Annotated in this window: 69 protein-coding genes and 1 tRNA gene (2 of these 70 cut by a window edge); 54 read left to right on the forward strand and 16 right to left on the reverse strand. The window is 42.6% G+C overall.

What is annotated here, in order from left to right; translation table 11 throughout:
* The 4 genes from H9629_RS02640 to H9629_RS02655 all read right to left on the reverse strand — a co-directional run.
* On the reverse strand, window positions 1-437 hold the 5' portion of the coding sequence (locus H9629_RS02640) for a gamma carbonic anhydrase family protein (RefSeq protein WP_064095477.1). The gene continues 97 nt to the left of window position 1, outside the view; only the first 437 of its 534 coding nucleotides appear in the window; it begins with the start codon at window positions 435-437; its stop codon lies beyond the left edge, outside the window.
* 105 nt (window positions 438-542) lie between these two features.
* A complete protein-coding gene (gene dacC / locus H9629_RS02645; protein WP_191730484.1) occupies window positions 543-1691 on the reverse strand; it encodes a D-alanyl-D-alanine carboxypeptidase PBP5/6 in 1149 nt (382 codons plus the stop codon).
* A gap of 134 nt (window positions 1692-1825) precedes the next feature.
* A complete protein-coding gene (locus tag H9629_RS02650; protein ID WP_064095475.1) occupies window positions 1826-2200 on the reverse strand; it encodes an MCR_0457 family protein in 375 nt (124 codons plus the stop codon).
* A 162-nt stretch (window positions 2201-2362) separates the two neighbouring features.
* Window positions 2363-2734 (reverse strand): MCR_0457 family protein, encoded by a 372-nt coding sequence (locus tag H9629_RS02655; RefSeq protein WP_064095474.1) that lies wholly within the window; start codon window positions 2732-2734, stop codon window positions 2363-2365.
* A gap of 112 nt (window positions 2735-2846) precedes the next feature.
* Between H9629_RS02655 and surE the strand changes: the two genes are divergently transcribed.
* The 3 genes from surE (at window position 2847) to H9629_RS02670 (ending at window position 5581) form a co-directional block, all read left to right on the forward strand.
* A complete protein-coding gene (gene surE, locus H9629_RS02660; RefSeq protein WP_064095473.1) occupies window positions 2847-3635 on the forward strand; it encodes a 5'/3'-nucleotidase SurE in 789 nt (262 codons plus the stop codon).
* Window positions 3636-3729: 94 nt separating this feature from the next.
* Window positions 3730-4560, forward strand: coding sequence for a peptidoglycan DD-metalloendopeptidase family protein (locus H9629_RS02665; RefSeq protein WP_064101386.1), 831 nt, complete (start codon window positions 3730-3732; stop codon window positions 4558-4560).
* 91 nt (window positions 4561-4651) lie between these two features.
* Entirely contained in the window at window positions 4652-5581 is a 930-nt protein-coding gene (locus H9629_RS02670) for a LysR family transcriptional regulator (protein WP_064095471.1), read from the forward strand.
* 58 nt (window positions 5582-5639) lie between these two features.
* Here the strand turns inward: H9629_RS02670 and H9629_RS02675 are convergent, their stop codons facing one another.
* A complete protein-coding gene (locus H9629_RS02675; protein ID WP_064095470.1) occupies window positions 5640-6851 on the reverse strand; it encodes an aspartate aminotransferase family protein in 1212 nt (403 codons plus the stop codon).
* A 160-nt stretch (window positions 6852-7011) separates the two neighbouring features.
* On the opposite strand from H9629_RS02675, the gene grxD reads away from it, so the two are divergent.
* Entirely contained in the window at window positions 7012-7353 is a 342-nt protein-coding gene (grxD, locus tag H9629_RS02680; protein ID WP_064095469.1) for a Grx4 family monothiol glutaredoxin, read from the forward strand.
* 89 nt (window positions 7354-7442) lie between these two features.
* Here the strand turns inward: grxD and H9629_RS02685 are convergent, their stop codons facing one another.
* Complete coding sequence (locus H9629_RS02685; protein ID WP_064095468.1) at window positions 7443-10097, reverse strand: Lon protease family protein; 2655 nt, start codon at window positions 10095-10097, stop codon at window positions 7443-7445.
* Between the two features lie 197 nt (window positions 10098-10294).
* On the opposite strand from H9629_RS02685, the gene H9629_RS02690 reads away from it, so the two are divergent.
* From H9629_RS02690 to rpmE, 4 genes are all read left to right on the forward strand, one after another.
* Complete coding sequence (locus H9629_RS02690; protein ID WP_191730485.1) at window positions 10295-12463, forward strand: AmpG family muropeptide MFS transporter; 2169 nt, start codon at window positions 10295-10297, stop codon at window positions 12461-12463.
* Window position 12464: 1 nt separating this feature from the next.
* Window positions 12465-12866 (forward strand): lactoylglutathione lyase, encoded by a 402-nt coding sequence (gene gloA / locus H9629_RS02695; RefSeq protein WP_064095466.1) that lies wholly within the window; start codon window positions 12465-12467, stop codon window positions 12864-12866.
* Between the two features lie 151 nt (window positions 12867-13017).
* Complete coding sequence (locus H9629_RS02700) at window positions 13018-14010, forward strand: bile acid:sodium symporter family protein (RefSeq protein WP_064095465.1); 993 nt, start codon at window positions 13018-13020, stop codon at window positions 14008-14010.
* A gap of 195 nt (window positions 14011-14205) precedes the next feature.
* Entirely contained in the window at window positions 14206-14430 is a 225-nt protein-coding gene (gene rpmE, locus H9629_RS02705; protein WP_081406336.1) for a 50S ribosomal protein L31, read from the forward strand.
* A 99-nt stretch (window positions 14431-14529) separates the two neighbouring features.
* On the opposite strand, the gene H9629_RS02710 is transcribed toward rpmE, so the two are convergent.
* The 3 genes from H9629_RS02710 to epmB are packed head-to-tail and all read right to left on the reverse strand — an operon-like array spanning window position 14530 to window position 19454.
* Window positions 14530-16695, reverse strand: a complete 2166-nt coding sequence (locus H9629_RS02710; RefSeq protein ID WP_191730486.1) for an EAL domain-containing protein — start codon at window positions 16693-16695, stop codon at window positions 14530-14532.
* On the reverse strand, window positions 16677-18422 hold the full coding sequence (locus tag H9629_RS02715; protein WP_064101383.1) for a hypothetical protein: 1746 nt from the start codon (window positions 18420-18422) through the stop codon (window positions 16677-16679). The genes H9629_RS02710 and H9629_RS02715 overlap by 19 nt, the downstream gene beginning before the upstream one ends.
* 9 nt (window positions 18423-18431) lie before the next feature.
* A complete protein-coding gene (epmB, locus tag H9629_RS02720; RefSeq protein ID WP_064101382.1) occupies window positions 18432-19454 on the reverse strand; it encodes an EF-P beta-lysylation protein EpmB in 1023 nt (340 codons plus the stop codon).
* A 381-nt stretch (window positions 19455-19835) separates the two neighbouring features.
* Here epmB and efp point away from each other — a divergent pair, with 381 nt between their 5' ends.
* From efp to H9629_RS02775, 11 genes are all read left to right on the forward strand, one after another.
* Window positions 19836-20405 (forward strand): elongation factor P, encoded by a 570-nt coding sequence (gene efp, locus H9629_RS02725; protein ID WP_064095461.1) that lies wholly within the window; start codon window positions 19836-19838, stop codon window positions 20403-20405.
* A gap of 171 nt (window positions 20406-20576) precedes the next feature.
* On the forward strand, window positions 20577-22676 hold the full coding sequence (locus H9629_RS02730) for a carbon starvation CstA family protein (protein WP_064095460.1): 2100 nt from the start codon (window positions 20577-20579) through the stop codon (window positions 22674-22676).
* Window positions 22677-22683: 7 nt separating this feature from the next.
* Entirely contained in the window at window positions 22684-22986 is a 303-nt protein-coding gene (locus tag H9629_RS02735; protein WP_171255254.1) for a YbdD/YjiX family protein, read from the forward strand.
* Between the two features lie 398 nt (window positions 22987-23384).
* The gene (locus H9629_RS02740) at window positions 23385-24347 is read left to right on the forward strand and encodes an AAA family ATPase (RefSeq protein ID WP_171255250.1); all 963 of its coding nucleotides are present in this window, start codon (window positions 23385-23387) and stop codon (window positions 24345-24347) included.
* 12 nt (window positions 24348-24359) lie between these two features.
* Window positions 24360-25265 carry a DUF58 domain-containing protein gene (locus H9629_RS02745; RefSeq protein ID WP_191730487.1) on the forward strand — a complete coding sequence of 302 codons (906 nt, stop codon included), beginning with the start codon at window positions 24360-24362 and terminating at the stop codon, window positions 25263-25265.
* Between the two features lie 16 nt (window positions 25266-25281).
* Window positions 25282-27273, forward strand: coding sequence for a transglutaminase family protein (locus tag H9629_RS02750; protein ID WP_191730488.1), 1992 nt, complete (start codon window positions 25282-25284; stop codon window positions 27271-27273).
* A gap of 47 nt (window positions 27274-27320) precedes the next feature.
* Window positions 27321-27397, forward strand: a tRNA-Val gene (locus tag H9629_RS02755).
* 175 nt (window positions 27398-27572) lie between these two features.
* Window positions 27573-28583, forward strand: coding sequence for a tyrosine-type recombinase/integrase (locus H9629_RS02760; protein WP_191730489.1), 1011 nt, complete (start codon window positions 27573-27575; stop codon window positions 28581-28583).
* A 99-nt stretch (window positions 28584-28682) separates the two neighbouring features.
* Entirely contained in the window at window positions 28683-29222 is a 540-nt protein-coding gene (locus H9629_RS02765; protein WP_191730490.1) for a hypothetical protein, read from the forward strand.
* Window positions 29223-29244: 22 nt separating this feature from the next.
* Window positions 29245-29418 carry a hypothetical protein gene (locus H9629_RS02770; RefSeq protein WP_191730491.1) on the forward strand — a complete coding sequence of 58 codons (174 nt, stop codon included), beginning with the start codon at window positions 29245-29247 and terminating at the stop codon, window positions 29416-29418.
* Between the two features lie 123 nt (window positions 29419-29541).
* On the forward strand, window positions 29542-29823 hold the full coding sequence (locus tag H9629_RS02775; protein WP_191730492.1) for a hypothetical protein: 282 nt from the start codon (window positions 29542-29544) through the stop codon (window positions 29821-29823).
* 30 nt (window positions 29824-29853) lie between these two features.
* Here the strand turns inward: H9629_RS02775 and H9629_RS02780 are convergent, their stop codons facing one another.
* The 7 genes from H9629_RS02780 to H9629_RS02810 form a co-directional block, all read right to left on the reverse strand.
* The gene (locus H9629_RS02780) at window positions 29854-30135 is read right to left on the reverse strand and encodes a hypothetical protein (protein ID WP_191730493.1); all 282 of its coding nucleotides are present in this window, start codon (window positions 30133-30135) and stop codon (window positions 29854-29856) included.
* A 167-nt stretch (window positions 30136-30302) separates the two neighbouring features.
* The gene (locus H9629_RS02785; RefSeq protein ID WP_225215696.1) at window positions 30303-30713 is read right to left on the reverse strand and encodes a hypothetical protein; all 411 of its coding nucleotides are present in this window, start codon (window positions 30711-30713) and stop codon (window positions 30303-30305) included.
* Window positions 30710-31006 (reverse strand): hypothetical protein, encoded by a 297-nt coding sequence (locus tag H9629_RS02790; protein WP_100535043.1) that lies wholly within the window; start codon window positions 31004-31006, stop codon window positions 30710-30712. Before H9629_RS02790 ends, H9629_RS02785 begins: the two co-directional genes overlap by 4 nt.
* Window positions 31007-31058: 52 nt before the next feature.
* Window positions 31059-31958, reverse strand: coding sequence for a DUF2303 family protein (locus H9629_RS02795; RefSeq protein WP_191730494.1), 900 nt, complete (start codon window positions 31956-31958; stop codon window positions 31059-31061).
* Window positions 31959-31976: 18 nt separating this feature from the next.
* Window positions 31977-32351, reverse strand: coding sequence for a hypothetical protein (locus H9629_RS02800; protein WP_005103684.1), 375 nt, complete (start codon window positions 32349-32351; stop codon window positions 31977-31979).
* Window positions 32352-32390: 39 nt separating this feature from the next.
* Window positions 32391-32633 carry a hypothetical protein gene (locus H9629_RS02805; protein ID WP_005103683.1) on the reverse strand — a complete coding sequence of 81 codons (243 nt, stop codon included), beginning with the start codon at window positions 32631-32633 and terminating at the stop codon, window positions 32391-32393.
* A 228-nt stretch (window positions 32634-32861) separates the two neighbouring features.
* A complete protein-coding gene (locus H9629_RS02810; RefSeq protein ID WP_191730495.1) occupies window positions 32862-33554 on the reverse strand; it encodes a helix-turn-helix domain-containing protein in 693 nt (230 codons plus the stop codon).
* A gap of 131 nt (window positions 33555-33685) precedes the next feature.
* Here H9629_RS02810 and H9629_RS02815 point away from each other — a divergent pair, with 131 nt between their 5' ends.
* The 35 genes from H9629_RS02815 to H9629_RS02985 form a co-directional block, all read left to right on the forward strand.
* Window positions 33686-33922, forward strand: a complete 237-nt coding sequence (locus H9629_RS02815) for a hypothetical protein (protein ID WP_191730496.1) — start codon at window positions 33686-33688, stop codon at window positions 33920-33922.
* A 56-nt stretch (window positions 33923-33978) separates the two neighbouring features.
* Entirely contained in the window at window positions 33979-34470 is a 492-nt protein-coding gene (locus H9629_RS02820; protein ID WP_191730497.1) for a phage regulatory CII family protein, read from the forward strand.
* Between the two features lie 54 nt (window positions 34471-34524).
* Window positions 34525-35199: a phage antirepressor KilAC domain-containing protein gene (locus tag H9629_RS02825; RefSeq protein WP_191730498.1), complete on the forward strand. Its 675-nt coding sequence runs from the start codon at window positions 34525-34527 to the stop codon at window positions 35197-35199.
* On the forward strand, window positions 35196-36008 hold the full coding sequence (locus H9629_RS02830) for a replication protein (RefSeq protein WP_191730499.1): 813 nt from the start codon (window positions 35196-35198) through the stop codon (window positions 36006-36008). Before H9629_RS02825 ends, H9629_RS02830 begins: the two co-directional genes overlap by 4 nt.
* The gene (locus tag H9629_RS02835) at window positions 36008-36613 is read left to right on the forward strand and encodes a restriction endonuclease (RefSeq protein WP_191730500.1); all 606 of its coding nucleotides are present in this window, start codon (window positions 36008-36010) and stop codon (window positions 36611-36613) included. The genes H9629_RS02830 and H9629_RS02835 overlap by 1 nt, the downstream gene beginning before the upstream one ends.
* Window positions 36610-36918, forward strand: a complete 309-nt coding sequence (locus H9629_RS02840) for a hypothetical protein (RefSeq protein WP_191730501.1) — start codon at window positions 36610-36612, stop codon at window positions 36916-36918. Before H9629_RS02835 ends, H9629_RS02840 begins: the two co-directional genes overlap by 4 nt.
* Window positions 36919-37135: 217 nt before the next feature.
* Window positions 37136-37513: a hypothetical protein gene (locus H9629_RS02845; RefSeq protein ID WP_191730534.1), complete on the forward strand. Its 378-nt coding sequence runs from the start codon at window positions 37136-37138 to the stop codon at window positions 37511-37513.
* Window positions 37514-37526: 13 nt separating this feature from the next.
* The gene (locus H9629_RS02850) at window positions 37527-37925 is read left to right on the forward strand and encodes an antiterminator Q family protein (protein WP_191730502.1); all 399 of its coding nucleotides are present in this window, start codon (window positions 37527-37529) and stop codon (window positions 37923-37925) included.
* Between the two features lie 36 nt (window positions 37926-37961).
* Entirely contained in the window at window positions 37962-38663 is a 702-nt protein-coding gene (locus H9629_RS02855; protein WP_191730503.1) for a hypothetical protein, read from the forward strand.
* 138 nt (window positions 38664-38801) lie between these two features.
* Entirely contained in the window at window positions 38802-39473 is a 672-nt protein-coding gene (locus H9629_RS02860) for a hypothetical protein (protein ID WP_191730504.1), read from the forward strand.
* A 538-nt stretch (window positions 39474-40011) separates the two neighbouring features.
* Entirely contained in the window at window positions 40012-40401 is a 390-nt protein-coding gene (locus H9629_RS02865) for a beta-sandwich lipoprotein (protein ID WP_062034556.1), read from the forward strand.
* 82 nt (window positions 40402-40483) lie between these two features.
* Complete coding sequence (locus H9629_RS02870) at window positions 40484-40705, forward strand: hypothetical protein (RefSeq protein WP_191730505.1); 222 nt, start codon at window positions 40484-40486, stop codon at window positions 40703-40705.
* Window positions 40647-40922 carry a DUF968 domain-containing protein gene (locus tag H9629_RS02875; protein ID WP_191730506.1) on the forward strand — a complete coding sequence of 92 codons (276 nt, stop codon included), beginning with the start codon at window positions 40647-40649 and terminating at the stop codon, window positions 40920-40922. Before H9629_RS02870 ends, H9629_RS02875 begins: the two co-directional genes overlap by 59 nt.
* Before the next feature lie 67 nt (window positions 40923-40989).
* Window positions 40990-41223 carry a hypothetical protein gene (locus tag H9629_RS02880; RefSeq protein ID WP_191730507.1) on the forward strand — a complete coding sequence of 78 codons (234 nt, stop codon included), beginning with the start codon at window positions 40990-40992 and terminating at the stop codon, window positions 41221-41223.
* Window positions 41224-41268: 45 nt separating this feature from the next.
* Window positions 41269-41763 (forward strand): hypothetical protein, encoded by a 495-nt coding sequence (locus H9629_RS02885; RefSeq protein WP_191730508.1) that lies wholly within the window; start codon window positions 41269-41271, stop codon window positions 41761-41763.
* 45 nt (window positions 41764-41808) lie between these two features.
* Window positions 41809-42006, forward strand: coding sequence for a hypothetical protein (locus tag H9629_RS02890; RefSeq protein ID WP_191730509.1), 198 nt, complete (start codon window positions 41809-41811; stop codon window positions 42004-42006).
* Window positions 42007-42011: 5 nt separating this feature from the next.
* Window positions 42012-42362 (forward strand): HNH endonuclease, encoded by a 351-nt coding sequence (locus tag H9629_RS02895; protein WP_191730510.1) that lies wholly within the window; start codon window positions 42012-42014, stop codon window positions 42360-42362.
* A 1-nt stretch (window position 42363) separates the two neighbouring features.
* Window positions 42364-42612, forward strand: coding sequence for a hypothetical protein (locus tag H9629_RS02900; RefSeq protein WP_191730511.1), 249 nt, complete (start codon window positions 42364-42366; stop codon window positions 42610-42612).
* A 112-nt stretch (window positions 42613-42724) separates the two neighbouring features.
* Window positions 42725-43216 (forward strand): phage terminase small subunit P27 family, encoded by a 492-nt coding sequence (locus H9629_RS02905; protein ID WP_121979694.1) that lies wholly within the window; start codon window positions 42725-42727, stop codon window positions 43214-43216.
* Window positions 43217-43448: 232 nt separating this feature from the next.
* A complete protein-coding gene (locus H9629_RS02910) occupies window positions 43449-44942 on the forward strand; it encodes a terminase large subunit (RefSeq protein ID WP_257232866.1) in 1494 nt (497 codons plus the stop codon).
* Window positions 44942-46207, forward strand: coding sequence for a phage portal protein (locus tag H9629_RS02915; protein WP_191730512.1), 1266 nt, complete (start codon window positions 44942-44944; stop codon window positions 46205-46207). Before H9629_RS02910 ends, H9629_RS02915 begins: the two co-directional genes overlap by 1 nt.
* Window positions 46176-47021: a head maturation protease, ClpP-related gene (locus tag H9629_RS02920; RefSeq protein ID WP_191730513.1), complete on the forward strand. Its 846-nt coding sequence runs from the start codon at window positions 46176-46178 to the stop codon at window positions 47019-47021. Before H9629_RS02915 ends, H9629_RS02920 begins: the two co-directional genes overlap by 32 nt.
* Before the next feature lie 63 nt (window positions 47022-47084).
* Window positions 47085-48302 carry a phage major capsid protein gene (locus H9629_RS02925; RefSeq protein ID WP_191730514.1) on the forward strand — a complete coding sequence of 406 codons (1218 nt, stop codon included), beginning with the start codon at window positions 47085-47087 and terminating at the stop codon, window positions 48300-48302.
* A gap of 49 nt (window positions 48303-48351) precedes the next feature.
* A complete protein-coding gene (locus tag H9629_RS02930) occupies window positions 48352-48684 on the forward strand; it encodes a hypothetical protein (RefSeq protein ID WP_191730515.1) in 333 nt (110 codons plus the stop codon).
* Window positions 48685-48693: 9 nt separating this feature from the next.
* Entirely contained in the window at window positions 48694-49167 is a 474-nt protein-coding gene (locus H9629_RS02935) for a head-tail connector protein (protein WP_191730516.1), read from the forward strand.
* Entirely contained in the window at window positions 49168-49515 is a 348-nt protein-coding gene (locus H9629_RS02940) for a phage head closure protein (RefSeq protein WP_191730517.1), read from the forward strand.
* Window positions 49506-49976, forward strand: coding sequence for an HK97-gp10 family putative phage morphogenesis protein (locus H9629_RS02945; RefSeq protein WP_191730518.1), 471 nt, complete (start codon window positions 49506-49508; stop codon window positions 49974-49976). Before H9629_RS02940 ends, H9629_RS02945 begins: the two co-directional genes overlap by 10 nt.
* Window positions 49973-50347 carry a DUF3168 domain-containing protein gene (locus tag H9629_RS02950; RefSeq protein WP_191730519.1) on the forward strand — a complete coding sequence of 125 codons (375 nt, stop codon included), beginning with the start codon at window positions 49973-49975 and terminating at the stop codon, window positions 50345-50347. Before H9629_RS02945 ends, H9629_RS02950 begins: the two co-directional genes overlap by 4 nt.
* 28 nt (window positions 50348-50375) lie before the next feature.
* Window positions 50376-50684 carry a hypothetical protein gene (locus H9629_RS02955; RefSeq protein ID WP_191730520.1) on the forward strand — a complete coding sequence of 103 codons (309 nt, stop codon included), beginning with the start codon at window positions 50376-50378 and terminating at the stop codon, window positions 50682-50684.
* A 116-nt stretch (window positions 50685-50800) separates the two neighbouring features.
* Window positions 50801-51283, forward strand: a complete 483-nt coding sequence (locus H9629_RS02960; protein WP_191730521.1) for a phage tail tube protein — start codon at window positions 50801-50803, stop codon at window positions 51281-51283.
* Window positions 51283-51720, forward strand: coding sequence for a hypothetical protein (locus tag H9629_RS02965; protein WP_191730522.1), 438 nt, complete (start codon window positions 51283-51285; stop codon window positions 51718-51720). Before H9629_RS02960 ends, H9629_RS02965 begins: the two co-directional genes overlap by 1 nt.
* A gap of 11 nt (window positions 51721-51731) precedes the next feature.
* Entirely contained in the window at window positions 51732-51950 is a 219-nt protein-coding gene (locus H9629_RS02970) for a hypothetical protein (protein WP_191730535.1), read from the forward strand.
* 79 nt (window positions 51951-52029) lie between these two features.
* The gene (locus H9629_RS02975; RefSeq protein WP_191730523.1) at window positions 52030-52695 is read left to right on the forward strand and encodes a hypothetical protein; all 666 of its coding nucleotides are present in this window, start codon (window positions 52030-52032) and stop codon (window positions 52693-52695) included.
* A 64-nt stretch (window positions 52696-52759) separates the two neighbouring features.
* Window positions 52760-55282, forward strand: a complete 2523-nt coding sequence (locus H9629_RS02980) for a phage tail tape measure protein (RefSeq protein ID WP_191730524.1) — start codon at window positions 52760-52762, stop codon at window positions 55280-55282.
* Between the two features lie 25 nt (window positions 55283-55307).
* A protein-coding gene (locus tag H9629_RS02985; RefSeq protein ID WP_191730525.1) for a hypothetical protein crosses the window boundary here: on the forward strand, window positions 55308-55631 show its start. It continues 888 nt past the right edge of the window; only the first 324 of its 1212 coding nucleotides appear in the window; it begins with the start codon at window positions 55308-55310; its stop codon lies beyond the right edge, outside the window.

Below are 55631 nucleotides of genomic sequence, written 5' to 3' on the forward strand. Positions count from 1 at the left end.
GGACTCCCCACATAGAGCCAGCCGCTTTCCAAAACTTTATTCGGTGGTACTAAAGTTCCTGCACCAATCATGACATCATCCGGAATTACCACATTATCCAGAATAATACTATTAATCCCGATCAGAACACGGTTGCCAATGGTACAGCCATGCAGCGTTACGTGATGACCAATTGTCACATTTTCCCCAATAACCAGGGGTGAACCTTCCGGTTGGTCGGCTTTCTTATGGCTAACATGCAGCATGGCATGATCCTGTATATTAGAATTTCTGCCAATATGGATATGGTTAACATCTCCACGAATCACGGCAAAAGGCCAGACTGAGACGTTTTCAGCCAAAATTACATCACCCACGACTACGGCCATGGGATCAATATAACAGGAATCTGCCACTTGCGGAGTGGTATTCAGATAAGAACGAATATTTTGGCTCATGTCAGTACTACCCTGAAAATTTATGATCATTATAAAATAAAAAAGCATACATTCCAGGAATGTATGCTTTGGCTTTAGTCTGAAACAGTATTTATAAATTAATACTTAGAACAGGTTGCTAAAGAATTGCTTGATATGATCCAGCATACGTGCAAAGAAGCCTGCTTCTTCAACTGCCTGTAGTGCAACCAGTGGTTTTTCAGCAATTACTTTGCCATCTAGAGTGGCTACATATTTACCTACTATCTGACCTGGCTGTAAAGGTGCAGTCAGTTTAGGCTGTACCACCAGTTGGGTTTTTATTGCGTTGGCCTGACCTTTTGGCATGGTCACATTAAAGTTCTCAGCCAGGCCAATCTGGACTTCATCTTCTTTGCCGAACCAGACTTTGGCTTTGGCGAGTACCTGTTTGGCAGGCTGAACATTTTTGGTTTCGAAGTTGGCATAACCCCAGGCAAGCAGCTCACGTGTCTGAGTCGCACGTTCCTGCATAGTTGGTGCACCAAAAATTACTGAAATTAATCGGGTAGGGCCACGTTTTGAAGAAGTTGTCAAACAATAACCAGCTTCATTGGTATGACCGGTTTTTAAACCATCTACACTTGGGTCAGTATATAGCAGTGCATTACGATTACCTTGCTTAATCCCATTAAAAGTAAATTCTTTTTCCGCATAAATCGGATAATACTTTGAACTGTCTTTGATGATGTGCTGTGCCAATGTAGCCATATCTTTGGCAGTCGAATAATGTCCTTCAGCAGGCATACCGGTTGAATTGATAAAGCTGGTATTGGTCATGCCAATACGTTTGGCTTCCTGATTCATCATATGTGCAAAGGTACCCTCGTTCCCTGCAATATGTTCGGCCATTGCTTTAGAGGCATCATTACCAGACTGGATAATAATTCCGCGCAGCATTTCCAACGCAGTTGCCGTACCGTTTAAAGGTACATACATACATGATTCCGCACTGCTACCGCGGCACCATGCAGATTCATTCATACGGACCTGTTCGTCTTCAGTCAGCTCACCGCTTAATAGTTTCTGCTCGATGATGTAACTGGTCATCATCTTGGTCATGGAAGCAGGGGCTAATTTTTCATTTTCATTTTTAGATGCGAGAATTTGCCCTGTTTCGAAGTCCATCAGCACATAAGATTTATTATTCAATTCTGGTGGTGCAGATAAGACAGTTGCTGCAAAGCTGAAACTAGGAATTAATAATAATGCAGCAAGGGCAGTTTTTTGGGTCATTTCTAGTGGGTTCCAATATCTTGATGTAAGCACGAAGAGCCTAGCATTTTAGGACAAAGCTAGGCTGACTTCTATGGGAAACCCAGTCTAATTTCAAAAGTATTGTAAGTAATCGGCACAAATATCGCTTAATTTTAATATGTGGTTAATTCGTCACAAATCACCTGATTTTTTTGCTTCCCAGCTTTTTTGGCATCTGCTTGTGCTTCAGCCAGAATATTGCGGAAATCTTTCTGTTTTGCCATCTGATTTAAGCGTTCCACCGGATTGCTTTGACCCGGCATATATTCTGTCACCAGCTTATTATAGCCTTGATTGAATTGTGACTTGTCTTTAACCACGCTTGGGCAGATTTCTGAAAGAACATAAATTGCAGCCAGTTCCTCTTTGGTCACTTTCTGGGTTGGAGTAACATTAATATTTTCATCGGCTGCGAAGGCGGAAGTTCCGAAAAAAGTTGCTGCGGAAACTGTACAGAAGGCCAAAGCCTGAAATAATGGACTTTTCATTAAAAAACTCAAAAAAAAGATTTAGAACAATAATTTGCCTAGCTTAAACTTATTTTTGCAATTGAAAAGTGGGGAAATGTAGCGAAGCTGTAGAAATGTGAAGAAATCTGTAAGCGAAATAAGATGATGTGCACATCATCTTATTTCTCAAAAGTAAATTACTTAGCCTTGGTAGTCTAGGACCTCTTCACATACTGTTTTTTGCTCGTCCTTTGCAGTTTGTTTGGCACCCTGACGCGCTTCTTCAAGCAAGGATTTATATTCGCTGTCAGCCTGCAACTTGGTATAGCTCATGCCTTTATCTGAATATTCTGCAAGATAAGACTGGATCAATTGTTGAATTGTACTGTCCAATTTTGCATTTTGACCAATCACGGCCGGGCAAACTTCGGTCATGACCTGTGCTGCGGCAATATCTTCTTTGACGATGGTATCGTTTTCTTCAACAGTCAGATCGGTCGCTAGGACGGAAGGGGAAATGAATACTGTCAGGCTTAAAGTTAAAGCACCAAATAAAGGGAATTTTTTAATCATCTTGAGCCACATATTATAAAGATGGATGTCGAGCCATAAATATATATAATTCCTGTACTAATACAATGAAATGTCCTAACTAGTCATTTTTTAAAGTAACGAGATTTTTTCAGTGAATATTTTAGTTTCAAATGATGACGGTGTATTGGCACCCGGTATTCAGGCTTTGGCAAAAGCTTTAAAACCTCTGGGGCGGGTAGTGATTGTGGCACCCGAAAGTGAACGCAGCGGATTTTCCAGTGCTTTAACTCTGGATCGCCCTCTACGCCCCATCCAGATTTCCCCAGATGTCTGGGCTGTCAATGGCACACCGGCAGATTGTGTCTACTTGGCAATGAACGGCCTGTTTGATTTTGAGTTTGACCTGGTGGTCAGTGGAATTAATAGCGGTGCGAATCTGGGCGATGATGTATTGTACTCTGGTACGGTCGGTGCAGCTTTTGAAGGCCGTTTAAGTAAAAACCCTGCGATTGCCGTATCATTGAGTGGGCCGAATGTACGCAGCTATCAATATACGCAGGATTATCAGCTGGCCGCCGAATGGGTACATGATTTTATTGCTCGCGGTTTGCCTGTTCTGCCTGAGCGTCATATTTTTAATATTAATATTCCAGATGTGGCTGAATTACAGGGCGAAAAGGTCACTTATCAAAGTCGTCGCCGTCAGTCTAAACCGGTGATGAATCATGTGGATCCGCGCGGTCGCCAAGTGTACTGGATTGGACTCTCCGGAGAAGCAGTCGCAGAACCTAAACCAGGATATAGCGAGATTGATTCAGACTTCTCTGCAGTAGCCAATGGCTATGTCAGTATTACCCCCATCCAGATGGATGCCACCAATTATGAGAGTTTGCGGAATTTGCAAACACAATTAGCAGAAAATGCATCCTTAGTGTTATAACTTTGTGAAAAACTCGCGATTACAAGTATATTGCCGTAAAACTTTGCTAATCTTAACGAAATTTTGCAACCGTATAGCATTAGAGAGGAAGATAATGTTCTTGGTGTTACCGAAATGTGTCGTAGCTTCACCTGCCGCCCTGATTAAAACCCTGGTTTTATCGACTGTTGTTATTTCTACAGGAATATTTACCGGTTGTGCCACCAAACCTCAGGTGAATAATGCGACACGCTATGCAACGGCTCCTGATTTCTATACGGTGCGTTCAGGAGATACATTGAGTGGTATTGCAGCACGTTATGGGTTGAACTATATCAGTGTTGCCGAGATGAATGACATCAGTGCACCTTACCGGATTTATGTGGGACAGTCGATTCGTCTGAAAAATAATACTGCACGCCGTAGTACTAGTACACAGGCAGTGACACAGGCAGCGCCAATCCAGCGCCAAACAATTGCAGTGCCTGCACCAGCACCAGTCGCGCCCGCAACGACAGTACAGACGACACCACGTGTCAGTACAGCTGCGCCGGTAACACCTGTATCTACCGCAGCAGGCCTGCGTTGGGTAAAACCGTCTAATGGGGCGATTCTACAACCGTATAATCTGGCGTCTAATATCAAGGGCATTCGCTATGCTGGCAATGTCGGTGATCCGGTATTTGCAGCAGCAGACGGGCAGGTGGTTTATGCTGCAGACGGCCTGAAAGAGTATGGTAATCTGGTTTTGATCAAGCATGTCAATGGCTATATCACAGCTTATGCACATAATAGTAAAATGAATGTGAAAAGCGGTCAAAATGTAACTGCAGGTCAAAAAATTGCAGAAATGGGATCGACAGGGACCACCCGGAACATGCTTGAGTTTCAGGTGCGCTTAGACGGCAAACCTATTAATCCAGCTACAGTGCTGCCAAACAATTAAAAAAATAATGCAAACTGAAAATTTCACCGTATAATACAATAAGTTGCTTTTATCAAATGATGGAGCGCCTCATAAGTTTAGAGGGAAATTTATGTTAGATCAGCTTCGAGCAATGGGTGTCTTTGCTTGTGTTGTGGAGAAAAACTCGTTTAGCGGTGCTGCCCGTGAATTAGGAATTACGACCAGCGCCGTTAGTCAACAGATTCGCTCATTAGAACAAGATATGGAAGTCATACTTTTAAATCGTTCGACGAGAAAATTAAGTCTGACCGAAGCGGGACAAGCTTTTTTTCATAGCTGTCAAGAAATGTTATCTGCTGCTGAACGTGGTAAAGTCCGGATCAATGAGTTACGTGATGATCTTGTGGGTGAACTGCGCATTGTATCTTTACCAGAACTGTGTGCAAATCATGTGATTCCTGCACTTTCTCACTGGATATCCGCACATCGTGGCCTGGCAGTACATCTGGAAACAAACAATCATGAGGTTGATTTGTTAGAAGGACGTATTGATATCGCCCTGAGATTCGAACAAAAAATCGATGAGCATAACCTTGAGGTTGTGCCATTGATGCAGATTGAGCAGATTCTGGTGGCTGCACCAAGTTATATTAATCAGAGTACGATTATTTCACGACCTGAGGATCTGCAAAATCATGACGTGATGCCTTTAACGCATATCAAAAACCACCAGTATTTCCATTTTCAGCATGTCAATACCGCGGAAAAAGCAGAGTTTGAATTGAAATCCCGTTTCAGTACCAATAATGGTCTGGTCGCAAAAGCAATGTGCTTGCAGGGGAATGGTATTGCTAAAATTCTATATCTTGATGCTAAGAAAGACTTGCTGAATGGTACCTTGGTTGAAGTTTTGCCTGAATGGAGACTTCCTCAGATTACCCTTTATGCAGTCATGCCGAAACGTGAACAACAACCTACAAAAATTCTTCGTTGCCTTGAAACCTTGAAACAATATTTTGGCCAGATTTCTGGTGGACGTATGTTACAAAATGCCTCATAGAATGCAGAATAATAAAAAAGCCGCTTTAAAGCGGCTTTTTTAATTTCAGGCTGGTGTATTAAGCCAAATAAGCTTTAATCATTGTGACCAGACGTTCAATCAGCTGATCCGCCTGTTCTTGGGTAATGTTCAGGGTAGGCAACAGGCGAACGACATTGCCTGCGGTGACATTGATAATCATCTTGTATTCATCGCGTGCAATATTAACTAGGTCTCCACAGTCTTTAGGCAATTCAATCCCGATCATCAGACCAAAACCGCGTACAGTTACTTGGTGATCTGCAAGCTGGCTACGCAATTGCTCAACAATATAGGCACCTTTTTCAGCAGCATTGGCCACGATATTTTCTTTTTGCATGATGTCGATAATGGTATAGACCACACGCGAACCCAGTGCTGTACCGCTATAAGTTGAACCGTGATTTCCTGCAGTTAGTACACCAACACCACGACCTTGGGTCATGACTGCACCAATCGGGAAACCGTTACCTAAGCCTTTAGCAGTGGTAAGTACATCCGGAACAATATTGGTATGCTGATAAGCAAAGTATTTACCGGTACGACCATTACCGGTTTGAACTTCGTCCAGCATCATTAGCCAGTTGTGCTGGTTACAGATGTGACGAATCTCTTCCAGATAGCTGAAACCTTGAGGTGCGGTATTAACACCGCCTTCGCCCTGAATCGGTTCAATCAAAATGGCTACGATATCCGGATGGTTGATTGCAGCTTCTTCAATCGCTTCGATATCACCAAAAGGTACACGAATAAAACCTTCAACTAGCGGACCAAAGCCATCCTGAACTTTTTTATTACCTGTGGCAGACAGGGTGGCTAGAGTACGGCCATGGAAAGAACGATCCGCTACAATAATTTTTGGAGAAGCGATACCTTGCATATGACCAAATTTACGCGCAATCTTGATTGCACCTTCATTGGATTCTGCACCGCTGTTCGAGAAAAATATTTCTTCCATCCCCGCTACTTCAGCCAGTTTTTGTGCAGCGGCGGTTTGCCAAGGCACTTCAAACAGGTTACTGGTATGAATTAGGGTCGCTGCCTGGTCGGCAATCGCTTCGGCAAGCACAGGATGCGCATGACCTAAACCACATACTGCAATTCCGGTTAAGGCATCAAAATACTCTGTACCATCTTCAGTATAAAGATATGCACCCCGTCCTCGGACAAAGCTGATCGGTTGACGGCCAAAAACGGGCATCAAGTGAGACGGTTGATCAGGTTGTACCGGTGCGAGGGTAATATTATTCATGACTAACTCTTAACTGTTAGGTGGAAAGAAAAACTTATATAAGCAAAAACTCGCTCAGATTTAAAGGGCAATTGTAAATAAAATTGGAAATATTGCTTTAGACATACTGTTTTGCTTGGATTTGGGTATAATGCGAGACAGATGAGTTGAGGATTTATCAATGACTGAACAAGCACGCGATACCGAAGCGTTAATTCGTGACCAAATTGCAAAACATGCAGTACTTCTTTACATGAAAGGCACACCGCAATTTCCACAATGTGGTTTTTCTGCTCGTGCAGTAGAAGCACTCAGTCAGATTGGTCGTCCGTTTGCTTATGTAAACATTCTGGAAAACCCGGACATTCGTGCGATGTTACCGCAAATCGCCAACTGGCCGACGTTTCCACAGCTTTGGATCAATGGTGAATTGATCGGTGGTAGTGATATCATGCTCGACATGTTCCAGAAAGGTGAGTTAAAGCCTTTGGTTGAACAGTACAGCCCGGCACCTGAAGCTTAATTTAGATTTAAATTAAGTCCAAGAAATAAAAAAAGCGCTTCATATCAGAAGCGCTTTTTTTATGAGTGAGAAATGCAAGCAGAACAAAATCAGTCTTCTGGCTGTTCCTTAGTCTTTTCAAGTTCTTTTGATTCAGCGGCCAAGGTAGCAGCGAGGACCTCTGAATCGGCCTGGACCTCTTGTACAGGTGCTTTATCTTTTTGCTTTTTCTTCTTCTTTTTTTTCTTTTTCTTTGGTACTTCAACCAGTTCAGCACCATCTTCAATCGCTTGCCAATAATCCAGCTGTGCCATCACTGCGGCATAGATTGAATTTTTGCTATAACGTCCTTTTTTATCCAGCGTACCCACTGGTCGAGCCATCAGGATTTCTAATGCCTGATCAATGGTATCAATTGCATGAATATGGAACTGACCTTCTTCCACGGCAAGGGTGACATCTTTACGCAGCATCAGATGCTGCATATTTTGTCGCGGAATAATTACACCTTGTTTACCGGTCAGGCCTTGTAGCTTGCAGGCATCGAAGAAACCTTCAATTTTGGCATTCACGCCACCTACTGGCTGTACTTGACCTAGTTGGTTCATAGACCCGGTAATGGCCCAGGACTGATCAATTGGTAACTGGCTGATGGCCGAAAGTAGAGCTGAAAGTTCTGCCACTGTGGCACTGTCACCATCAACCTGACCATAACTTTGCTCGAAGGCCAATGCGGCAGAGAAGTGCAAGGTCTGTTCACGACCGAAATGTGCTTTCAGGAAAGACGCCATCAGTAACACACCTTTGGCATGCAGAGATCCACCGAGTTCTACACTGCGTTCGATATCCAGAATATCACCGCCACCCTGATAAACCGAAGCCGTCAGACGTGAAGGCAGACCAAATTCAACATCAGCATAATGAATCACCGACAGGGCATTAATCTGTCCCAGACGATGGCCACGGGTTTCAATCAGTTGGGTACCACGGGTCAGATCCTGCCAGTATAGTTCACGTAAATAGCCGAGACGATATTTGCGGTGATCCAGTGCGGTATTGATGTGTTTTTCTGAAACCATCTTGTCACCTGCCTTGAAAGCATGATGATGTGCTTCACGGATCAGATCACCCAGTGTCAGGGCATGTAATGACAATGAACTTTGATCTTCAGCTTGACGGCTGGAATCGGTAAGCAATGCGGCCAGAGCAGACCGGTCAAAAGGCAGTAATTTATCGGATTGCACATAGTCGGCAATCAGTTGCATATAGGCCTGCTCGTTGTCGTCATTACGTTGTAATGTATCGGTAAAGTCAGCGCGGATTTTAAAGATGCTGCCCAGTTCAGGTTCAAGCTCTAAAATTTCATAATAAATTTCAGGCTCTGCCAGCAAGATCACCTTGATATTTAAAGGAATCGATGCAGGTTCGATCGAAATACTGCCGGTCAGCGTGATCATATGCTCAAGTGAAGACAGTTTTAAATGCCCGGATTTAAGCGCGCGTTTCAAACCTTGCCATGCATAAGGTTGTTCCAGTAGTTGTTCTGCTTCCAGCATCAGGAAGCCGCCATTGGCCTTATGCAAACTGCCTGGACGAATCAGGGTAAAGTCAGTCGTGATCGTGCCATTTTGGGTCAGCTGTTCTACATGACCCAGCAAGTTGTAATGGGTTGGAAAATCTTCAAAGATCACCGGCGCACCACTGTTCGGCTTGTGTGTGATAATCACATTGGCCTGATAACGTGCCGGAACGCGACTGAACAGTGCCGGAGTGAAATCGTCTTCTTCCTGTTCCAGCACAATTTCGACATTGTTAATAATATCTTCAGCATAATATTTCAGGTAATTTTCCAGACCTTCCACATGTTTGAATTTTGCCAGAATCTGTTCTACTCGCGGCAGAACCACCTGCTTGGCAATATCACGATTTAGCACCTGTACGCGATCGCGTGCATCATCTTCCAGATCACCCAGATGTAGCCCTAGACGTTCCAGCTTTTTATCCATATAGCGCATGTTGGAAGCGAGTTCGGCACGATCTTTGTTGCTTAATGCGTTTAGATCTTCCTGAGACATTTCCTGCAATTTGTCATCGATCAAATGCACAGGTACAAAACAGTGCTCATCGTGTCGCGAGATCAGCTTCAGATCCAGTTCTGCACCTTCTTTGGTGAGTTCAATCAGTGCCTGTTGTTGTTCATCCCCGGTTTCCTGGCGAATCATTTCAATGCGGTTGTGATAGCTTTCAGCAGTAAAACGGCGCTCAAGCTGTTTCAGGATGGTTTGCCAGCTTTGATTTAACATCGCCTGAAATTTTGGTGCCTGCCCAGGAGGCAGTTCCAGTGCAAGCGGCTGACGCTGGTTCTGAAAGTTATTGACGTAGACCCAGTCGTTAGGAGTATCCATGGTTTTGGCATGCTGCTGTAGCAAACGCTTCACCATAGTGCGTTTACCGAGACCTGCTGTACCGACGGCAAAAATGTTATAACCGGAATAAGGCAGGGCAATCCCGGCCTCGACTGAAGCACGTGCACGATCTTGGCCCAGAAAATTATTCAGGGGCTTGATCCTTTTGGTAGACGCAGGAATTTTTTCTAGATTAGGAATATGCGTCAGTTGTATTGATTTTAAGCGGGTATGCTCAAGGGTGTTTTGAATTTCACTTTGTTCAAATGCCGAGATGAGTAAATCTGAGCGGATATTTTCTGGTGTTGTCGTATTATTGCTGGCGATAGAAGAATTAATTTGATCGAGTCTCTGGGTCACTGTTGAAAATCCAAAACGAAATATTACGTTGATGAGAGTTAAGGTATACAGATTTACTTGAAAAATTCAAGCCAACATGTCGCTTTTCCCAGAAAATAAAAACCGGAAATGTGATAAATATATAAATCTTGTTGAAAGATACGCTATTACAGGATTGAATAGCAGCAATTGGTTTTTCTGCGGAAAATAATAAAGCAATGACAACACAAACGACGGGTTGGAAATCCGCATTTACAGCATTTTTAGATCGACGTGCCTTGATTATGCTGTTCTTGGGATTTTCGGCTGGTGTGCCGATTCTTCTGATTTTTTCCAGTCTGTCTTTATGGTTAGGTGAGGCCGGAATCAGCAAAAGTGCTGTAACTTTCTTTAGCTGGGCGGCATTGGGCTACTCTTTTAAATTTGTCTGGGCTCCGCTCATTGATGAACTGCCAGTGCCCTTTTTGACCAAGGCCTTGGGACGCCGTCGTGCCTGGTTGCTGATCGCCCAGATTCTGATTGTCTGTGCCATTCTGATTATGGCATTTTCTGATCCTGCGCTAGGAACGACCCATTTACAGCAAATGGCGCTAGGGGCAGTGCTGCTCGGCTTTTCCGCAGCAACGCAGGATATTGTGATTGATGCTTACCGGATCGAGCTGGCAGAAACCCAGATGCAGACTGTGCTGGCCGCCACCTATAATGCCGGTTACCGGATCGGGATGATTGTTGCAGGTGCCGGAGCATTATTTTTGGCTGCCTATCTGGGTACAGCGAAAGGCAACTATATTTATGATGCCTGGAAATGGACCTATATGGCGATGGCTGCGGTCATGATGGTGGGTATTGTCACCACACTGTCCATCCGGGAACCGCAGGTTAACCGGGTTCGCAAGCACTATGTACGCAGTGACTATTTTCGTCTGGTCGCGGTGTTTTTTGTTGCGGTCATCAGTTTTGTACTGAGCTATGTCTATTCGGGCAATCTGGTGGCCAGCGTCACGGAACAGTTTGCCATTCAAGATACCTTTGCCTTGTTTTGTTTTGAAGCTTTGCGTTTTATTGGCTCGGGTGCAGTAGCCTTTGCTGTTGGCGCCAGCCTGGTAAAAATGGGTGCAGTCAACAAGCAGATGGCCTATGAAACCTGGGTTGATCCGGTTGCCGATTTCTTTAAACGGTATGGTTTGAAGCTGGCTTTGGTGCTGTTATTGCTGATTGGTTTTTATCGGGTTTCCGATATTATTGCCGGGGTGATTTCCAATGTCTTTTATCAGGACCTGAATTTCAGTAAAGAGCAAATCGCTGAGGCGGTCAAAGTTTATGGCGTTATTTTCTCTTTGATCGGTGGATTTCTGGGTGGGTTGTTGGCCCAGAAAATGAATATCATGAAACTGATGTTTGTCGGTGCTCTACTGGCCTGTTTGACCAATCTCATTTTTATTGGGCTGGTCAAGTCAGGTGAACAACTGGCCGCTGTTGAAGTTAGGGTGGCTAATCAGGTTTATCAGGCAGATACAGATGAAGTTGGTTACTGGAAGCTGGAGCTACCGAGTGCCGTGCTGGCGCAAAGCAAGCAGTTACAAGTATCGGCTGCTTATCTGGATGGAGATGTTACTGATCAGGCCCCGGTACAAGTCAGTATGCCGTATTTAACTGAAAAACCGGGCAGCACCCAGTTACAGATCCTGCCGATTACGAGTGATAATACGCTTACAGCTGCTGAACAGGACAAGACCATTGTGGTGCGTGGCCAGTATGTCGGTAAAGCACTGCCAGAAAATCAAAAGATCGTGTTGCAGATTAACGACCAGAATATTGATGCGAAACTGGAAAGTGAGGGCATATTTACTGCCGCGATTCCAGCACAGCAACTGATCCAGTCACCCGCACATATTATCAGTGCAGTCTTGATGCAAGATGGTCAGGCACTGCAACAAACAACCCATGTTTATCAGGTCAATGAACAGTTGACCCATACCCCGAATCTGGATATTGATATCCAACCTTTAGCAGTGGTAGAGAGCAACAGTTCAGATACAGTCGAGGTCAGTGGTAAGGTAATTAAACCGTATAGCGACAAGTGGCTTTATTTTGCCATTATTGTCGATAACCTGGCTGCAGGGCTTGCAGGTGCTGCGTTTATTGCATTCTTGTCGAGCTTGACCAGTGTGTCATTTACCGCTGTTCAATATGCGATTTTTAGCTCTCTCATGACCCTGACGCCTAAGATTTTAGGTGGATATTCGGGTACTATAGTCACCCATATCGGTTATCCGAATTTCTTCCTGATGACTACTCTAATCGGGATCCCCATTCTGATTCTGGTAGTCTGGGTTGCAAAATTGCTCGGTGAACACCAACAACAATCTGTACAAAAGGATGATTAATATGCGCATGCTGCATACCATGTTACGTGTAGGCAATTTAGAACAGTCTCTCAAGTTCTATACTGAAGTACTTGGCATGACTCTGCTTCGTAAGCGTGATTACGAAGAAGGTCGTTTTACCCTGGCTTTTGTCGGTTATGGCGATGAAGAAAATCATACTGTGCTGGAGCTGACGCATAACTGGGATACAGACCACTATGAGCTGGGCAATGGCTATGGTCATATTGCGATTGCAGTTGATGATGCTTACAAGGCATGTGAAGAAATTAAAGCGCGTGGCGGTAACGTCGTACGTGAAGCCGGCCCGATGAAAGGTGGCGTGACTGTGATTGCATTTGTAGAAGATCCAGACGGTTATAAAATCGAGCTGATCCAGCAGGATCAGGATGCACGTAACAACTAAGCGTGGTGTGGTGAAATATATGAAACATATTCATGTATAGATGAAAATATTACATCAAGCTGAATGCGTAGTATCAGCCCGGCATCTGTTAAGATAGCCGGGCATTTTTATATCAAACAATAAAATCTAAAATTTGAGGGATTAAAGGGATATGCTTAAATTCTTGGCATTGGATCGTTTTACGATACTGTTATTTGTGATGGTCTTGCTGGCCAGTGTATTGCCCGTTTCGGGGCAAGCGGCTGAAGTCTTTGGCTGGATAACAACAGGAGCCATTGCCATCCTGTTTTTTTTGCATGGTGCCAAATTATCTCGCGAGGCAGTTGTAGAAGGCATTATGCACTGGAGATTACATACTTTAGTGTTTGCACTGACTTTCGTCATGTTTCCAATCTTAGGACTTTTAGCCAAGCCAATTTTATTGCCGATGCTCGGGCAGGAGCTGTATTGGGGCTTCCTGTTTATGTGTTTCTTGCCCTCTACGGTGCAGTCTTCGATTGCCTTTACCTCAGTGGCACATGGTAACGTCGCCGGGGCTGTGTGTAGTGCCTCTTTTTCCAATCTCATTGGTATGTTTATTACTCCGGTCCTGGTAGCATTTTTTATTCTTGGCCAATCTGAACATGATTTTGATCCGACCACCTCGATTATCCAGATTACATTGCTGCTACTGGTGCCGTTTGTTCTTGGGCAGGTCTTGCGTCCCTGGATTTATCCTTACATGATGAAGGTGCCACAAATCGTCAAGATTTTCGATCAAGGCTCGATTCTTTTGGTGGTTTATGGGGCTTTCAGCAGTGCTGTAGTGGCCGGACTCTGGAATGAGGTTAGCCTGGGTACCCTGTTATTGCTATTACTGGCCTGCTCGGTATTGCTTACCATTGTAATGCTGTTATCACTTTATATTCCGCGCTGGCTGGGCTTTAGCCGCGCTGATCAGAAAACGGCATTCTTTTGTGGTTCTAAAAAAACCCTGGCCAGTGGAGTGCCGATGGCGCAAATTTTATTTATTGGTCAGCCATTAGGTATGATTGTTTTGCCGATCATGATTTTCCATCAGATTCAGCTAATGGTGTGCGGAATTATTGCTAATCTGTGGGCCAAAGAGGATGAATCAGAATTAGCAGCAGAAGCAGAAGAATAATTCGCATATTGCATTCGTTTCACGTATAATAATGCCCACTTGTTGTGCTTAGCTCTGACGGTATCCGTCTCGGTGGGCCAAAAGAATGGTCTGTTGTGGTGTTGATCTGCATGAACATTGTTCCTGCTTCCTCAGTTGAGAGTGATCAATAGCGATGACAGCTAAACCTTCTTGAACCTAATGGAGTAATCGACGATGCGCGCCGATATTCACCCAAAATATGATACTTTAGTTGCTACTTGTTCATGTGGTAACGTAATCGAAACTCGTTCAGCTCTTGGTAAAGAAACTCTTTATCTAGACGTATGTTCAGCTTGCCACCCATTCTATACTGGTAAGCAAAAGAATGTTGACACTGGCGGTCGTATCGACAAGTTCAAACAACGTTTTGCTGGTATGTCACGTTCTGTTAAACGTTAATACCCAAAATGAAAAAAACGGGCTTCAAGCCCGTTTTTTTGTGCCTGAAATTCAGAAAACTATAAGCTCATTTTCTGAATTTCAGGTGTGGAGAAGTAGTTAATGCTCTTGTACATCTATTAAATGATCCAGTTTTTTCTGGAAATAATTACCCTCAATAAAGCGGGCATCCACATTCCAGGCATTGGCAAACAAAGTCATGTCATTTAGTTCACGAATCACGATATTAACTGGCTTAATATCATTATAGCCGGTGATTTTTTCTTGCAGTTGCTCAATGCCAGTGTCACTGTTGAGCATCTGGGTCAATTCGGTGTGCAAGGACAGGGCATTGATATCGAATTCGCGCAATAAAGTTTCGCTATACATAGAATGACCAAAGTCACGCAGTGAAATTCGTGCGCCATGCTCGCGTAAATTTCTCAGGTATTTCTGGGCATCCTGCTGGTTCATCAAGATATCTTCTTCAGAAAACTGTAGGGTGAGCGGATGCTGCTGCTTACTGCGGATGATCGTAATCAGTTTGGAAATAAACTCAGGGAAAGTACGGTCTTTAAACAGTACAGCACGGTTTAAGTTCACGATTAAACGGGCATCTGGATACTGAACAATAAAGTTATGTAGCTGCTTACTGGATTCTACCAGAATCCAGCGGTCCAGTTTAATGGACAGCTCATCATCTTCACGAAGTTCTACAAGATTGGAAATATCCTGCCATTTATTTTCAAAGATAAAGCCGCTGGTCACTTCATACATGTACAGATCAGTATCTTCTTTATCATAAAGCTGTTGATATTTCAGATGAATTTCACCACGGTCCAGACATTCACTTAAAGTTTTTAAAATAGAAGGTGTAGCGCTCGGAAGAGAGGTGACTGCTGGACTGATCGTCGCAACTGTTGGGCTGGCAACTGGTTTGTCAGCAACACTGAAGTCTATACTCGGCATATCTAAAGAGCTTGGACTGCTAGATGAAGATGGAATGTCGAGTTTAAATTCAGACGCCACTTCTGCTTGAGGTAATGGAGTAGAGAATGCTTGTGCAATCAATGTATTGCAATGTATTTCATCCTTTAACCCCTGTTCAAGCATGACATAGCCCAAGCGTAAATTGAGAGGGAATGACTTTTGTCCTACTGTAATAAGTTGTGGCTTGCTTAAGGCATTTAAACTGATCAGTTTGGATTCAAGAATTGCTTTAGAATCTGCCTGGAACAGACCAACAATGACGTCATATTCGAGTTTAAATAGTGGAAGTCGGGTCTGCTCCATGAGGAACTCTTTGACTGTATTAAAGTACCCACTAAAAGTAGTCCAGTCGGATTGCAGAAGTTCTGGGTCATAAGCACCGAAGGAGAAAGTGACCAAGGCATTAGCAGGTGCAGACTGCTTGTTCAGTTCGCGCTTAAGTAACTGGAAAGTGCTTGGTTTTCCTGCAGTCTTCTCGGTAGTAACGGCTTGCGACTGGGTATCAATGCTAATTTGCACTGCATCTTCTTCAGAGGTTGAGGGCAAGAATTCCAGTTTTAAAGGACCCGATGCTGATACCTGGGGATTAAGGGATTGGATTTCGACCCGACCTAAATCAAACTGACCTTGAGAAATCTTTTTGAAACGTGTTTTGAAATCATTTAAGTCTGAAGGCTGAAGAAGATCCAGAAGTGGTAACCCAATAATTTCATCTTCATTTTGCAGGCCAAACAGTTTCAGGTAGTCTGCATTGGCTTGAATATGAATCCCTTCCTGAATGGTTGCGACAGCCCGGTTGCTGTCATCTACTAAAGATTGTGCCTGAATCTGTGCCGTTTCCAGTTCATTCATTAAATATTGCTGGGTCTGCGATAAACGGCTGAATGACAATGCTCGAACCAGTCCCACATAAAAGCGTTCCAGGTAATCGAAATTGAGAATGTCATAGATCCCTTTATGGATATATTGTGCATATTGTTCAGCGCGGTAATCATCTGGTTTAAGCAAAATCATCGGCAGATTGGGTTGCTGCGAAAGACGCACCAGACTTAAGGCCTGTTCATATTTAAGGTCATATGCACGGCCAAAAATAATCAGATCCCAGTTGAAATTTAACTGCTTTTCAAAAGATTTCAGGTCATCTAGCAGAACAGCATTGACCTGATAATCATTATTCGTCAGAAGATCACAGATTTGGTTATATCTAATTTGATTATCATCAATAATGAGTAAACGTGTTTCAGTACGTTTTAACTTTTTAGACAATAATGGATTTCTCACTTCAATGCTTCCCATAAATCATGATTTCTGCTTTCATTCATATGCTGATCGATAAAGTTTTCGATCATTTCTTCTTCCTGATCATTGAGTAATTCATAATCGAAACGGATGAAACTTTGTGTAATCAGTTGTGCTTTGGTCAGATAGATTTTGATTTCTTCCTGACCGAGACGTAAATGAATGGTTTGTTTTTCCCTAAACATCTGTGAGCCAGAAACAATAAGACTGGTCGAAACCTCATCTAGTTGCGTCATTTTCACCAGGAGTGCCGGTTGATAATTGACATGATGGCGTTCGGTACGGGTATAGGCAGCACAAGGGAAGAGCTCTTGTGCCAGAATTTCCAGGCCAATTTCCAGGCTTTTATCCGTTGACTGCTTGATCCAGCGAATCACACCGCCACGCCACTGGCTCTGGGTTTTTTCCTGAACCAGGATGAATTCACCGGTTTTCAGGTTGGCAGGGGTAACGTCGGTCCATTTAATCCGGTAACCATTGACACTAATATCCAGAACTTCAGCACTATGGATCTGTTTGGTTTCACGATCGAGCGCCTTAATGCTGCTAAAACCACTTGGAATGGCATTTTCCAACGAGCTGACAAAACTACTTTCGCTCTGGAAATTGTAATTGGCACCAAGTTCGAGTGTTTCGTTAAAATTTTTGCCTTTAGACAGGTAAAAATGCGCTACCGTTAAGCCAAAGCAGATATTGATCTGCGCTGAATACTCATAACGTTCATGACGACGTTCGACATTATTGGAAAGCAGGTTATAGATATGAAAATGCAGAGCAGGGGTCAGAAACAGTTTTTCATTACGTGACAGATACTGGGCATTTTTGCTTTGGGTGCCGGTTAAATGATCCATCAGATTCTGGGTGGAAATATAGAAGCTTGGCTGAAACTGGGCTTCCTGATGGGAATTAAAGATCGGCGGATGATCTTTGCTGGCATCAACCACATAACGGGATAATGTGGTTTCCTTTGGCAGGATCTGTACCAGTTTGGCCCAGTCAAAACTACACAAATACAGCCCCTGGATTTCTGCAGGCCGGATTTGATGAGTATTGAAAATATCCAGTAAAATCAGTTGTGAATAGGCATGTGCAATATTCTGGATCTCATGCTGGGTGCCCAATACCTGATTGATATTGGTTTGATAGAAATTATTATCTATGGCACATTCAAGCAGTTGGTGAGCGGCCAGCCATTGTCCCAGTCCTGGCGTGCTATAAAGCATATGCTGTTGATATAACAGAAGTGTAAGTTGCTGCAGTGCATAATAAATCGAGACCATCCGGGCAGTTTGAATGCTTTTCTTTTTACCCAGAGAGAACAGCGAAAACTTCTGATGCGTCAGCTGATGATTGCAGCGCTTAACGATATCGATATAAATTTTGGCAAAATGACTGCGCAGCAGCATGGCCAGCTCAATAATCTGGTCATTACGATCCGATGTTATCAGTCCCTGATTGACGAAATGCTTTTCCAGGCTGGTCAGAACATTTTCAAGAGTTGGATGTAAAATCTGAATCAGGTCAAAGCGCTGGGTTTCTGTACATTTTAGCTCAGAAACTTCCAATAGGGCATTAAACAGGGATTTGGATGAATTCCCCAGTTGTAGAATTGAAATTCCTGCAACCCATTCCTGTAAAGCTTTGGCAGTGGTTGGGCAAAAGCTCAACTGCTCTCGTTTTAGTTCAGTCGGTGTCTGAAAAATGTCTGAAGTATGCGTGCTCATCTTTATTATTTAACTCAAAAATGTTGAAACCCCAAAAAGCGGTGTCTTATTCTTCTCGCCCGCTATTTCTCGAACCAGTTTAGGAACCAGATACCCCGGTAGGCTCGCTAAAACTTCTGTATAAATCTCATTAATATGGTCAGATGCCAAATCAAAATGATGGGCACCTTTTACTTTATCAAGTACATGTAAATAATAAGGCATGACCCCGGCATCGAACAAGCGATAGCTTAAATCTACTAAAACCTGAGCAGAATTATTAACCCCATTTAATAAAACCGCCTGATTCAATACAGTAATCTGGTGTTGAACCAGCTGGTTTAAACGCGTGCAAGTGAAGTCGTCCAACTCCGATGCATGGTTTGAGTGTACCACCAGAATAATACGTAGCCTACTGTTTTTTAACATGCTAAGTAACTCTTCGTCGACTCGGTTGGGGATCACAATAGGAACTCGTGAATGTATTCTTAAGAATTTGAGATGTGGTACTGATTCCAGTCGTTCAATCCAGGTTTTTAATTTTTGGTTCGATAAGGTCAGTGGATCACCACCACTCAAAATCACTTCATTAATATCGGGTTGGCTTTCCAGATATTGCTTGATATTTATCCAGTCTTCATTTTTAGGCAGATTTTCCTGATAGGGAAAATGCCGACGGAAACAATAACGGCAATGGACAGCACAGGCACCAGTCAGTGTCAGCAAGAAACGGGATTTATATTTGTGCAGTACGCCAGGTTGCTGATTGGCCTGTTCTTCGCCCAAGGGATCAGTGACAAATCCCGGATGCTCTTCCAGTTCCAGATGATGGGGCAGCACTTGTAAAAGCAGGGGGTCTAAAGGGTTTCCGGTCTGCATTTTGCCCACAAAAGCACGTGGTACGCGTAATTTAAACTGCTTGGAAGCCAAGATAGCGCCTGAGAGCAGTTGCTCCGGTGCAAGCTGCAGTACTTCAAGTAGTTCGCGTGGATCAGTGATCAGGTCGCTGAGTTGTGATTGCCAGTTTTGTTCTTGATATAGATAGTTCGTCATGCTGGAAGATTAACAATATTAAGTGGGAGGACACATCCTGATGGAAACAGTTTAACAGTTTGTAAGAAAGCAGAATGACTCGCTGTGCTCTAATATAGGGTGCGATTCAGATATGCTGATCTTCATGATAAGCTGATGACAGTCTAACGTTGAGCAAGACATGAATAAACAAAGGATTTTCATATCTGATTGTAACTTAGACAGCCTGAGCAGGTAAAAGCGGATTTTTTCATTGCGGCAAGACGTATTGCTCATTTAGAATACGCAACATTAAATGAATGTGCATGTGGCAAATCATGTTCGTGTCAGACTTGCTAAATGACATCGCAACAGCCCATAGCATCTATAGATTAAAGTTAGTAAGTTTGGAGTGCGCCAGTCATGGCCTATTATTCTACGAATGATTTCAAGTCAGGCCTTAAGGTTATGCTTGATGGCAACCCATGTTCAATCATGGAAAATGAATACGTAAAACCAGGTAAAGGCCAAGCTTTTAACCGCGTAAAATTACGTAACCTTAAATCAGGCAAAGTGTTAGAAAAAACATTTAAGTCTGGTGACTCACTAGAAGCTGCTGATATCGTTGAAGTAGAAATGGAATACTTGTACAACGATGGCGAAATGTGGAACTTCATGGATCCTGTTACCTTTGAACAGATCGCAGCTGATAAAACAGCAATGAGCGATGCTGCAAAATGGTTAAAAGACGATTCTAACGAAAAATGTACCATCATGTTGTGGAATGGCGTGCCTCTTAGTGTGAGCCCACCAAACTTCGTGGTATTAAAAATCGTTGAAACTGATCCAGGTGTTCGTGGTGATACTTCTGGCGGTGGTGGTAAGCCGGCGAAACTTGAAACAGGTGCTGTAGTACGTGTTCCATTATTCGTACAGCAAGAGGAAAGCGTTCGTGTAGATACCCGTACTGGTGACTATTTAGAACGTGCATAATGGTTTGAAAATAGACTATTATCGAGAGGGATGATTTAGATCATCCCTTTTTTTATGCCAAAGTCTTAGAGGAAAAGCAAAAGAACAGGCGTAAAGTCGCAAGGGAAAACAGCAGTACCTCGAACAACAACAATCACGCTGATTTGTATGCATCACAATATGAGGGATTGAATGGAAACTTTACAGAAGAAGTCCACGCTGACTTCGAAAATGATTTGGCTTTTGGTAGCCATTGTGGGTGCAGTCTCCTTTGGAGTGCTGGCACTGAGTCGGGGTGAGCATGTCAATGCAGTCTGGCTGGTACTTGCCGCCGCCTGCGTCTATAGCATTGCTTACCGTTTTTACAGTTTATTTATTGCCAATAAAGTATTTGAGCTGGATGAACGCCGTTTAACGCCTGCGCATCGTCTGGCTGATGGTCTGGACTATGTGCCGACCAATAAAAGCGTGCTGTTTGGCCATCACTTTGCAGCGATTGCCGGTGCAGGTCCGCTAGTAGGTCCAATCCTGGCAGCGCAGATGGGTTATCTGCCGGGCACGATCTGGCTACTGGTCGGTGTGGTACTTGCCGGTGCAGTCCAGGATTTTCTGGTGCTGTTTATTTCCACCCGTCGTGACGGTCGATCACTCGGTGAAATGGCCAAGCAGGAACTGGGTACTTTTGCCGGGATTGTGGTCATGCTCGGTGCCTTAGGCGTGATGATTATCATTCTGGCAGTACTGGCACTGGTGGTGGTAAAAGCACTGACCAACAGTCCTTGGGGTGTATTCAGTATCGCAGCGACCATTCCGATTGCGATCTTTATGGGCATCTACATGCGTTTTATCCGACCAGGTAAAATTGCTGAAGTCTCGATTATTGGTTTTGTCCTGATGATGCTGGGCATTATCTACGGCGAAAACATCGCACAACATCCATATTGGGGCCCATTCTTTACGCTTTCTGGCACTGAGCTGACTTGGGCATTGATCATTTATGGATTCATTGCATCGGTACTGCCAGTCTGGCTATTGCTTGCTCCACGTGATTATCTGTCGACCTTCCTGAAAATTGGCGTGATTGCAGGTCTGGCTGTGGGTATCCTGTTTGCCATGCCTGAAATGAAACTGCCAGCAATTACCAAATTCGTTGATGGTACTGGTCCTGTATTTGCAGGTTCTATGTTCCCATTCCTGTTTATTACCATTGCCTGTGGTGCGATTTCCGGTTTCCATGCTTTGGTGTCTTCAGGAACGACACCAAAACTGGTCAACAATGAACGCGATATCCGCATGATCGGTTACGGCGGTATGTTGATGGAATCTTTTGTGGCGATCATGGCCTTGATCTGTGCTGCAATTCTGGATCCAGGAATTTACTTTGCCATTAACTCGCCAGCCGCATTACTCGGTACTACAGCCGAAAGTGCAGCAGAAGCAGTACGAACCCTTGGTTTTGTGGTAACGCCTGAAGCTTTGACCTTACTGGCACAAGAAGTTGGTGAAAACTCGATTTTGTCACGTACTGGTGGTGCGCCTACCTTTGCAATTGGTATGGCACATATCATCACCGAAATTTTCAACAGTCGTGAAATGATGGCATTCTGGTATCACTTTGCGATTCTGTTTGAAGCATTGTTTATCCTGACTGCTGTAGATGCTGGTACCCGTGCCTGTCGCTTTATGGTGCAGGATACCGTAGGTATCGTGATTCCTGCGGTGAAACAGTCGCATAACTTCTTCGGAAACCTGTTGGGTACTGCGGTTGCAGTGGCAGGCTGGGGATTCTTCGTCTATCAGGGCGTAGTCGATCCACTGGGCGGGATTAACAGCTTATGGCCACTGTTTGGTATCGGTAACCAGATTCTGGCTGCGATGGCGCTCATTCTCGGTACCGTCATTCTGTTCAAGATGAAAAAACAGAAATATGTCTGGGTGACAATTATCCCGACAGTGTTCCTGTTCATTACTTCCATGACAGCAGGCTGGCAGAAGATTTTCCACGAAAATCCAAAGATTGGTTTCCTTGCGCAAGCTGACCGTTTCAACACGGCAATTGCCAATAATGAAATCCTGGCGCCAGCGAAAACCATGGCTGAAATGCAGACGGTAGCGATGTCGAACCAGATCAATGCTGCACTTTGTGCTTTCTTCATGATTGTAGCCTTTGTGATGTTGTTCGCTGCGATTGGTGTGATTCGCCGTGCCTTGGCAAGTCCGGTACCGACCGTGCATGAGGCAGAAGCGATTTATCGCGATCCTGAAGAGATTCAGCCAGCGAAAGGTCATTAAGGAGAATATTATGAATCTGAAGTTTGCCAAAAGCGGGAAAACGATGATTTATAAAATCATCAAGATGACCGTGATGTCGCAGAAGGATTTGATCCTGAATCCGAAAAACTGGTCACGGATTGCGACCTTGTGGCAACGTTTGCAGCAAAGTTTCCGTTTGATGGTCGGTGTACCTGATTATCAGACCTATGTGGAGCATATGCGCAAGCATCACCCGGATCTGGAACCCATGGATCCTAAGACTTTCTATCGCCACTGTGTAGATTCGCGTTATCCATCCGCAGGTGGTATGAAGAAATGTCCATGTTAATGGTTAAGTAACAGCAAGCGCCTTTCGGGGCGCTTTTTTTTCTCTAAAAGAATAGGCCACCTAATAACCCTGATTGCATGAGTTGAGCTATTTCCAAAAAAATTATAAAAATCAAAAAAATGATCTGGGTGTATATACCTTTTAAGTATGAATTTTTATGTATAAGTCTTTTCAAGAGACGGCAAAGTCCTATAAGTATTTTGATATTTGATCAAAAAATATCTCTGTCTGTAGCAGTCATTTTTATTTTCTAGATCTCATTTCTGTATGTTCTTTCTATTCCGGTATTTTCTAGTGAGTGTATTTATTCAGTTACATAGACAGATGATTGATCTTTTGGGAAAATTTAAATTTCAGTGTATGTTAATCCTAGACCATGTTTTATTAAGGAATTTACTGTGATCTGGGGCATGAAACAAAAGGAAAATAACGACATTGCATACATCAATACAGGGCTTGAACAAAAGATTGCAAGTTATTCACCCAAGATCCAGCATTTTTTTGAAGAAGTTAATGCCATTGTGCTGGACAAGCAGGCTCAGACCAAACTGGCACTCTGTTGCCTGATTGCGGGTGGACATGTCCTGTTTGAAGATTTACCCGGGCTGGGAAAAACCACATTAGCCAGCAGTCTGGCACATCTGGCAGGATTGAAGTTCCAACGGATCCAGTTTACCAATGACATGCTGGCCAGTGATGTGATCGGCATTAATATGTTTAATCAGAAAGAACACCGGTTTGAGTTTAAACAAGGGCCGATTTTTACCCAGATTTTACTGGCAGATGAAATTAACCGTTGCAGTCCCAAAACCCAGAGTGCCTTACTTGAAGCCATGGAAGAAGGCTATGCCACCATTGATGGCGTGCGCTATGCCTTGCCCAAACCCTTCTGGGTGCTTGCAACACAAAACCCGCTGTTTCAAAGTGGTACTTATGCTTTACCTGAATCCCAGCTTGACCGTTTTCTGATGCGTTTATCCTTGGGTTATCCATCGCGCCATGCAGAAAAACTTTTATTACAGCAGGAATCCCGTTTTGCCCTGATTGCGAGCCTGACCCATATTTTCACTGAAGATGAGATACTGGAACTACAAAGCCTGACGCATCAGGTATTTATCAGTGAAGCCATTCAGGAATATCTGCTCGATCTGGCAGAAGAAACCCGTAAAAAACGACATGGACTTTCCACACGTGGCTTATTGGCCCTGAAGCGTGCAGCACAAGCACATGCCCTGATTCAGCAACGTGCCTTTGTCACGCCCGATGATGTACAGGCCGTATTTGTTGCGGTGACTTCACATCGTCTGGGTTTAAGTGAGGCAGAAGCCTTTAATGTCATGCAACAGGTTGCGGTCAGCTAAAGGAGTTTTCTCTTGGATAGAACCTGGCAAAAATGGCTGGCCAAACGCTTTCAATTTTCACAGCAGAAACAGCTCTCACAGAAAGATGTTCTGGTATTTATTTATCGGCAGGGTTATCTGTATCTTGTTTTGATCTTGATCACCTTTGTGGCCGGAGTGAATTATGCCAATAACCTGATTTTAGGTTTTTGTTTTTTAATCAGTGCCGTGCTGTGTGTTAGTTTCTATCTGACTTTCAAACAATTGCATGACCTGAAAATTGAATTAATTGCAGATGATATTGGTCAGGTAGGGAATAGCCTGAATCTACATTTTTATTTTCAACAGCAGCAGCTTCGTCCACGATATGTATATATCAAGGCAGGAGATCAGATAGCAAAATTTTTTCTGAATGCAGCCAAGCAGCAATTTATCCTGCCATTTTACACAGAGCAACGTGGTAAGTTTGATTACCCGATCATTCAGATTTATTCGGTTTATCCCTTTGGTCTGGTTCGAGCCTGGACCTATCTTTATCATCAACATTCTGCCTGGATTGCTCCTAAGGCTGAAGCTTTTACGGCTGAAAATAAATATTACTTTAACCGCTTTGAACCGGATATGGATGAATTTCGTGAATTACGCAATTATCAGTCTGGGGATTCCTTGCAGGCTGTCTCCTGGAAGCAGTTTGCGCGTGGACAAGGCCTGTATGTCAAAGTCTTTGAACAATATCAGGATGAACACAGTATCGAGATTCATTATGAGCATATGCCAAGCCAGTCACATGAAGAAAAACTTGAATTTGTAATGGGGCTGGTCGAGCAGTGCGAGCAGCAGCAATGTGCCTATAGCCTGCATTTGCCACAGGCCGAGTTGCCACAGGGCGCAGGGGAAGAACAACTGCGGAAAGCCAAACAATTGTTGGCGCAGGCCTAAAGTGGATAAAGAAACGATGAATGCAAAAATCTGTACCTCGATTGTACTGACTCTGGGGCTGATTCTCATCGCCCAAATGGCATTTATTCCTGTGCTACTCAGTATAATTTTTGCCATCAGTATTCTGTGTATCTGGATTTATCAGAAGCGTCAGCAGCCATTTCCAAAAATTGGTACTTTTCTGCTGACGTCGTTGGCACTGGGCAGTATTTATTTGAATTATCAAAGTTTTATTGGCGTAGATGCAGGAGTGGCTGTTTTATCTACATTTTTATTTGCCAAATCACTGGAAAGCAAAAATAAACGAGACCTGATTATCCTGTTTAATTTTGCCCTGTTTGTCGCTGCAAGTTCATTCTTATACAGTCAGTCATTTGGGATGGCAATCGTGATTGTACTGTGTTTAATTAGCTGTCTGATTGGCCTGTACCGGATTCAGACCAGCGAATTTGAACAGGCACAGACCACTCTGGGCACAGCATTGCAACAGGATGCCAAACATGTGGGCCAGTTTGTCTTCTACGCCGTTCCATTTTTCATACTGTTATTTATTTTCTTCCCGCGCTTGCCTCCGCTTTGGTATATTCCTATTCCAGAAAACAAAGGTGTAACAGGCATTAGCGACAGCATGTCGCCCGGTGATATTGCCGAATTGTCCCAATCCAGTGCCCTTGCTTTCCGGATTATCGGTGATGTCAGCAAGCTCCCACCACGTTCAGAGTTGTATTGGCGAGCCCTGGTACTAGATGAATATGATGGGCAGCGCTGGACCAGCAATTTCAGCAATCAACAGCCTTTAATGCAACCATCGATGGATACATCTGCAGTGTCTACAGGCTGGAGTTATCAATATCTGGCTGCAGATCCTTCGGTGTTCTGGATCATGGGGCTGGAAAAATCCATACCTGTGGAACGCCGTTATTATAACCGTCAGGACTGGAGTATTGTACCGCGACGGCTTACGCAACGCGTTGAACCGATTACATTACAATGGGTCGGTACAAAATACGAGCCTCAAACACTGCCAAGCCAATATATCGAGCGAATGAATACTCAAGTGCAGCGTAGCCTAGACCCTCGAGCCCAGAAATTGGCATTACATCTATATGAACAAAGTGCTAAAGAGCCACGTCGTTATGTGCAACAAGTCTTGAACTGGTATCAGCAGAATAATTTTGTTTATACCTTAAAACCGGGTCAATTGGGACAAAACCGGATTGATGAATTCCTATTTAATTCCCGTCAGGGGTTTTGTGAACACTATGCATCGAGTTTCGTAATGTTGATGCGTTATGTTGGAATTCCTGCACGGGTGGTCACAGGTTATCAAGGGGGAGAGTTGGCCCCGGATCGGATGAGTTGGGAGGTCCGACAAATGGATGCCCATGCCTGGACAGAGGTCTGGATTGATCAGAAATGGCAGCGCTTTGATCCAACCACTATGATTGCTCCACAGCGTATAGACAACGGAATGCAAAATCTAATGTCTCAAGATGAACGTGTATCGGCAAATAATTCAACCTGGGCATCACAGAATAATCAGTGGATGACCAAAATACGTGTTTGGAGCGATTATGCCAGCTACCAATGGCAAAGTAAGGTGGTGGGTTATAATGCAGAATCACAACAGGGCTGGTTAGCGAAATTGGGCCTAGATTCAATCTATTCCAGCGTCGTTATACTAATATCTGGTATCAGTATACTAATATTCCTCTACATCTTGAGAATTTATCTGAAGGCAAAACAAGCTCAAGCTCCATATGATCGTGCGATTCAACAGTTGAATCAATCTTTAGCTGACGATCTCAAAAAACAACCAGCTGAAACCTTTCATCAGTGGATGTTACGTTTATCCCAGCAGGTTCAGGTTGAAAACCAGACTACCTTTATTCAAGCCATAAAGGTTTTTGAAAAAAATCTGTATTCAGGAATAACAATGACGGAGCAAGAAATGAAAAAATTCAAGGATTTGCTTAAAACTTGTGCGGATGTTTTAAAAACTAAATGAAAAGGCTTGTCTTCATGAGAAAAAATTTATAATATGCCAAGCATTCTAGGTGTATAGCTCAGTTGGTTAGAGCGCTACGTTGACATCGTAGAGGTCAGCAGTTCGAGTCTGCTTATACCTACCAAGATTCTAAACGTTATGTTATAAGGGTTTTAAGCGAAAACAATAGCTTAAAACCCTTTTTTGTTGTCTTGAATAAAGTCTACCCTTAACAGCACTATCCGTAAAATCGCTACTTTTTGCCGATAATGCAGTTAAATTTAGACCAAGATTAGACCAAGAATATAGAGTTATAGATCATGAAAATGCCTAAAGCGGTCAAGCGCGGTGAAAGCTACAGAATTAAAATAATGATTGCTGGAACAACATATTCAGCAACCAGAGACACCGTAAAAGAATGCGAGCAATGGGCTGCGCAAAAGATGCTTGAGGCAAAGGCAAATAAACTTTCTGAAGATCTGGGCGTAAAACAGCACTACCCATTCAAAACACTTTTTCATAAATATTATGATGAGCATGGGCGAAAGCTTCGCGGATCCAAATACGTCAAAGAACAATTAGCGCCGTTTGATGAAAAGTTTGGTGCCCTGGCAGATATGTCGATTCATGACATCACACCAAAGCATTTAACCGCCTGGCGTAATAAACGCTTAAGAGAGGTTGGGGCAAATACAGTACTGCGAGAAATTGCGCTGTACTCGTCAGTTTTTAGCTATGCAGTCAAAGAGCTTTTCTTATTGGAAACTAATCCATGGATGGGCATTAAAAAACCGGCCAAACCTAAAGCGCGTAATCGCCGTATTCGTGATGAAGAAATTCAGCTCATTTTAGAAGGATTGAATTATCGTGAAGGGCAGACACCGACATTACCAGAGCACTATGTTGCATGGGCTTTTCTATTTGCATTGGAAACAGCAATGCGCCGTGGTGAAATCCTTGGTATTACCATGTCGGAAATTTATGATCGGCATGTGCATTTACCTAAAACCAAAAACGGTGATGCTCGTAATGTACCACTGACTAAAAAGGCCTTGGCTTTACTGGATCTGATCGATCATGAAGGGGACAAGTTAATTCCTCAGTCTGAGAATGCTTTTCGGTTAATGTGGGAACGCCGTAAGGAAAAAGTAGGATTAGCGGATATTCATTTCCATGACACACGTCATGAGGCCATTACTCGGTTTGTGAATAACCAGAAATTACCGGTAGAAGTTCTGGCCAAGGTGACAGGGCATAAAAATATCAAAGTTCTGGTGAATACTTACTACAACCCGGATGTGGAAGATATTGTGGATATGATGGATGCGTAAGCTATTTTTTATAAAACCCTTTGATGTTTATAAAAAATAGCTTTAAATTCAGTATGTGAGCGACATGTAGACAATGAACAAGCAAAAGGGTTAATTATTTTGAACAAAATTATTTTAAATGAATCACTATTAAGTCATTTACAAGCAGAATGGTTGGCTGAAGCAGAGAAAGCTTCATTTGATCAGCAGCGAGTGTTTTTAATAGAAAGTAACTTTACTCATATTATCTCAAATCAGCTCTTTGGTGATTATTCAATCAGAAATAATCAGTCTACATTCCTAGGTATTCAAGAGGGATCTGGTCGTATTGTAGCGATAATAGAAGTGATTAAAGTTAAAATGGGATCGGAAAAAACGCTTAAACTTATGTCGATTGATCTTAGTCCTGCTCTTGAGATATTGTCGAAAGAGGAATATGATTTATTCAATGCTAAAGTTTTAGCATCTTGTGTGTCTACTTTTTTAGCAGAAAACGTTCATTCCGGGTGTACTAAAATTTTCGCACGTAATGACTCAACATTAGAATATCTAACAAAGCTGCATGATGGCCTAGCCGCTACTTCGCAGGCTCTAGATGAGCTTAATTTAACAGTTAAATTCGAAGGGCCTCGTTGGTTAGCCTTTCGTTTTAAAAACTAAAAATTAAGCAAAAGGATCCACTATGAAAAATGTAATTAATTTAACATTAGGCAATGCATCAAAATTTGACAAAGTTAAGTGTGAACAATTAATTGAAAAAGTTGCATTTGAATCCCTTAAGTCAATGACTTACACAACTGCTCCTTTATCAAGTATGCAAGAAAGCACGGATAGTATTTTGAATAAAGCCGCTTAACTTAATATACGTTTGGATCAAAAAACCCCCTTTAATAGGGGGTTTTTACTTAGTGAGGATTTAATGTTTCTAGAGTTTTCTATAAGCTATATGTAGTAAGTTAATAATATTAGGGTTAATTGTATGGATCGTGAAACACAAGCTTTGTATGATAAAAATATTGAATTTATGAATCAGTTTGAATACTTGGATCCTGAAACGAAATATCTATATAAGCGCCATGGGAATGTAGTTCATCGTTATTCCGTTTATTTAACCAAATGGATCTTAGAGCTTAATGGACGCGAGCTTAATTTCGATACATTAAAAAGTAAAAGTCAGTTATCAAATGCAGAAAAAGAAGGTTTTTTTATTGAGATAATTAAACTGTATAAGCGTAATAAACCAAAAAGTTTATTAGTATAGTTTTTTAATATGTCATTATAAAAAAGAGAGCTAATTTGCTCTCTTCCTCCCTCGCTTGGCCACAGGCTTAGCAGTCAAAATCAAGTTCGCTTGTTCTGGATCGTAAAGACATTTGCCACAAGTACCTTTGTTAATCTCTGCGCAACGATCACGAACAGCATCTACACTTATACCGTAGTACTGAGCCAGTTCAGCAGCTGATACCAGTTTTGGGCTTACATCCTTGATCGATACGATCTTTGCACCGCCAACTTCAGAGCCTACGAATAATTGAGGTGCTTCACCTTGTACGGTGATTTGAAAAATTCCCATTTAAGACACCTCCTTTAAGCTCTGAACTACTGATTCAGGTAACCCGAAAAAATCATTTAGAGTTTTATTGAATTCACCGCTTTCAATGAATTGGTCCATCAGATTGACTTGTTTATCGATATTGCTATCTTCACAGGGCTCACACGGTTTTTGAATATCACTCAACTTTATTCTCCTGATCCATTTACCATAGCTTGGTAAACTTGAAGAGCAGGGTGTCGGAACAATCTCTCTCCCAGGGGCGCATTTTCGTTAAGGCATTCAGAGTTAGCTTTAGTGCCTCTTTGGATCATTGCTTCAGTTGGTTCTTTCGGTACTAAAACAAAACCTTCCGGCACCGCTTGGGCTTTTGCATCACGTTTTGCACGTAACCACATAACCCAACCGGTATTTAAAGTCTCATAAGCAACCTTTCGATCTTCATCATCTGTGTTGTTTACACATTCACTTTTGATTTCATAATCACCAGTGTTTTCATTGAAGTTGAAAAACGGTAGAAGATGAGAGTGAATAAACTCAGCCTCAAATAATGGTTTTTGCTCAAGCCATACAACTTGTTTTTCTGAAATATCCATCATGCCGCCATCCTTAATACTTTTGGTGCTTGAGCCCGTAAAGAAACCAACAAGGGCTTACCAACTTTCAAATACTGCTTAAGAAAAATGGCATAGCGCTTTTGGGTGGCTTCGCTCATCTTTCCAGTGCTGTCAATTTCAAGCGTAGGTTTATTTGATTTGCTGTATCGAACCAAGGCGGCATGCTTGACCAGTTTTGGTTGATACCCGTCATTCAATAGCCAGTTTTCAAAAGGTGCAGCCAGGCTAAAATGAATTTTCTTGGTGCCTTTGGGTTCAATGGGTGGGTAATTCATTTCACTATCCTTTAAATGACCATGCGCAGTGCATGGCCATCCGGTCTAATGGTTAGATATTTACAGAGCCTTCAAGGATCGTCACAAATGATGGAACACCTGGTAACGCCGTTTCAGTATCATCATTATTGAATACGGTTTTGCCTTCGCGAATATAAGTCACGGTATCTTCCATAGACTTTTCAATCGCTTTTTCGAGCTGATCCAAGTCGTACCACAAAGCAATATTTCCATCCTTGATGCGGTAGCGGAAACGAGCTGGAAGGGCATAATGCTCACCACCACGATGTACCTGAATACCAAATACAATCTGCTCAGGAATATTCAAGTTGCCTTGGCGTCCGGCACTGGCTTCAATGTTTTCGTTGTAGGTCAATGACACTTGGCCATTGTCAGTACGAGTACCAGATTTGAAATCGATATTGGTTTTGGCCTGAAGAGTATTCACGATTTCATAAAGCTCAGCTGCAGCAGGCTGATTCACATACGGCATTACATCTTCTAGGAATAATGCAAAATCCATCTGTGACATTTTTCGGCCAGAGTTTGCTACAACTTTTTCAAATTCTGGAGTTTTACTAACAATGAAATGGGCAGTGTGTTTGCAATGGCGTTGATAAGCATTAGCACCATAACCTGCAACTTTTTCGGCTTGGTGGAAGTCCAGTACCGCTTGAATTTTTCCACCCAGCACATCTACGAAAACCATTGAGTCGCTGTCTGCAAAACGAGTGACGTAAGCGATCAGGTCTTTTGCTGTATGCAAGATTGTTGCTTGCTTAAGTTGAAGCGGACGCTCCAATGTTTCTTCAAAGGTATGTACGCTGCCACCTTCAGGTGTAACTACGAAAGGTAAAACGTCACCAGCTGCCTGTAGAGAAGTTTGACCAATTACGAAAGCATCTTTATGCATTACTGTACCCACTTGATTATTTAGTTCAGAGTTATTCATGTTGTTAAGGCCTTTTAATTAGCTGAGGTTTTTGAAAGTTGGTTTTTTGGTTTCCGGCAGAGCTTTCACATCTACTGGACCACTTGATTGGATCTGTTCAAGATTCAATTTCTGTTGGCGTGGATCTTCACGGACAAGCTGCTGTTTTCCATCGGTGAATAGAACAGTTGGTTCTTTATCGAACTTAGGAAGAATTGATTTAACGTCATCCATGATTTTGTAGACGCCGTTGCCGTTTGGCTTAATGGTCAAAGAAATAGTGACCTTACTTTGCTTGCCGGTATCCGCTGTTGCCTGAAGTGCTTCAGTAAGCAGCTCGTCAATTTCTTCAGCCACAGTACCGTGACGTAAATTTTCAAGTGTTTGAGCGAAAGAGGTTTTGTTTTTTGACATGGTTATTCTCCAAAAATTACTTGTGTAGGCCGTGTTTAATTAGTTGTTTGTTCCAACAGATGTGGCAATGGCTTCAACCTGGCGATTAGACGTTTTGTCTGCCTGATTGATAAACATTGCCGAAAGACCTAAAAGGATTGAGAAAACTAAAGACCAAGCTGCAACATTTGAAGCGACTTCTTTCGCTACAGATTTAGGCTTTGGGTGTTGATATAAGCACTCAGAAGTCATGCTCGATTGGCCGAACTCTGGCAGGTTGCTTTGGATTGGGTTTTTATTCATAATAATTTCACTCACATTCAGGGTGGGTCAGGCCTCAGGTTGTTCGTGCAACGCTGGGGCTTTTTGTTGTCTGTGAGAAATATTAAACCAAAGGTATAAACATAAAGCAAGAGTAAATTAAACCATAGGTGAAAAATAGTTAAAATTAGGTTTAATGATTATTGAATAGATAAAAGAAAACCCGCTTGAAAGCGGGTTGTTTGTAGATTTTACTAGGGATGAATAGGTTTAATATTTAAACTCTCTATGGTGCTGAACAACCACACCAATGATTGAAATTTCTATTTGCAAAGAGTTGTAAGTAGGGAAGTCTGGGTTAAGCGGAACTAATTCAACAATGTCCACACCATGCTCATTAACTCCGATAACACGATATTTTTTAAATGTTGTTAATGCTGAGCCATGTTGGATTTCTTGAGCCACAACCAAAGATCCTGGAACTGGAGCTTTTGCAGCGTCCACTACAATCTCATCACCAGGTAAGAATTCTGGCGCCATACTCATCCCATCAATAGTTAGGGAAAATACTGCTTTAGGATCAATACCCTCATAACTTGTGTAGGTTCTACCTTTAGGGTGAAGCCCATCATAAACAACATCTCTCCATAAGCCTGCTTGAACAAAATCGAGCACTGGAATCTCCCTCAACGTTTTCCCTGTTGGTTTCACATTTCCATATTCCTGAGTAATAACGGGCTGGGTTTTTTCCGCCTGAGCTGATATAGGCTCACCACCAGTCATAAGCCACCCAACATCAACCTCAAGAATTCCAGCTAATTTTTCTAGGGTTTCTCTGCTTATTTGGCCTTTTTTCCACTTTGATGGCGCTTGAGGACTAAGACCAATCATGGTTGAAGCTTTCGACCATGAAAGTTTTTTGGCACTTAAAGCCTTCTGTAAACGATCAACAAGAGTTTCCATATCTACACACTTTAACCTTTGGTTAAATTATCAAGTAAAAACCGGCCTAAAGGAATCAACCATAGGTTGCATTATTATGTAACTGATGGTTTAATTAAAAAAGTACATCTGGTTTAATTAAGGTTTAAATCATGAACCCCATGCAAAAAGCAATTAATGCTGTAGGTGGGCGAACAACCGCAGCAAATCTACTAGGAATCTCCTATGTAGCGGTTCGAAAAATGGAAGCAAAGGGATCGCTTCCTCGAACAGACTATACGGGCGAAACAAACTATGCACAAACATTAGCTAGCAACAGTAACGGCCTTATTACCACGGATTGGCTTATGGATAAGGCCAATCCTAAACACCACACTGTTGCTGCTTAAACCAATTATCAACAAATTAGCTTTTTAATAAACGTGAAAGTAAACAAGGTGTTCACATGGATATATCGAAAGAGACCAAAACTGCTTTGCACAAGATGGTGCACCAATCGAGCGGCATAACTCCAAAAGAGCTAGCTGATGTTGTTAGCGTATCTCATAACACGATTTTGAACTATGCCAATCCAAACATGGAAAACCATTTGCCGAGTCTAAAAGCATTTGAAGCAATGCTGACTTATACGCAAAACCCAGCTCCATTAAAAGTATGGGCGCACAAATTAGGTTTTGTATTGGTTCCAGTAGATCAAGCAGAAGGCAAGGATCATGAATTAGGTGTTCTTGAATCGCTGCTTGGTATGAATGTTGGCAATGGTGCAGCAAACAAGCAGGTTTTATCTGCTCTGGAAGACGGTGTGGTTACACCTGCTGAAATGGATGAGACAGATCGCATCCTGGAAGAAATTGAACACAAAATTCAGTCTTTGCGTAAAGCCATGAAAGGCGAGTGTGCAAAGTATTTATCAGCTCTGCAACGAGAAAAAGCCTGATTTGCGAGATCAGGCTTTTCCGGTTTGTCCACCAACCCTAGAAGGAAAATGAACATGAATATGATGACACAATTTAATCATAATCAACAAGGTATAACAAGTCTTGATATTTCAGAGCTTGTTCAATCCGAGTTACGAGCAGTTAATCTATCAATAGAACGACTGGCAAAACGCGGTGTCATTCAACTTCCTCCAATGGTGAAAGTTGAAAATAAACAATCACTTAGCCCAAATAAATATACAAGCGTTTATGTTTTTTCAGGCGAACAAGGAAAATTAGACTCAATCACCGTAGTCGCTCAGCTTTGCCCAGAGTTCACAGCAGCACTGGTCAAGCGTTGGTATGATCTTGAAAACCAAAACGCTGTCCAACTTCCTCAAACTTTTGCAGAAGCACTTCAATTAGCAGCCGATCAGGCGCGTCAATTAGAACTTGCAGCGCCAAAAATCAGCCATTACGACACAGTGGTTGAGAAATCACATCTCTTAACTGCAACACAGGTTGCTGCAAAGCTTCGAATGTCAGCTGTAGCCCTAAACAAAATCCTTGACGAATTCCGTGTTTATAACAAAGCCCATAAGCGCAGTCGTGTTTTTAATACATGGTTTGAAGATCAGGGTCTAGGCGAGTTAAAGCAGACCTCTACAGGTCACTCTCAACCAATGTTCACTACAAAAGGCGAAGCATGGGTAATTGAGAAGCTTACAAGTGAAGGAGTAGTGGCATGAGTAGTTTTGTTCCTAATAGCTTTCAACTGCCTAATGCTCTCATTGATGACGGCGTAATGGCTGAAATGAAAGGTGCAGCGCTGGCAATCTATATTCTGATTGTTCGCAAAACTCGTGGCTGGCAGAAAGAAACTGATGCAATCAGTATCTCGCAATTTATGAAATTTACAGGCTATGGAAAAGATGCTGTGATTTCTGGTGCTGAAAAATTAGTTTCACTTGGTTTGGTAGAAAAAATTTGTCGTGATCACCAGGCAACACTCTACTCATTAAGTGATCTTGCTGAGCGTGAAATTTCCAACTTGTCGGAAAAACCGACTACTGCAAACTTGTCGGAAAATACGACAGGGGTAGTCGGAAAAACCGACATCAACTTGTCGGAAAATCCGACACACAATAACAACTCAAAAACAACTAATACAAAAACAAATAAAGATAAGGGCGATCAGAAGAAATCGGGTTCTGAAAAAACTGAGAAATCCACTTCTAAAAAACAACCGTTGTTTGATGCAAAAGCAATTGAGTTACCAGTGAACGTAAATCGTGATCTATGGATTCAATTTGTTGATATGCGCAACAGCATCAGAAAACCACTTACTGAAAACGCCGTAAACCTTTTGATTAAAAAATTGATGGGCTTTGGTGATCAGGCAAACCAGTCACTGGAAGCTTCAATCATTGGAAGTTATCAAAGCGTTTATCCACCTAAACAACAAACATCAGTTCAAAACCAACAGCCACTGCAGCGCCGTCGCTTTGGCAACCAGGCAGATCCAAATCAAATGCGCACAGTGGGAGAGTCAAACTAATGAGCAGTATTCAATTATTCGAAAATGCTTTTGCTGTGAACTTCCCAGTTGAAGTTGCAGAACTGGTTTTAAACCGAATTGGTGATGTCTACGGCGCTGAGTTCACTAAAAAATACGCAGGTTATTCAGATGAAGAGCTTGTTCAGTTGGCATGCACTGTTTTGAGCGGCCTGACTCCAGCTGATATCACTCGCGGCATCTTGCGTATGAATTCTGAAGAGTGGTGTCCAAACCTTCCAAAATTCCGTAGCTGGTGTGAGCAGGGCGGTGACTGGTGGACTGCAGATATGGCATGGGCCAAAGCATTGCAGTTTGAAAACGATAAAAAATCGGAAATTACGACACTTGCGAAGCGCAGTCTTGATGAGGTGCGCCATATCCTCAACGTAGAGGGGCAGAAAGCAGCGCATTACGCCTTTAATGCGATTTATCAGGACTACCTTGCACGGGCGAAGGAAAAAGGCCGTGTGCAGGAAATGTGGAAGAAAGAGGGCAAGGCTAAGTCTTTAACTTATGACGAGCGCAATCGTAAAGGTGTGCCGTGTCCGCCTGAATTGGCTGCAAAAGTGAAAGGTGCTTTTAAGCGTCCAAGGAGAGCGGCATGAACTTAATCGAAAAGCTGGGTTTGGAAAAGTGTGGGCAGATTGTGGATGGGGCGCCTGAAGGTACGACATTATTTTTTTGTTTTGGTCAGCAATTTGAAAACAAAGTTGATTACTACAAATATTTTTTTAACTACTTCCAAATGTGGTTGCCGGATCACGGCTGGTTTCCGGTTCATCCAGAGCTTGCGGAAGATGCTATTCAGCTCGAATTCCTCCGCACCGCTCTAGCCGACCACGACCGCATTGATACGTTTAGTGATATCAAAAACCACATTAGCCCGAATATGAAGGTGATTGAGGGATGAAAGAACAATTCGAAGTTTTCTTCATGGCTCAGTCCTTTTATCTACAACTGAAATATATCTATGGGGACCGCTTATTTGATTTTGATCAGGGCATTGGGTACCGCAACTTAACCGTGCAGATCGCATATGTGTGCTGGTGCAAAGAGGATAAGGAGTTTGTGATTTGAAAATCCTCATCGGCATTGATACAGGAGTTAAAACCGGTTACGCCGTGGCAATGGACCACGGCAACGGTGGGGAGTTGCACCAGGTGGAATGCTTAAGCATCACCAAGGCAATGCAAGCTGTTCAGGAAATAAAAGCGATTCATGGGAAAGATAATTTTAAGCTGTATATCGAAGATGCCCGTAAACGTACTTGGTTTACTGGCGGTAAAGAAAAAGCTCAAGGCGTAGGGTCGGTAAAGCGTGATGCGCAGATCTGGGAAGACTGGTGTATAGAACAAGAGTTCAATTACATCATGGTTCACCCAAAAGCAAATGCGACTAAAACCAAAGCGGATCTATTTAAGAAGATAACTGGTTGGACTGGTCGCACGAATGAGCATGCACGTGATGCAGCAATGTTGGTTTTTAAAAGATTTTGGAAGGTTTGAGGGAAGAATATAAATGAGCGCAATTGTAGAAGTAAAACCAACTGTTCGAATGATGCAGAATGAATTGGCGCAGTGGGGTAAATGGGCGCGTCATGCTTCATATAATCCAAGTGAATTGACTTATACCTCACCTACATATGGTTTGATGCGTTTGAAAGAGGGGCAGAAGTCGTCAGGTATTCAGGTGATGCTGGATGATGATGCTTTGGTTGCTATTGATCACCTGGTGACGCAGTTGCGCTTTTCACGGCCAGATCTATACCAGTGGATTGAGTTCCATTATTTGAAAGGGTATCCGATCGCCGTGTTGGCGAGTAAGACCAAGGTGGATCGCCGTAATATTGATAAGTTTCTTTTAGCGGCTGAAACTTGGCTGGATAGTCGACTAGAAGTAATTTGCGAGAATTTGTGAGATATTATCGTCTTAAATATAGGGGATTTTTTATAAATGATAGAAGAAATGCTTGCAGCACAAGCAACTATACAAGCAGCTGAAATACAGGCTTCAGCTACTAGATGCGCAGCCGCAATTGGTGGGGTGGCAATTGCAATAGGTGTAATTGTTTCTTGGTATACAACTCTACACCATCAGAAAGTAGCTAGGCTCGCTGAAACACGTAAAGATGTTTATTTAGAGTTGGTTGATGCTTACTCAAATTTAAGCAAAGAGTTTAATTTAATTCTTGTCGATGTGAGTGGTAGATGGCCAGCACTATTTGAGTCTATCGTTCTATTTAGTAAGAAAATAGATAAAGCTTTATTTGTGTGTAAGTCGGAAAACAAAGAGTCTCTTATTGTTTTTTCTAAACTAGTAATGGATAAGTTTGAATCATTTACTAAAGATACTGACAAAATTAGAGATCTGGAAATCGATTTAACAATGATAAATCTTGAGTATAATAAAATAATAAATCAATCTGACGTAGATCTAAAATGGTTAGATAAGATTGAAAAATGTAGATCACAACTCGATCAGAAACGCGAAGAGGTGCATGAAGAAAAACAAAGGCTTCAGCCGATCACATTTAACTTAATACATACACTAAATGAAAAAGCATTAACTGTAACTCATTTATTACGGAGTGAGTTGGGTGCAAAAAATAATCCTGAATTAGATATAGCTACTTATGCTAAATACAAAGAAGAATAAAGCTGTTGCATTGCGCGCAGCAAACTACTATATTTGTGTTATTGTCGCTGTAGTTGCATTGATACGACTACATAGAACTTAAAAGCTCGCCATATGGTGGGCTTTAATTATATTGGGGTGCGTGTGGAAGATTTGGTCATGGCCGCCGCTACGATACAGGCAGCTCAAATTCAAGCCAATTATAATTTTTGGGCAGTATTATTAAGTTCTGGCATAGGTGCTGCGGGTATTATTTATGCTGCTTGGTATGCCTGGCAGAGTGGAATTAAATTACATCAACATAATAATATTCTTGAAGCTAAGCGTGAGGTTTATTTGGATGCAATTGCTAAGTACCAGCATTTAGTAAATGACCTTCAGCTAGTTAATGTTGTACCAGAACAATTTTTTGAAATTTTATTAAATAATAATAGAGATTTTTTTATTGCCATCAATAAAGTGAAATTAATTTGTGATCATATAAATAAAGATATGGTAGATAAATTTGCTCTGGAGGTCGGGAAGGGAATTCATTCTTTGATGCCTCTTATTAATAAATTTATTGCTAAGAAAAATGAACTAAATAGCTATTCGAAAAAGTTTGTTGCATTCATTGAAGATCACAAAAATTTGAACAATCTTTCGATTGCCGAATTAAGAGAGATTGAGGTGAAAGAGTTTGCTTGTAATGAATTGAAAGCTGAATTTATCGTTGAAAAAGAAAAATTAGAGAAGGCGGTTCAAGGATTCATACATAGTCTTGGAGAGGAAAGTGAAAAGTTTTCCGCTAAACTTAGGAGTGAATTAAAGATCTCTGATAATCCAGTTTAATAAAATACTGAAAATTGATAATAAAAAGTAAAACACCAAGGTGTGGCATTTAGATACTGCTCTTATTTAATCGTGAAGATAGCTCACCAAATGGTGGGCTTTTCTAATGCTTGAAGGTTATCTATCAGTCCTTCATACCAAAAAGTGATAGACGCTTTGTGCTGGTCAGCAAAGTGCATAGATGGGTGTCGAGATTTAAATAAATCCCACCCTTGGATTGACCACCTAAAAAGGCGAGTGTCTACTGTGAGAATTGGCAAGCTCTTAACGCATAAGTTAGCCTTAAATTACGAAACTACTCAGCCCGGTTATTCATTTTGGATAACTGGGTTGTTTTATTTAGGAGATTCACATGCTCCAATTTTTCCTTTACTTATTCGGCCTGTATGGCGTGACTGAAATCGATTACACGGTTGATGATGAAGAAATCAAAGTGTGTCGTGATTGCTTGAAAGAAGTTAAATAATACAAAATCAAAAATATAAGCCTGCTCATTAATTTGATCGGGCTTTTTTAATGCCCGGAGAAAATTAAAGCAATGAAAATGAAATTATTAGCAGTCGGTTTGATGTGCGCAACAGCACTCGTTGGTTGTTCGCGTGATGCTCAAGTTGCTTCACGCAACCTATCTCATGCAGCAGACAACTTTCAATTAGATCGACGAATCGTTTTTTATAACGGTGTTACTGGTGATTATGTTCTAACAATTGAAGGCAAGTGTGCCTTTGAAGCTGTTAGTGAGCGAAAGGTTGATGTGACCTGCAAGACCAGCGATACGGAATTTAAAAAGCATTCACTAGGCATTTCTGACAATGTGACTTACTTTTCCGAGCAGCTAAATAGTAAAGGTGTCAGTACCTACCAGTACAAAGTTGATTTCAGACCAAGCGTTATCATTCCTGATGTGGATCTGAAGTTACCCAAATAATTCGCCGGACGTATTGCGGCACATAAGACCTCGCCCAGATAACTAATTTGGCGGGGTTTTTCTTTTCTTATTGGTGGTGCTTATGGACATAGTAGAAGCAAAACGGAATTTAGAAGTTCTGGAAAAGAATCGCAGCCGCTTAATGAATTACAACCATCTGTATTCAAGCTATGCGTTTAAAGAAATGTGTGGTGCTGAACTTCGTAAGGTAAATAAGCAGATCCACGGCATAGAAGAACAATTAAATGCGCAACCACAAAAGACTCGCAGCAATCAGAAAGCTGCCGTGCATTCGATGCGGTAATCCACATAGCCAGGCTGCTCATTCAAATTCAGCAAAGCATGGTAAGGGTAGAGGGATTAAAGCCAGTGATGAGTTCACTATTCCGCTATGCCATTCATGTCATTTCCAGTTCGATACTTTTCAATTGGGTAATCGGGTAGAGAGTGAAGAAATGTTTGATCAGTGGTTGGTAAGAGTTGAGCGGATGTTGGTGATGGAAGATAGAGAAGTTTTTTAAACCTGATTAGGTATCGTTCCAAATTTTACAGTAAAGTGGTTTGTCTAAAATTTCTTATGGATGAACTATGAAATCTGAACAATCTTTTGAAACCCGAAAGGATGAATTGGGCGAATATCAATTTGACCCCACCTTGGTACCTGGACATGTTAATAATTATATATCTTCAATAGGAACATATCATCGCGTAGATAGAATTGAATATCATGATGCGATCTTTTCAATTTTTAGTCTAACTCCACTATCGGAAGATGAAAAATTATTAATGAGAGCAGATTGGGAGCGTCACTGTCCTCGATAGCTCTAAACAAGCCACCCTCGGGTGGTTTTTTATTGGGAGTAGGAAATGCAAAAAGCCGTGTTTCCTATCCAGTCGCATGCTGACATCACTAAAGCCATTAATTACATGCATACCAATTACACTCAAGCGATTAATGAGGGTAGGCCGTTAAGGGTGGTGATTGATCAGAAACAAGATGATAGATCCACTGCACAGAATAGATTGTATTGGATGTGGATGTCTCAATGGTCAAAGCGTCAAGGCACGGATAAAGATTCAGAGCATCTGTATTTCAAGAAGCAATTCTTATCGCGTATCTATGATCGTGATGAGGTTGGACAATACAAACAGACATTTGCAGCAGTTAGAGTTTTAAGAGGTCAGAAGCATCCGCAATACCAAGCTGTGGCAGATGGATTGAATGAATTGATCAGCACCACAGATGCAACGGTAGATCAGTTCACTGAATACCTAAACGACATTCATGCGTTCTGTAATAAGCATGGGTGCTATCTGCACACACCTGATGATTTGAAGTATGCGTGGGAGATGAAGCAATGACATGCCAAGGCTGTGAAGCACGACGTAAATGGATAGAGAAACAATATGAGCGATCAAAAGAAAGAATGCGGTTGTGTATCGAACGACTTACTCCTAAAGCTACTCGAACAGAACAACCAACTGATACAGCAAAACAACCAACTCATCCAGATCAACAATGAACAGAATGCTCAGATCAATGAGCTATTGATTCAGATTGAAGGCGATGAGGATGATGAGCCTAAGTCGCCTTATTTGGATTGATGGATATGAGCAGACCATGCCGTGAGTTTCGCTGTCCAAACCTAACTAAGTCACCAAAAGAACAAGGCTATTGTGATAAGCATGCACATAAGCGCAGCAACTGGACAGCACGCCAAGACCGATCAGGATCAACTACGGCGCGTGGCTATGGTTATGCATGGCGATTACTGCGTGAAAGCATATTGAAGCGTGATAACTATCTCTGTGTGAAATGCGCCGTTGCTGGGCGTGTGGCTGAGGCTACAGACGTCGATCACATCAAGGCTAAGGCTCATGGTGGTACAGATGATCCAGACAATCTACAGTCATTGTGTGCGCCGTGTCATAGAGAGAAAACAGCTACAGAAGGAAAATAAGATGCGTAAAAGAATCACTCATGTTGGTGTTGTAGCTTCGCGTTCAGCTCACCGACTTTACGACAAGAACCTGAAAACTTTTGCGGATGATATTAAGCAGCAAGAAGCAAGAGAAGTATTTGCTTCAACAATCATGTTGCGTGCATCTGCTGACTTATTCCACTTGCTTGGTGATGGATATGAAGAGCAGTTGGATATGTTGGTCAGCATCATGAAAGAGCAGGCAAAAAATGCAAGAAATGAAGGCTAAAAATCTTCCAGAGGGGGAGGGGTGGGTCGAGAGTTCAGGGCCTTTGCCTAAATGACCGCCCCCCTCCGTTCATTTTTACGTGCGCGAAATTAAAAATTCAGGGTGTTGACAAATGGGTGGAGTTTCTTCTGTTCCTGGGCGTGGCCGAAAGCCAAAACCGCAGGAAGCAAAACGGGCAGCTGGCAACCCGGGCAGACGTCCTCTCAATACCAATGTGCCTGAATTTGCTGATGTCGTTGATATTGATGTGCCGGAATATCTTTCGACAATGGAGTACGCGGACATGATGTGGCGTTCGGTTATTCCAGAGCTGTTAAAAAATAAAGTTCTTAAAATTACAGATATGCACAACGTGGAAATGTTCTGCATGGCTTACCACAACTTGCGCGTAGCCCAAAAAGAAGTAGTCCAAAAAGGACCAACACTGGAAACAGCGCAAGGCAGTACGATTAAAAATCCAGCCTTGACTGCAGTGAATGAAGCATCAAAACAGATGGCTTCTTTTGGAGCAATGCTGGGTCTGGATCCATCTTCCCGGGGGCGGTTAGGTGGTGGGGGTAATAAACCTAAAACAAATAAATTTGCGCAGGTGCTGAATATGTAGCGAGGCCGAAATGACAGCTTTCCCAAACGTTGGCATTGCAAATAGATGGGCAAAGCAGGTTGTTTCAGGAAAAATACCTGCATGTAAGTGGGTAAGACTTGCTTGTAAACGCCACTTAGATGACCTGATTAAGTCAAAAAATAAAGATTTTCCTTATAAATTTGAGCCAAAACTAGCAGAAAAGAAGATCGCTTTTATTGAGTTGCTGCCCCATACAAAGGGTGAGTGGGCAATGAAGCGTCTGAGTATCACGCTTGAGCCCTGGCAAAAGTTTGGTATTGGTTGCACATTTGGTTGGGTTCGTAAAAAAGATGGGTACCGCCGCTTCCGTGAAAGCTATTGGGAGGTGCCGCGTAAAAACGGTAAGTCTGCGATTGCCGCTGGTGTTGCTCTCAACATGTTTGCCAATGATGGTGAATTTGGTTCAGAAGTTTATGCTGGTGCTACCACCGAGAAGCAGGCTTGGGAAGTTTTTAAACCTGCACGCTTAATGGCGGTACGTTCGCCAGACTTCATTGAAGCAGCTGGCGTACTGATTAATGCCGGTAGCTTAGAGATTCCAGATGAAGGTTCTATCTTTGAGCCTATCATTGGTGATCCACCTGATGGCCAGTCACCGCATTGTGCTGTAGTCGATGAATTCCATGAGCATCCAACATCTGCGCTGTATGACACCATGCAGACCGGTATGGGTGCACGTCGACAGCCTATGATTTTCACAATCACAACAGCTGGCTTCAATATTGAAGGCCCTTGTTATGATTTACGTGCACGTGTTCAGGAAATGCTCTTGGATACCGTACCAGATGATGAGCTGTTTGGCTGGATATGGACCATTGATGAGGGAGATGACTGGACAGATCCGGCAGTACTGGCCAAAGCAAACCCCAATTATGGGGTTTCTGTTTATTCTGACTACCTGGAATCTCAGCAACGCCGGGCAATTCAGAACGCATCAAAGCAAGGTGCTTTTAAAACTAAGCACTTAAACGTTTGGGTATCAGCAAAATCTGCATTTTTCAACATGGAAAAGTGGAAGGCCTGCGGTAATCCAGACCTGAACATTGATGACTTTGAAGCAACGCCTTGCATGATGTGTGTGGATCTATCATCAAAAATCGATATTGCAGCACGTATCAACCTGTTCTATCGAATAGAAGATGATGGTCGACTGCATTACTACTGTATAGATCCGCAGTTCTATCTACCTGAAGACACGGTTTATAGCGGTGATGAAAAGCAGGTGGTTGAGCGGTATCAGAAATGGTTCAACAAAGGTCTGCTGAATGTCTGTGATGGCTATGAGAATGACCTGAATCAAATTGCAAAGGAATTAATCGAAGATGCTCAGCGAGTGTCTTTGACTGAGGTTCCTTACGATGAGTGGGGTGGATTCCAGATTGCAAAAACTGTGGATGATGCCGGATATACCTCAATCAAGATGCCCAAAACCACAAAGACATTCTCACCAGCAATGAAGGAGCTTGAAGCTGCTATTGCTGCAGGTCGTTTTCATCATGATGGAAATCCAATTCTTAGCTGGATGATCGGTAATGTTATTTCTAAAACAGGAAAAAATGAAACCGAGTTCCCGGATAAGGAAAAGAAGTTTAAGAAAATTGATGGTGCTGTAGCGTTATTAATGGGCATCAGTCGGGCAATGGTGCTTGCAGGGGAACCTACAGGTGATGAATTTTATGATGATCCAATTATGGTAGGTGTTTAATGAGTACAAAGAAGCCGGGTCGGTTTGCTCAAGCAGCTTTGCGCTTCCTTGGGCTGGATGGGCATCTGAGTCTGGAGCCTGAATTATTAAGGGCATTATTGGCCACATCGAGTGGCAAGCATGTAACTGTAGATTCGGCGCTTCAATTGAGCGCCGTTTTTTCATGTGTGAGTTTGATTTCAGAAACTGTATCAACGCTGCCTCTTAAGATTTACCAGCGAAAAGCGGACGGTAGCCGGGATGTTGCAGTTAAGCATCCGCTCTACAATCTTTTGTGCCGGTCACCAAACTATGAAATGACACCCAGCCGGTTCATGCTGATGATTGTGGCCAGTATCTGCCTATGGGGAAACTCATACATTGAAATTATCCGCAGTGCATCAGGCCGGATTATTTCATTGAATCCATTGCCACCCCAAAACATGGTGGTGACCAGGAACAAGACTAATGGAATGCTGAAATACACTTATACCGAAAGCGGTGTTAACCGTGAAATTACTGAAAAAAACATGATGCATGTTCGTGGTTTTGGTATCGATGGAGTGATGGGCTTATTTAAGGTCCAGAAAGCGCGTGAAACCATTGGGGCTGCACAGGCTGCTGAAGAAGCCGCAGCAAAGTTCTTTGAAAACGGTTTGCAAACATCAGGTCTTTTATCTGCCCAGGGGAAGTTAACGCCGGATCAGCGTGATTCACTTAGAGACAATATGAAGAAATTCATGGGATCCAAGAATGCCGGAAAAATGATGGTGCTTGAAAATGGTATGCAATACCACGGCATCACTATGAATCCTGAAGCAGCTCAGATGTTAGAGACCCGGACATTTGAGATTGAGGAAATTTGCCGCTGGTTCCGGGTGCCGCCATTCATGGTTGGGCATTTAGATAAGCAAAGCTCATGGGCCTCCAGTGTTGAAGGCATGAACATGCAATTCCTGACCAATACCTTGCGCCCATTGCTGGTCAATATTGAGCAGGAAATTTCACGGTGCCTGATTGGTGCGGCAGAGTTTGAAACCTATTACGTTGAGTTTGGTGTGGAAGGCTTATTGCGGGCAGATTCAAAAGGCCGTGCTGAATACTATGCATCTGCACTTGTTCATGGTTGGTATAACCGTAATGAAGTCAGACGCAAAGAAAATGAAGCACCTATTCCTGGTGGGGATATTTATACAATTCAATCGGCATTAATTCCGCTTGATAAAGTCGGGGCCAATTACAAAGGTGATAATAATGAGCAAACGAAACCTGCTGCCAGTCGCTAATTTTAATGCAAAAGAAAAAGGTGGTGTTTCGCCGTTGGCTTTTGATCGTTGGAATCCTGCAATTAAAGCATCAGATGAAAATGACAACACGATTGGTATTTATGATCCGATTGGTTATGACTACTGGGATGATTCTGGTGTAACTGCTAAGCGGATCAGCGCGGCATTGCGTTCACTCGATGGCGCTGATGTTGTAGTTAATATCAATTCACCAGGTGGTGATGTATTTGAAGGCTTGGCTATTTATAACCTGCTTCGTGAATACAAAGGCCATGTGACTGTACGTGTATTGGGGGTTGCAGCTTCAGCAGCATCATTTATTGCCATGGCAGCCGATGAGATTCAAATTGCCCGTGCTGGATTCTTTATGATTCACAATGCCTGGACAGGACTTTGGGGTAATCGCAACGACTTGCGTGAAACTGCAGATTTCCTTGAGCAGATCGATGACACGATTGCTGATATTTATCATGTGCGATCCGGACTGAGCATGGATGGGCTTAAAGCCGATATGGATAAAGAGCGCTGGATCAATGGGCGTGATGCTATCGATAGTGGCTTTGCTGATGCTTTCCTGCCATCTGATGTGGTTGTTGAAGATACAAAGAACTTCACTAAAGAGAAAGTCGCTGCCCATAAAGCAGATATTTTGCTTGCCAAAGCAGGAATGTCTCGAAGCTCACGACGGGAACTTATTCAAGATTTAAAGGGTACGCCTGGCGCTACCAACCAAGCTACGCCAAGCGCTAGCAATGATGTACTCGAAAGTGTTCTTCAAAGTATGCGCAACGCTACCGAGAAATTTAGCACTTAAAACCTGATACCAATTTTATGACCGCCTATATGGCGGTTTTCTTATTTTTGAGAGATGAAAATCATGACTGATCAAACTAAAGACCAAGCAGCTCAGGCACTTAAAGACGTAAACACTGGCTTAAAGAATCTGACTGAAAAAGTTCAACCCATGGCTGAAAATGCTTTGAATGAAGCAAAAAAAGCTGGTGAATTATCTACTGAAACTAAAGCAGCAGTGGATAAAGCACTTACAGACCTCAATAATCTGCGTCAAGCCCAGAATGACCTACAGGTGAAGTTGGGTGAAGCTGAGCAATTATTTGCACGTGGCGGCACTGGTAATCCAGGTGCACAAGTGGATGCTCGTGCAGGTGATCTTGCTGTAAAAGATGAGCAGATTATTTCATTTGCAAGCAATGCAACTTCTGGAAAACGTATCAGTGTAGCTGTTCCCCGTAATGCACTGACATCATTTGCAGTAAACCCTGTTGATGGTTCGACTCGTATTGTGACTGCGCCAAATCAGCGCGTGACCATCCGTGACCTATTAGCTCCAGGTCAAACGGCCAGTAATGCGATTGCTTACTTGCGTGAAACTGGCTTTACCAATAACGCTGCACCGGTGGCTGAAAACACCACCAAGCCATATTCAGAATTAACATTCGAAGAAGTGCTGGAAGGTGTTAAAACAATCGCTCACATGCTGAAAGCATCTAAGCAGATTCTTGATGACTTGCCTCAGTTACAAAGCTTTATCAATGGTCGTTTGCTTAATGGCCTTAAGCGTGTTGAGGATGCGCAACTGTTATTTGGTTCAGGCACTGGTAACAACCTGCATGGTATTTATACTCAAGCAACTGCTTATTCAGCTCCAATTACGATTGCATCACCGACTCGCGTAGATACTATGCGTTTGGCCATGCTGCAAGCTGCTTTGGCAGATGTATTTGCAACAGGTCATGTGATGCATATGAATGATTGGACTGCAATTGAATTACAGAAAGACACCACCGGTGCATACTTGTTTACCAACCCATTCTCACCTAATACGCCAAGCCTATGGGGCTTGCCGGTAGCAGACACAAATCATGCTGCAATGGTTGGAAACTTCCTTACCGGTAGTTTCGCGGACGCAGCTCAAATCTTTGACCGTGAAGATGCTAACGTGGTGATTTCAACCGAAAATGCTGATGACTTCGAGAAGAACATGATCTCCATCCGTTGTGAAGAGCGTCTTGCATTGGCTGTGTATCGCCCTGAAGCATTCGTAAAAGGTGCATTCCCTGTACCAGCACCTTAATTAAAATCCCGAAGGGGCCAGTCGGCCCTTTCACCTTGGAGTTTAGAACATGAAAATTAAATTCTTAGATGCTGCAATGCTTGGAAATAAGGTTTACGTCAAAGGTGATGAGGCTGAGATTCCAGATATTACGGCCGGTGAGCTCATCAAGAAAAAATTAGCGATTGATCCTGAACAGGCGGCAGCTGATAAAGCCAAAGCTGATGCGGAAAAGAAAGCCAAAGCTGCAGCCGATAAAGAGGCTAAGGCTAAAGCGGACGCAGAAGCTAAGGCAAAAGCCGAGGCTGAGACGAAAGCTGAAGAGGAAAAGTTAAAGGCAGAAGAAGAGGCGAAAGCCAAAGCTGCTGCAGAAGAAAAAGCCAAAGAAACTAAAACAAAGTAAGGTCATATCATGCCAGTTATTAACATTGAAAAAGCTATGGTTCATTTGCGAGTAGATGAAGATACTGGCGGTGATGTCCTGGCTAAGTTGAATTCGGCAGAAGATAAAGCGGCTCAATATTTGAACCGCTTTTTTTATGCCACAGCAGCTGCATGGACAGAGGCGATCTCTCTAACTTTGAACCAGCTAAATTATGAGCTTGTGAAATACAAAGAGAGTTGCGATGCAGCTAATCTGGTTGCGGATCCAGTTTCGAGAAATATGCTGTTATCTGCGGCTGAAAACCTTAAAAAAGAAGCTCAGCGCAATACCAAAATGGCCATGCAGGGCATTGTTATCAATCCATCTATTGAGGCTGCTGTTCTGCTTATTTTGGGTAGTCTTTATGAAAATCGGGAAGATGAAACCAATACCACGGTAAATGAATTGCCGAAAGGCGCTTTATGGTTGCTCGATCCATACCGTTTAGATCTGGGGGTATAGATGAGAGCAGGTCCTTTAAGACATCGCATCCGTATTGAAGCCTTCACTGAAACCCAAGATAAAACCACAGGTCGTATTACTCAAGCCTGGGCAGAGTTTTGTACGGTTTGGGGAAAGCATGAGGCTTTATCTACGCGCGACCAGCTACAAGCTCAGGCAATTGATTCAAGCATGACTGCACGTTGTCGCATTCGTTACAGCTCAAAGGCAAGTCAGATTGATTCAACCATGCGTCTATATTTCCGGGGTAAGTACTGGAAGATTGACGGTGATCCGGTGCCAGATAATGAAAGTGGCCTTGAGTGGTTGACGCTCAACCTTGCAGAAGGTGAATCAGAATGGCAGTAGTCGAGTTAAATATTAAAGGCTTGGATGATTTAAATAAGAAACTTAAGCGGCTTGGGAATAGCAAAATTGCCAAACGTATTGCACGAAAAGCCGGGCGCCAAGCGATGAATCTTGTTCGCGATGCTGCACGTAGCAATGCAAAGGCAATTGATGATCCTGAAACACGGGAAAAGATTCATAAGAATATTGTGACCCAAGGTGGTAAGAGCCGTAATCCTAATGAGATTAAGATTCGAGTGGGGGTGAAAGGTGGAGCAGGTCAGAATCAATACTCTGTCAGCACGGCTGGCTTAAGTGGTGGAGATACTCGGCACTTTAGATTTATTGAGTTTGGTACCAGCAAGATTCCAGCTACTCCATTTTTAAGACCTGCTTTAGCTAATAATGTTGATAAGGTCACAACCAAGTTTGTGCAGGTATTTGATGCTGAAATCACCAAAGCATTACGTGAGGCTATATGACAGCACCTATTTTCCCATTACTTAATGCGAGTGATGAAGTTAAGTCTTATCTGGAATCTGGCGGGATTTTACGTGCATTTGAATTTGGTCTTGCACCAGATAAACCAAAGCCGCCGTACCTGGTCTGGCAGGATATCTCTGGTATTCCGCAAAATCATTTAGATTGTCCGGCAAATATCGATCATGTGACGATCCAAGTTGATATCTATACAACGAATGCGGATGACCTGCGAAATATTCGTGAAGCGGTTCGTAGAGCTTTTGAGGCTGATAACTCGTGCACTATAACTGGTCTGCGAGGAAATGAGCGTGATCCAGACAGCAAGATGTATCGAACCGGTTTTGATTCAAACTGGTTTGTAGATCGGTGATATAATGATCTAAAAATCGGGGGTGATTATGATTTCAGAAGAACAAAAATTAGATATCTTAAGAGATGTAGAGGCAAATGTAGGTAACTGGGTTGGTGAAGCTTTAGCAGTTGGAGTGGTCTCAAGGGAGTTTCAGGCACTGAATGAAATCTTTCAGAAAGCACAAGTGGACTTGAATGACTTATTTCACCTAGGGCCAGTAGGCGTTTTAAATGTCACAAAGAAAGCAGCCGAAAAGCTTGGTTTGTCTGAAATCGATGTTGCTCATGCTGTAGATAATTGGTCTGTACATGCAAGTCAATTGTTAGGACTAAAGCAAGCCGGATATCCTGAATAGCAATAGCTCTGCTTAATAAATAACACGCACCTTCGGGTGCTTTTTTAATATCAAATTTTCCACATAGCACCCAACCGGGTGCTTTTTTTATGCCTAAAATTGAGGAGTAGCTACTCATGGCAGTTAAGACAAACAAAACGCATGTTTATGCGGTCGTAAATAAAGAAGTTGTTCGCTTCAGTTGCTATTCAGGTTTTGGCTTTGGTCAAGACTCTTTCGGAAAGATTGATGCAACATGCATGGACTCCGACACCAAGAATTATGAACGCGGCATGCGTGACCCGGGTGAAGGCTCTATTGCTATTCAACTTGATGATGGAAATGCTAGCCATATCCAGCTTATTCAATTGGCTGAATCTGGTGAAAAGGTGGAATGGTATATTGGTTCAAGCCATGCAGAAACCCCACCTGAATATGACACTGCAACCGATACCATTGATCTGCCGGGTGATCGTGTCTGGTGGACTTTTGAAGGTTACTTAAACCCAACTTCACCTGATGATCTTGCCCAAGACTCTCTGATTACCTATTCATTCACTCTGGTGCGTACATCAGGTGTAACTACAACTTTCCGTGATCCTGCAGTGGTGACTCCATAATGGCTAAATTAAGTCTTACTAAAGCAATTGAAGTGGTAGGGATTGGTAGTTATGTAGAAAAAACTATCCATTTCCGTGATGTTAATGGTGCGCCTTTTGAGGGTGAGATTCTTATCAAGGTTCTATCCTCTGATGAGGTTGCAAAAATCACCGATATTTTAAAGCTTAAAAAAGATGAGAAATACACCATTGAGCAATATCGTGCAGCAATGTTGGTTCAGTCTATCTTTGAAAGTGAAGACAAACCTTTCTTTCCTGATCTAAAAAGTACAGGGCTGGTCTCTGATGAGATGAAGGTAGCAATGTACTTGGCAGCCGATGAAGTGATTAACTTCACGGGAAAGTATTGGATATTGACAGGGAAGCAGAATTCTACTGCGAACTCGTCAGCTGCGGAATCGGCGGAAGAACTATTGCAGAAGCCAGAAGAAACCTAAGCAATTCAGAAATCCAAATATGGAGAGCCTACCGCAAGAAGTATGGCTCTTTATTTTTTGGTAGACGCATTGAGCAAGCTATTGGAAATTGGATGGCACATTACACCCGATTTAAGGTGAAAGAAGGGTCTAAAGTTGATGCGCGAGATTTCATGCCACATGAGGAAAAACTAGAAATTCCTGAAATGTCACTTGAAGAATATATGATGCGTAGCTTTGGTGGGAGTTAAGGAAATCAGGTTAGCTTGGTTTCTTTTTCAATCAATTATTAGTATCTTTTCCTGAACAATAAATAATTCGGGGAAGATTATGGCAATTAAGCCATGTAAAGAGTGCGGTGGACCAGTAAGTGATAAAGCTGAAAGCTGTCCACAGTGTGGAGCAAAACAAAAGAAAAAAACATCTTTTCTTGCATGGGTTGGGTTGTTGCTTTTGGTTTTATATGGCATAGGCACATGTGCTGAAAAATCAGCAGATAGCAAACTGTCAGAAGCGCCCTCAGCCACAGCATCACCAAACCAAGCAGAGGGTGAAGATGTGGCAGATTTGCAGAATTGGCAATATGAAACATCTAAAGACGAAATGCGAGGTATTGAGTCTAAATTTGCAACTACGGTTAGCACCAATACGGTTGATTTTGACTTTCCATACAATGGTGGATCAAAGTTGATATTAACCTTAAGAAAGCGCGGATCAGAAGTTGATGTGATGGTAAGTATCACTAAAGGCCAAATTCTTTGCGGAATACAAAATTGCGAGGCTGCTTTTAAGTTTGATGGTGGTGCAGTGCAATCCATAACCATGTCAGAGCCCGACAATCATTCTTCAGACATGCTATTCGTTTCATATGACAAAACTGAAAGCAAGATTATTAATCAACTTAAGAATAGTAAAAAATTGGTAGTTGAAGTTCCTTTCTATCAAGAGGGGAAAAAGCAATTCACATTCGATGTGAGTGGCTTGGAATGGAATTAATGACTTAGAAGCTAAAAAAATGAAGCGTCCGAAAGGGCGCTTTTTTATTGCCTAGAGGTTTTATATGAGCGCAAAATTAGGAACATTAACCCTTGATCTGGTAACCAGAACTGCAGGTTTTACAGCGCCAATCAAGGATGCAGAAAAGCAAACCAAAGTTAGCTTTGATGCAATGAAAAAAAGCGCTCTGCTTTATGGTGCTGTAGCTGTTTCTGGCGCTGCTGCTGTGGGCGCTGGTGTTTTTGCCATGGCTCGTGAATATTCTAATGCCGCTCGTGAACTTCAGATATTTGCCTCTATTTCAAATACTACAACACAAGAATTTCAAAGAATGGCTGTTGGTGCTGAAACCATGGGGATCAACCAAGAAAAGCTATCGGATCAACTTAAAGACTTCAACGAAAAGCTTGGTGAATTTATCACTATTGGGTCTGGTGGTGCGGTTGATTTCTTCGAGCAAATTGCAATCAAAACTGAAGGATCTGCTGAGGGTGCGAGAAAGTTAGCACTCGAAATGCAAAATCTATCTGGTCCTAAAGCACTTCAATTGTATGTAGATAAACTTGAAGAGGCTGGTGTAACTCAGCAGCAAATGTCTTTCTATTTAGAAAGCATGGCATCTGATACGACCAATCTTATCCCGCTTCTGCGAGAAGGTGGAAAGGGCTTTGAATATTGGGCGGATGCAGCTGAGCGTGCTGGTGTCATCATGGATGAGCAGGCGATTGCTAAAGCCAATGAACTACGTGTTCAGATGGACTTGCTTAATTTGCAGGTTCAGGGTGTAAAAAATCAGTTTATTCAAGGATTGATGCCTGCACTAGTTTCGGTTGGTGATGGCCTATCTGATGCCACCATGGAAACTAATCTTATGGCTGATGCTGGTGAGACACTAGGTGAGGTCTTTAAGGGTGTTGCAGCAACTGGTATGGGTGTTTATGCAGTAGTTAAAATGCTTTCCAATGCTATTGCAGGTCTTGCATTTGATGCGGTAAACGCAAAAAAAATGGTAGATGCATCTGCAGAGAAAGGTTCGTGGGCTGATAAGTTACCAGGTGTTAAATTTGCCAAGACAGCTATTCTTGGTACCGCCATGATAAAGTCATCAAATGGTGGCGTGGCTATGGCTGCGAAAGATAATGCGAAAGTTGCCGATGATGTAGCAAACTCGATTAATCGTATTTATAGTAATGCTGTTAACCAATCTGTTTCAGCTATGGCGAAAATCCAAAATAGCCAGGCTGGAGTAGCAAAAGGCTCCGATGATTGGGTAAAAAAACAAAATGATGCGGCAAAAGCAGCATCTAAAGCTAGTAAAGCTAATAGTGAGGCAGCTAAGGCGCTGCGTGAATACAATCAGGCGTTCGAGCTCGGTAAGCGCTTAATTTATGAATTTGGCGATGAGCAACTCAGAATATCTGAAGATTTGAATGAAGATCTAAAAGATATTCAGTCGGCTTTGCTTAAGCCGGAGGCTAAGGAGCGTTATGCGGCATTAGCCAGAATGCAAGCAGATGCACGAAAAAAAGCGTATATCGCTGAGTTGGATTTTGAATTAAACGAACATAAATCCACGGAAGAGCGAAAACTTGCTGATGAACTTCGAATCAATAAATTGAAATTAGATGCCCAGCGCGGACTTAATAAAAATGAAATTGATTTAAGAAAACAAGCTTTAGATGAACGATATCAGCAAGAATTAACCATGCTTCGAATCTCTGAGCAAAAGCAGCTTCTCGAGACCAAGCGTCACTGGATGACTGCCGGTGACTATGCGCGTGATTACTATGCCTTGATACGCGAAGAGATCCTGAATACAGCAAGCTATTCGCCTGATATGAAAGAAGCCTTGCTTCAGCAAGCATCTTCTCAGCAAAACCTCGAAGAATCTTATGAGCGCGACAGTGCGATTGAGGATTACCGCGATGTGATGGGGTATGAAGAAAATCCATTAGAGCGGCAGTTTGAAGTATTGCAAAAAATGCGTGAACTCGATTTGCTGAATGAGGAGGCATATCAGAATGCAAAACTTGAACTACAAGCCAAGTCTACCGCCAGCTACATGGAGGGTATGCTTGGCGGCTTTGCATCACTGGTAGATGAAAACTCTAAAACCTATGCGGTGCTTTTTGGTGCTCAAAAGGCTTTTGCAGTTGCTCAGGCGATGCTGAACATTCCAGCGGCATATTCCAAAGCTTATGATGCTGTTGTTGGAACGCCTTTTGTTGGTCCATACATTGCGCCGGCGGTTGGTGCGGCTGCAGCAGCTTTACAGGTTGCTCAGGCTGCAAGTATGAAATCAGTTAATCTGACCGGTATGGCCCACGATGGTATTGACAATATCCCGCAAGAAGGTACTTGGCTGCTTGATGGTGGAGAACGTGTTTTAAATCCTGAGCAAAATAAGGATTTAACTCGATACTTGAGTGAGGCGCGTGAAAGCAATTCATCACCAAACGTCAACCTAAACCCGAACTTCGTTATTGTTGATGAGCGTCAGAATTTATCTGATTATCTGTTTAGCCCGGATGGTACCAAAGCTTTTGTGAAGTTCTTTAGACGAAATCGCACAGCCCTGGGTGTATAACCCGGGCTTTTAATTTGAGGACAAAATGAAAATACAAACGTCATATGGCGAGGTGCACGTATTAACAAATTGCCCTCTATTGGATTCGACTGAAAACCTGGAATGGATGACTGAAGTTCATGAATCATTTGATGGTAGTGAAGAGCGTTATCCATTGCGTGAAGCACCGCGTCAGATCCTGAATTTCAATTACACCCAGTTGCGCAAAGTCATGGGCGATCTATTTCATATGCTGTATGCCAATCTGCGCAAACAATGGGGTATTCCGCTGCGCCAGGTGAAACGAGTCATTCCAGATATCGTTGATGATGATTACATTATTCTCGATGCAGCAGACACCATAGCCGAC

This window comes from Acinetobacter pecorum (assembly GCF_014837015.1).
Taxonomy (GTDB): Bacteria; Pseudomonadota; Gammaproteobacteria; order Pseudomonadales; family Moraxellaceae; genus Acinetobacter; species Acinetobacter pecorum.

Excerpts from the sequence above, each read along its gene's own strand:
- H9629_RS02845 (WP_191730534.1), top strand. The coding sequence starts at position 37,136 with ATGGACCACGGCAACGGTGGGGAGTTGCACCAGGTGGAATGCTTAAGC.
- H9629_RS02670 (WP_064095471.1), top strand. The coding sequence starts at position 4,652 with ATGTTAGATCAGCTTCGAGCAATGGGTGTCTTTGCTTGTGTTGTGGAG.
- H9629_RS02780 (WP_191730493.1), bottom strand. The coding sequence starts at position 30,135 with ATGGGAATTTTTCAAATCACCGTACAAGGTGAAGCACCTCAATTATTC.
- H9629_RS02965 (WP_191730522.1), top strand. The coding sequence starts at position 51,283 with ATGGCTAAATTAAGTCTTACTAAAGCAATTGAAGTGGTAGGGATTGGT.
- H9629_RS02690 (WP_191730485.1), top strand. The coding sequence starts at position 10,295 with ATGACAACACAAACGACGGGTTGGAAATCCGCATTTACAGCATTTTTA.
- H9629_RS02880 (WP_191730507.1), top strand. The coding sequence starts at position 40,990 with ATGAAATCTGAACAATCTTTTGAAACCCGAAAGGATGAATTGGGCGAA.
- H9629_RS02975 (WP_191730523.1), top strand. The coding sequence starts at position 52,030 with ATGGCAATTAAGCCATGTAAAGAGTGCGGTGGACCAGTAAGTGATAAA.
- H9629_RS02890 (WP_191730509.1), top strand. The coding sequence starts at position 41,809 with ATGAGCGATCAAAAGAAAGAATGCGGTTGTGTATCGAACGACTTACTC.
- H9629_RS02790 (WP_100535043.1), bottom strand. The coding sequence starts at position 31,006 with ATGAATTACCCACCCATTGAACCCAAAGGCACCAAGAAAATTCATTTT.
- H9629_RS02730 (WP_064095460.1), top strand. The coding sequence starts at position 20,577 with ATGGAAACTTTACAGAAGAAGTCCACGCTGACTTCGAAAATGATTTGG.
- H9629_RS02710 (WP_191730486.1), bottom strand. The coding sequence starts at position 16,695 with ATGGGAAGCATTGAAGTGAGAAATCCATTATTGTCTAAAAAGTTAAAA.
- H9629_RS02750 (WP_191730488.1), top strand. The coding sequence starts at position 25,282 with ATGAATGCAAAAATCTGTACCTCGATTGTACTGACTCTGGGGCTGATT.
- H9629_RS02960 (WP_191730521.1), top strand. The coding sequence starts at position 50,801 with ATGGCAGTTAAGACAAACAAAACGCATGTTTATGCGGTCGTAAATAAA.
- H9629_RS02920 (WP_191730513.1), top strand. The coding sequence starts at position 46,176 with ATGAGCAAACGAAACCTGCTGCCAGTCGCTAATTTTAATGCAAAAGAA.
- H9629_RS02800 (WP_005103684.1), bottom strand. The coding sequence starts at position 32,351 with ATGTCAAAAAACAAAACCTCTTTCGCTCAAACACTTGAAAATTTACGT.
- H9629_RS02875 (WP_191730506.1), top strand. The coding sequence starts at position 40,647 with ATGCGCAACCACAAAAGACTCGCAGCAATCAGAAAGCTGCCGTGCATT.
- efp (WP_064095461.1), top strand. The coding sequence starts at position 19,836 with ATGGCCTATTATTCTACGAATGATTTCAAGTCAGGCCTTAAGGTTATG.
- H9629_RS02715 (WP_064101383.1), bottom strand. The coding sequence starts at position 18,422 with ATGAGCACGCATACTTCAGACATTTTTCAGACACCGACTGAACTAAAA.
- H9629_RS02925 (WP_191730514.1), top strand. The coding sequence starts at position 47,085 with ATGACTGATCAAACTAAAGACCAAGCAGCTCAGGCACTTAAAGACGTA.
- H9629_RS02850 (WP_191730502.1), top strand. The coding sequence starts at position 37,527 with ATGAGCGCAATTGTAGAAGTAAAACCAACTGTTCGAATGATGCAGAAT.
- H9629_RS02700 (WP_064095465.1), top strand. The coding sequence starts at position 13,018 with ATGCTTAAATTCTTGGCATTGGATCGTTTTACGATACTGTTATTTGTG.
- H9629_RS02820 (WP_191730497.1), top strand. The coding sequence starts at position 33,979 with ATGGATATATCGAAAGAGACCAAAACTGCTTTGCACAAGATGGTGCAC.
- H9629_RS02940 (WP_191730517.1), top strand. The coding sequence starts at position 49,168 with ATGAGAGCAGGTCCTTTAAGACATCGCATCCGTATTGAAGCCTTCACT.
- gloA (WP_064095466.1), top strand. The coding sequence starts at position 12,465 with ATGCGCATGCTGCATACCATGTTACGTGTAGGCAATTTAGAACAGTCT.
- H9629_RS02795 (WP_191730494.1), bottom strand. The coding sequence starts at position 31,958 with ATGAATAACTCTGAACTAAATAATCAAGTGGGTACAGTAATGCATAAA.
- H9629_RS02945 (WP_191730518.1), top strand. The coding sequence starts at position 49,506 with ATGGCAGTAGTCGAGTTAAATATTAAAGGCTTGGATGATTTAAATAAG.
- H9629_RS02775 (WP_191730492.1), top strand. The coding sequence starts at position 29,542 with ATGGATCGTGAAACACAAGCTTTGTATGATAAAAATATTGAATTTATG.
- H9629_RS02840 (WP_191730501.1), top strand. The coding sequence starts at position 36,610 with ATGAACTTAATCGAAAAGCTGGGTTTGGAAAAGTGTGGGCAGATTGTG.
- H9629_RS02655 (WP_064095474.1), bottom strand. The coding sequence starts at position 2,734 with ATGATTAAAAAATTCCCTTTATTTGGTGCTTTAACTTTAAGCCTGACA.
- rpmE (WP_081406336.1), top strand. The coding sequence starts at position 14,206 with ATGCGCGCCGATATTCACCCAAAATATGATACTTTAGTTGCTACTTGT.
- H9629_RS02900 (WP_191730511.1), top strand. The coding sequence starts at position 42,364 with ATGCGTAAAAGAATCACTCATGTTGGTGTTGTAGCTTCGCGTTCAGCT.
- epmB (WP_064101382.1), bottom strand. The coding sequence starts at position 19,454 with ATGACGAACTATCTATATCAAGAACAAAACTGGCAATCACAACTCAGC.
- H9629_RS02785 (WP_225215696.1), bottom strand. The coding sequence starts at position 30,713 with ATGATGGATATTTCAGAAAAACAAGTTGTATGGCTTGAGCAAAAACCA.
- H9629_RS02810 (WP_191730495.1), bottom strand. The coding sequence starts at position 33,554 with ATGGAAACTCTTGTTGATCGTTTACAGAAGGCTTTAAGTGCCAAAAAA.
- H9629_RS02865 (WP_062034556.1), top strand. The coding sequence starts at position 40,012 with ATGAAAATGAAATTATTAGCAGTCGGTTTGATGTGCGCAACAGCACTC.
- H9629_RS02905 (WP_121979694.1), top strand. The coding sequence starts at position 42,725 with ATGGGTGGAGTTTCTTCTGTTCCTGGGCGTGGCCGAAAGCCAAAACCG.
- H9629_RS02805 (WP_005103683.1), bottom strand. The coding sequence starts at position 32,633 with ATGAATAAAAACCCAATCCAAAGCAACCTGCCAGAGTTCGGCCAATCG.
- H9629_RS02650 (WP_064095475.1), bottom strand. The coding sequence starts at position 2,200 with ATGAAAAGTCCATTATTTCAGGCTTTGGCCTTCTGTACAGTTTCCGCA.
- H9629_RS02895 (WP_191730510.1), top strand. The coding sequence starts at position 42,012 with ATGAGCAGACCATGCCGTGAGTTTCGCTGTCCAAACCTAACTAAGTCA.
- H9629_RS02770 (WP_191730491.1), top strand. The coding sequence starts at position 29,245 with ATGAAAAATGTAATTAATTTAACATTAGGCAATGCATCAAAATTTGAC.
- H9629_RS02675 (WP_064095470.1), bottom strand. The coding sequence starts at position 6,851 with ATGAATAATATTACCCTCGCACCGGTACAACCTGATCAACCGTCTCAC.
- H9629_RS02955 (WP_191730520.1), top strand. The coding sequence starts at position 50,376 with ATGATTTCAGAAGAACAAAAATTAGATATCTTAAGAGATGTAGAGGCA.
- grxD (WP_064095469.1), top strand. The coding sequence starts at position 7,012 with ATGACTGAACAAGCACGCGATACCGAAGCGTTAATTCGTGACCAAATT.
- dacC (WP_191730484.1), bottom strand. The coding sequence starts at position 1,691 with ATGACCCAAAAAACTGCCCTTGCTGCATTATTATTAATTCCTAGTTTC.
- H9629_RS02910 (WP_257232866.1), top strand. The coding sequence starts at position 43,449 with ATGAAGCGTCTGAGTATCACGCTTGAGCCCTGGCAAAAGTTTGGTATT.
- H9629_RS02830 (WP_191730499.1), top strand. The coding sequence starts at position 35,196 with ATGAGTAGTTTTGTTCCTAATAGCTTTCAACTGCCTAATGCTCTCATT.
- H9629_RS02760 (WP_191730489.1), top strand. The coding sequence starts at position 27,573 with ATGAAAATGCCTAAAGCGGTCAAGCGCGGTGAAAGCTACAGAATTAAA.
- H9629_RS02815 (WP_191730496.1), top strand. The coding sequence starts at position 33,686 with ATGAACCCCATGCAAAAAGCAATTAATGCTGTAGGTGGGCGAACAACC.
- H9629_RS02835 (WP_191730500.1), top strand. The coding sequence starts at position 36,008 with ATGAGCAGTATTCAATTATTCGAAAATGCTTTTGCTGTGAACTTCCCA.
- H9629_RS02915 (WP_191730512.1), top strand. The coding sequence starts at position 44,942 with ATGAGTACAAAGAAGCCGGGTCGGTTTGCTCAAGCAGCTTTGCGCTTC.
- H9629_RS02950 (WP_191730519.1), top strand. The coding sequence starts at position 49,973 with ATGACAGCACCTATTTTCCCATTACTTAATGCGAGTGATGAAGTTAAG.
- H9629_RS02825 (WP_191730498.1), top strand. The coding sequence starts at position 34,525 with ATGAATATGATGACACAATTTAATCATAATCAACAAGGTATAACAAGT.
- H9629_RS02885 (WP_191730508.1), top strand. The coding sequence starts at position 41,269 with ATGCAAAAAGCCGTGTTTCCTATCCAGTCGCATGCTGACATCACTAAA.
- H9629_RS02935 (WP_191730516.1), top strand. The coding sequence starts at position 48,694 with ATGCCAGTTATTAACATTGAAAAAGCTATGGTTCATTTGCGAGTAGAT.
- H9629_RS02855 (WP_191730503.1), top strand. The coding sequence starts at position 37,962 with ATGATAGAAGAAATGCTTGCAGCACAAGCAACTATACAAGCAGCTGAA.
- H9629_RS02870 (WP_191730505.1), top strand. The coding sequence starts at position 40,484 with ATGGACATAGTAGAAGCAAAACGGAATTTAGAAGTTCTGGAAAAGAAT.
- H9629_RS02930 (WP_191730515.1), top strand. The coding sequence starts at position 48,352 with ATGAAAATTAAATTCTTAGATGCTGCAATGCTTGGAAATAAGGTTTAC.
- H9629_RS02665 (WP_064101386.1), top strand. The coding sequence starts at position 3,730 with ATGTTCTTGGTGTTACCGAAATGTGTCGTAGCTTCACCTGCCGCCCTG.
- H9629_RS02860 (WP_191730504.1), top strand. The coding sequence starts at position 38,802 with ATGGCCGCCGCTACGATACAGGCAGCTCAAATTCAAGCCAATTATAAT.
- H9629_RS02980 (WP_191730524.1), top strand. The coding sequence starts at position 52,760 with ATGAGCGCAAAATTAGGAACATTAACCCTTGATCTGGTAACCAGAACT.